Below are 42,833 nucleotides of genomic sequence, written 5' to 3' on the forward strand. Positions count from 1 at the left end.
TGGAAGACCTTGGAGAACCCGCCACCGGCAGCGGCCAGCCGGAAACCCACCCTGCCCAAAACCGGAAACCCGCCCCGAAAACAATCACACCGCGTGACCAGAGATCACGCGGTGGATCGAGGCTGAGGCCCCGGGAGACCGGACCCGCTCCGGGGCGCCCGGGCGCCCCGGAGCCAGGTCACAGACCTGCGGGGGCGCGGGTGCGCCGGCGTGTGCTAGCTTAGAGCTCGTTGCAGTTGTGGTACCCATGAACTTTATGTGCGCCTGACGGGAATGCTCCGACAGGCGCTTTAATTGTTTTTACCGGGATCTCCGGATGGGGCCCTTGCCGCCTATTCAGGAGATTCAAATGGCACTTGGCACCGTGAAGTGGTTCAACTCGGAAAAGGGCTTCGGCTTCATCGAGCAGGACGGTGGCGGCCCGGACGTCTTCGCCCACTACTCGAACATCGCCACCCAGGGCTTCCGTGAGCTCCAGGAGGGCCAGCGCGTGTCCTTCGACGTCACCCAGGGCCAGAAGGGCCCCCAGGCGGAGAACATCCTCCCCGCCAACTGACGTAATCAGCACGCCGGGGTCCGCACCGTGAAGGTGCGGGCCCCGGCTTGTCTGCTGTTTCGACTGTTTGTTTTACCTGCCGGTTTCAGGAGGGCTTTCTCGCATGACCAGCTCCAGCTCCGCACGACCCAGCCGCCGCCCCACCCGGGGTCGAGGTGCGGCTCAGGGACGTCCGAAGGCTGGCGCGGGACGGCAGAAGTCCGCCCCCGTGGCCAGGCCCCAAGAATTCACCATGCCCGACCCGCTGACCCCGGCCCTGCCGCCGGTCGCCGCGTTCGAGGACATGGGCATGCCCGAGGCGCTGCTGAAGACCCTCGCCGCCCAGGGCGTCACCGACCCGTTCCCGATCCAGGCCGCCACGCTGCCGAACTCGCTCGCCGGCCGTGACCTGCTCGGCCGCGGCCGTACCGGCTCCGGCAAGACCCTCGCCTTCGGCCTGGCACTGCTGGCCCGCACCGCCGGTCGCCGCGCGCAGCCGAAGCAGCCGCTCGCGCTGGTCCTCGTACCGACCCGCGAGCTGGCGCAGCAGGTCACCGACGCCCTGACCCCGTACGCCACGGCCGTCAACCTGCGCATCGCGACCGTCGTCGGCGGCATGTCGATCAACCGGCAGTCCGGTGCGCTGCGCCGCGGCTCCGAGGTGCTCGTCGCCACCCCCGGCCGGCTGAAGGACCTCATCGACCGCGGTGACGCCGACCTCTCGCAGGTCTCCATCACGGTCCTCGACGAGGCCGACCAGATGACCGACATGGGCTTCATGCCGCAGGTCACCGCGCTGCTCAAGCAGGTCGAGGCCGACGGCCAGACCATGCTGTTCTCCGCGACGCTCGACAAGAACATCGACAAGCTCGTCAAGATGTTCCTGCACGACCCGGTCGCCTTCTCCGTCGACCCGTCCGCCGGCGCGGTCAGCACGATGGAGCACCACGTCCTGTACGTCATGGACGAGACCGACAAGAAGGCCGTGGCCACGCGCATAGCCGCACGCGACGGCCGGGTGATCATGTTCGTCGACACCAAGCGCGGGGTCGACCGCATGGTCAAGAAGCTCCTCGCGGACGGCGTCCGCGCCTCCGGTCTGCACGGCGGCCGCTCGCAGCCGCAGCGCAACCGGACCCTCGACTGGTTCAAGACGGGCGAGGTCACCGCGCTGGTCGCCACCAACGTGGCCGCCCGCGGCATCCACATCGACGACCTCGACCTCGTCGTCAACGTGGACCCGCCCACCGACCACAAGGACTACCTGCACCGCGGTGGCCGCACCGCCCGCGCCGGCGAGTCCGGCAGCGTCGTCACCCTGGTGCTGCCCGACCAGAAGCGCGACATGACCCGGCTGATGTCGGACGCCGGGATCTCCCCGCGCACCGCGCAGATCAAGTCCTCCGACGCGGAGCTGTCCCGACTGACCGGCGCCAAGGAGCCCTCGGGCGTCCCCGTGGTGCTGGACGTGCCGCAGCCCACCCCGCCGAAGCCGCGCAGCGCCGGCCGCTCCGGCGGCGGCTCCACCGGGGGCGGCGCGCGTCGTCGCTCCGGCGGCGGCCAGGGCGCGGCCGCGGCCTCGACCACCGCGGGCGGCGGCGACCGTTCGCGTCGGGCCCGTTCCGGCGGCGGCCAGGGCGGCGCCGGCCAGTCCGGCGCACGCGGCCAGGGCGCCCCGGCGGGCTCCCGCGGTCAGGGCGGCGGCCAGGGCGCGGCCCGTACCGGCGGTGCTCCCGCCGCGCGACGTCGTTCCGGCGGCGGCCGTCCGGCGGCCGGGCGCGCGGGTTCCTGACCCTTCGCCCCACGAACACACCGGTACGCCGGGCGGCGCGCAACACGCGCCGCCCGGCGTTCCGTCGTTCCGGGCCCGGGCGCCCCTTCGGCGACAGGGCCTACCGGACCATCCTGGCCTGGAGCTTCGCCAGCGTCCGCAGGTCCAGGCCGAGGCCGTCCGTGAGGTAGCCGTAGAAGCCGCCGTAGTCCGCCTCCATGCGGGCGGTTGCGGCGGCGAGGTAGTCCGGCCGGACCTCCTGGAGCGGGATCAGCAGGTCCGGGTTCTGCATGCGGCCGGACTGCTTGAGGCCGGCCCGCACCTGGGCGTCGTACGCCGCGCGGAAGGTGTTCGAGGCGAGGTGGTCGCGCTCGGCGGTGTCCTCGGGAACGGCGAGGGCGCGCAGCAGGACGTAACTCATCCAGCCCGTGCGGTCCTTGCCCGAGGTGCAGTGGTACAGCAGCGGGCCCTGCCCGCCGTCGGCGATCTCCCGCAGGGTGGTCGCGAACTGCGCCCGGTTCTCGGGGCTCGTCACGAACGTGCGGTAGATGTCGCGCATGTAGGCCTCGGCGCGACCGCCGCCGAGCATCTGCTCCTGCGTGGCGGGGTCCCCGCTGGCGATCGCGCCGACCAGGGTCGCGTACAGGCCCAGGTCGCTGACGGGACGGGCGGTGGAGACGAGTCCGGCGGGCAGCTTGTCGGCGCCGTCGTACTGGACCTCCATCGGGATGCGGAAGTCGACGACCTTGCGCAGGCCGAGGCCGGAGACGGTGGTGAGGTCGGCTGCGGTCAGCTTGCCCAGCGCGTCGGAGCGGTAGACCAGGCCCTGACGGACCTGTCCGCCGGTCCAGGTGCGGTACCCGCCCAGGTCACGGACGTTGACCGCGCCCTGGAGGGGGATCTGACGGATCGTTTCCGCCGACGGACGGTACCGCTCGGCGGAAGCGGCGGTACCGGTGACCGCGGCGGTACCGGTCGCCGCGCCGGGCGACGGTGCGGCGTACGCGGCGGCGGGCAGGGTCCCGGCGGCGAGGGCGGCGGCGAGCACCGCGGTCGCCAGGCGGATTCGGGCACGGCTCATCTGGGGCGACTCCTGTAACGGAGAAGGGGGATCACCCTGGTGGTGGCAGGGTGCCGAGCGAGTGCGGGGGGTGCGGGGGGTTGAGGTCGTGCAGTCGGTCCAGCACGGTGTGGGCCTCGGCCATGACCCGGGCGACGAGTTCCGCACACGACGGAAGATCCTCGATCACGCCCGCGACCTGGCCCGATGCCATGACGCCGAGGTCCGTACGGCCCTCGACCATGGACGCCTTGAGGAGCATGGGGGTGTTCGCGGCGAGCAGGACCTGGCTCCAGGACAGGTCCTTGCCGTGTTTCATCGCCAGGCCGTCGCGCACCATCTGCGGCCAGGACAGCCCCGACAGCTTCCGGAAGCCGGCCGCGTGCCGCACCGCCTTGGCGAGGGCCCGCGCGCGGCCCGCCCGCTCCAGGGACGTGACCAGCTCGCTGCGGAGCATCCGGTGCGGCAGCCCGTCGACGGCGGTGGTGACGGTGACGTCCCTGACCGTGGCCTTCAGGTACTCGGCCTTCACGGCGTCCGGGACGGTGGAGTCCGAGGTGAGCAGGAAGCGGGTGCCCATGGCGATGCCCGCCGCCCCGTACGACAGCGCGGCGACCAGGCCGCGACCGTCGTGGAAACCGCCCGCGGCGATCACCGGGATGTCCACCGCGTCCACCACCTGCGGCAGCAGCACCGTCGTGGCCACGTCCCCGGTGTGCCCGCCGCCCTCGCCGCCCTGCACGATCACCGCGTCGGCGCCCCAGGCGGCGACCTTCTCGGCGTGCCGCCGGGCCCCGATCGAGGGGACGACGACCACGCCCGCGTCCTTGAACCGGGCGATCAGCTCCTTCGACGGGGCGAGGGCGAACGAGGCGACCCGGACCCCCTCGTCGACGATCAGCCGGACCCGCTCGACGGCGTCCCCGGCGTCCGCGCGCAGATTCACCCCGAACGGGGCGTCCGTACGGGACTTCACCTCGTGGATCGCCGCACGCAACTGCTCCGTCGTCATCGTCGCCGAGGCCAGGATCCCCAGCGCCCCCGCGTTCGCCGCCGCCGACACCAGTCGGGGGCCGGCCACCCAGCCCATGCCCGTCTGCACGATCGGGTGGCGGACCCCGACCAGTTCGGTGAATGCCGTCTCCATGCCCTCAGACCCGCACTTCCCGGTCGCGCAGCCCCTTGGGGTCGACGACCTCGCGGATCAGCCGCAGTTCCTCCGGCGTCGGCTCCCGGGTGTACGGGACCTCGCCGGCGATCGCGAGCTCGAAACCGGTGGCCTCCCGGACCTGCTCGACGCTCACGCCCGGATGCACCGACACCAGGCGCATGGCGTGGTCCGGGCCGGCGAAGTCGAAGACCCCGAGATCGCTCACCACGCACGGCAGGCGGTGGAAGCGGGTCGCCCCGGCCGCCTCCGCGCGGTCGTAGCCGACGCCGCAGACCATGTCGACCCGCTCCACGAACACCCGGCGGGAATGCTTGGGGATCCAGTAACTCACCGGATTGTTGAGGGTGTTGACGGGCGCCCCGCGCACCCCGAGGAGCTGGCGGGTCGGTTGCTCCCAGTCCCCGACGCAGGAGATGTTCTGGTTGCCGTACCGGTCGATCTGGCTCGCTCCCATCATCACGTGCCGCCGGCCGCCGGTGACCATAGTGAGGTGACGGCGGTACGGCAGCCAGCCCTCGGGCGTCCCGTCGAGCCCGACCAGCGTGGCCTCGCCGTCGGTCAACAGCAGGTCGGGGGAGAAGGTCCGCTTCGCGAGACGGGCCCCGAAGGACGGGATCAGACCCATCGGGGAGGCGAGCACCTCGCCGTCGCCCCGCCAGGCCTCGGCGCAGGCGATCACGCAGTACTCGGCGCGACTGACGCCCGCGGTGGCCTCTGACGCTGTGCTCACTGCTGCTCCTCGTGCCAGGTCCGCACGGCGGACTGGTAGTCGTGCTCGCTCGCGCCGGAGAGGAACCGGGCGGCGAACTCGGGCCAGGGGGTGCTCGCGTACAGCTTCTGGAAGGGCTCGTCGCGGTCGTGGTCGGGCACGCAGGAGGTGAAGTGCGCGCCGTTCGGGGTCTCCACCACCCCGGTGACGGAATGCCGGCTGACCAGCAGGGACTGCGGCGGCCCGGCCTTGGACAGCTCGGCGGTCTCGACGAGCCGCTCGCAGGAGACGTACGCGGCGTCCGCGGCCTCGCAGAACAGGTCGTCGAAGTACGGGTCGGGGCCCAGGTACTGGGCGTTGCCGAGTCGGTCGGCGCGGTTGAGGTGGACGAGCACGGCGTCCATGCGCAGCGCGGGGACGGCGACGAACTCCTCGCCGTCCTCGTACGGGGAGGTCACGGTCCGCAGGTTCGGGTTGACCCGCATGACGTCGGAGCCGAGACCGGCGCGGACGGGCAGGAAGGGCAGCCGGTTGGCGGCGGCGTGCAGCCCCCACATGAACATGGCCTCGTCGAGCTCGGTGAGGGCGAAGGCGCCGCGCTCGCGGGCCGCCCGGTAGTGCGGCTCCAGCGGGATCGAGTCGAGGGTGACGAAGGGCGTGACGAGCCGGCGGATCCGACCCGCGGCGGCCAGCAGGCCGACGTCGGGGCCGCCGTACGAGACCACGGTGAGATCGGTGATCTCGGATCGGAGCAGTGCCCGCACCAGGGCCATGGGCTTGCGCCGCGACCCCCAGCCGCCGATGCCGACGGTCATCCCGCTGCGCAGCCGCCCGACCACCTCCTCGGGGGACATCACCTTGTCCGACGCCGCTGTGCCGCTCATGCCTCGTCCGCCTTTCCGAAGGTGTCGCGGACCCGGTCGGCGACCCCGCTGAGATTGGCCTCGAAGGTGAAGCCCTGCTCGAAGCGGTAGCTGCGCCGCACGTCCACGGGGTCGATGCCGTTGATGGCGGCCTTGGCCAGCCGGATCAGCAGACCGTCCTTGCGGGCGATCTCCGCGGCGAGTTCCAGCGCCGCCGCCCGCAGCCCGGCGGGCGGGACCACCTTCCACACCGAACCGTGCGCGTGCAGTTCGGCGGCGCTGACGGTCCGCGAGGTGTAGTACAGGGTGCGCATCAGGTGTTGGGGGACGAGGCGGGCCAGGTGCGTGGCCGCGCCGAGCGCGCCCCGGTCCAGTTCCGGCAGTCCGAAGACGGCGTCGTCGGAGGCGACGATCGCGTCGGCGTTGCCGACCAGGCCGATCCCACCGCCCAGGCAGAAGCCGTTCACGGCGGCCACGACGGGGACCTCGCACTCGTACACGGCGGCGAAGGCCTCGTAGCAGCCCCGGTTGGCGCCGATCAGGGCGTCGTGACCGGTGTCGCGCTGCATCTCCTTGATGTCCACGCCGGCGTTGAAGCCCCGACCCTCGGCGGCGAGGACGACGCACCGGACGTCGGGGTCGCGGCCGGCGGCGCGCAGGGTGTCGGCCAGCTCGTACCAGCCTTGTACGGGCAGAGCGTTGACGGGCGGGAAGTCGACTGTGACGAGTGCGATGCCCTTGTCGGGGCCGGAGGTGGAGACACCCATGAGCGGATCAGCTACCTTTCCACCAAACATTTGTTAGGTGAGGAAGGTAGCAGTCGATGGAGCTCAACGGGAGGGTCGTCGTCGTCACCGGCGGAACCCGGGGCGTCGGCGCCGGCATCGCGCGGTCGTTCCTCGCGGCCGGCGCGGAGGTGCTCGTCTGCGCCCGCCGACCACCGGACGAACCGGTGGCCGCGGCGGGCCGGACGGCCGCCTTCACGGCGCTCGACCTGCGCGATCCGGCCGCCGTGACGGAGTTCTTCGCGGCGGCCGCGCACCGGTACGGGCGGCTCGACTGCCTGGTGAACAACGCGGGCGGCACCCCGTACCGGCTCCTGGGGGAGGGCGACGCCGAACGGCACGCGCGGGTCGTCGAACTGAACCTGGTGGCCCCCATGACCGCCTCACTGGCGGCGTACCCGTGGCTGCGGGACTCGCACGGCTCGGTCGTGATGATCGGCAGCGTCAGCGGCACCCGCCCCTCGCCCGGCACGGCCGCCTACGGCGCCGCCAAGGCGGGACTGGAGAACCTGGCCCGATCGATGGCCGTGGAGTGGGCGCCCGAGGTACGGGTCAACTCGCTGATCCTCGGCATGGTGCGCACCGAACTGTCCCAGCTGCACTACGGGGACGAGGCCGGGATCGCCGCGGTCGGCGCGACCGTGCCGCTGGGGCGACTGGCCGACCCGACGGACGTGGGCGAGGCGGCGGTGTTCCTCGCCGGAGACCGGGCCGGATACGTGAGCGGCGCGAGCCTGCTCGTGCACGGGGGCGGCGAACGCCCGGCCTTCCTGGACGCGGCGACTGTCAACAAGGAGAACTGAGATGGGACTTGCCGAAGGTCGTGTGGTCATCGTGACGGGCGCGGGTCGGGGGCTGGGCCGCGCCCACGCGCTGGCCTTCGCAGCGGAAGGGGCGAAGGTGGTCGTCAACGACCTGGGGGTCGGGCTCGACGGGCTGCCCGGCCCGGACGGTCCGGCGGCCCGGGTCGTCGAGGAGATCCGCGCGCTGGGCGGGGAGGCACTGGCGCACGGCGGGGACATCGCCACCTCGCGGGGCGCGGCCTCGCTCGTCGCGGACGCCGTCGCCACCTTCGGGCGGCTGGACACCCTGGTCAACAACGCCGGTTTCCTGCGGGACCGGATGCTGGTCAACCTGGACGAGGACGACTGGGACGCGGTGATGCGCGTGCACCTGAAGGGGCACTTCCTGCCCCTCAAGCACGCCGCCGCGCACTGGCGGGCGCAGGCGAAGGCGGGCCGGCCCGTCGCGGCGCGGGTGGTCAACACCTCCTCGGGCGCGGGACTGCTCGGATCGGTGGGGCAGGGCAACTACAGCGCGGCCAAGGCCGGGATCCTCGGCCTGACGCTGGTCGCGGCGGAGGAGATGGGCCGGTACGGGGTCCAGGTCAACGCCATCGCCCCGGCGGCCCGCACCCGGATGACGGAGGAGACCTTCGCCCGGACCATGGCGGCGCCGGTGGCAGGGGAGTTCGACGCGATGGCCCCGGAGAACGTGTCGCCGCTGGTGGTGTGGCTGGGCTCGGACGCCTCGGCCGGGGTGAGCGGCCGGGTCTTCGAGGCGGAGGGCGGCCGGATCACGGTCATGCAGGGCTGGCGGCCGGGCCCGACGGCGGAGCGCGGCGAACGCTGGACCCCGGCGGAGGCGGGGGAGGCGGCGACGAAGCTCCTGTCGGCGGCGGAGGCACCGCAGCCGGTGTACGGGTCACGGTAGTCCGGGGCGGCGGGCACCACCCCTCCCTCGACTTCCCTCGAAGGGAGGGGAGTCGAGGGATTCAGGCCACCTCCGCGCGCAGGCCTGGTTACGCTCGGCCACGGACTGGACCCGACCGAACGCCGCACGGTGCGAGCATGGGGGTGACCGCCCGTGGTCAACATCCGCAACCTCGACCCCAGCGCATCGCCGCTGGACCACTACGGCTCTGAACTGCGCCGCCTGAGGGAGGAGGCCGGGCTGACACAGGGGCAGCTCGGCGACATCATCTTCTGCGCGGGCTCCCTGGTCGGACAGATCGAGACGGCGAGGAAGGTACCCACCCGCGCGTTCTCGGACCGGGTGGACGCGGCGCTGGTGACGGGCGGGGTGTTCTCCCGGCTGGTGGGGCTGGTGCTGAGGAGTCAGTTGCCGACCTGGTTCCAGGCGTACGCGGAGATGGAGGCGAACGCTGCGTACCTCTCCACCTATCAGGCACAGGTCGTTTACGGGCTGCTGCAGACGGAGGCGTACGCGCGTGCCGTGCTGGCCGCCGATCGTCCGAGCAACCTCGATGAACTCGTGGCGGCTCGACTGGAGAGGCAGCGCATACTGACGCGGAGTTGCCCTCCTGCTCTCTGGGTGGTTCTCGACGAGGGCGTCTTGCTTCGGCAGGTGGGCGGGCGGGGCGTCATGCGGGAGCAGCTGCTGTATTTGTTGAGCCTCCGCGATCGGCAGTGGGTGCAGATTCAAGTGCTTCCCTTCGTTACCGGTGAACACAGCGCCACCCGTGGGTCGTTCAATCTCCTTCGTTTCGATAGCGATCCGGACCTTTTCTACGCCGAGAGTTACGACATCGGACACATGACGGCCAATCCGCAAGTGATCAAGGAGCGTTCGGTCGGCTACGCTCGCTTGCAGGCCGACGCGCTCTCGCTGGAGGATTCGTCGGCACTGATTGCCCGCGTACTGGAGGAACGCTATGGACATCACCCAGGCCCTGACGGGTGCGCAGTGGCGTAAGTCCTCGTACAGCGGAACCACCGGCGGCGACTGCGTCGAGTGCACTCCCCTCGGCACCACCGCTTGGCGCAAGGCCTCGTACAGCGGCTCCGGCGGCGGCGACTGCGTCGAGGTCGCCTCCCAGCCCTGCCTGGTCGCCGTGCGGGACTCCAAGGACCCCGACGGCCCCGTCTTCACCGTCGGCCGCGCCGCCTTCGCCGCCTTCGTCGGGACCCTGTAGGCGTCGGGGGCGTCCGGACACAGAGAAAGAAGCTCCGGGCCCGGCCCCCTGGCGAGGGGTCGGATCCGGAGCTTCTCTCGTGCGATGGAGTATGACTACCCGCTACATCCACCCGCTGAACCGCAGTCGGCCCATCATGTTGTCCGCAACCTGTTCCGAGACCGCCGGCGCGGGGTTCCGGGCCGGATGCGGGAGCGCCGGCGCCGGTTCAGGTGTCGCACTCCAGGACCGTGCGGCACAGCCCGCAGCGGGCCCGGACGGGCCCGCCGACCGGCAGCCGCAGCCACTGCCGGCAGACCGGGCACGGGAAGCTCACCCGCGCCCCGTCCGCGTGCCGCTCGAAGCGGTACGGGGCCCCCGGCGCGGCGGATCCGGCCCGGCGATCGCGCGCGTAACGCAGGCGTTCCGGCCAGGAGGCGGCCGCCAGCGGGGCACGGCGGTGGTCCCGGGCCGCGAGGGCGCGACCGCGCACGTACGCCTCGTACGCCCGGGGACTGGTGAACCGGGTGGAGAGGTCCTCGCCGATCAGGTCGCCGCGCTTGGCGAGGACGTAGCCGAACTCCTCCGGGGTGAGGTAGCCGAGCTTCTGGTGCGTCAACTCGTCCTCGCGGTAGGCATCGAGGAGCAGCCAGCCGGCGCCCAGGTAGGCGGCGGCGGTGTCGGTGAGGATCTCGTTGTCCTCGGTGGTGGGAAACCGCAGGTCCAGGCGGTGCAGCAGGACGTGGGCGACCTCGTGGGTGAGCGCCGCCGCGAGGTCCCGGCGGTGGGTCAGGAAGCGTTCGTTGACCTCGACGAAGTACTCGGGACCCGGGCCGAGTTCCACCGTGGCCGCCTCCGTCATCGCCCGGTAGCCGATCACCAGCCGGGCATCGGGCAGCCGCAGCGCGCGCACCGTCGCGCGGGCCACGCGCTGCGCCCCGAGGTGGGGATCGTCGTCGGGGGAGAACTCCGCGTCGGCGGCGGGGAAGCCGGCGTCGTAGGCGCGGATCCCGTCGTAGGACAGGCGGCGGAAGAGGGCCGTGAGGGCGCGGTGAACCGTGCCCAAGTGCGGAAATCCGTGCTCGACCGGGCTGCCGCGCCCGTGGTTCTGCGTCATGCGGGCCCCCACGCCGAAAGTTGTCCGAAAACGCCTTCTTGATGTCGGCCACACGCGCGATGTGTCATGGACTCGTCATTCACCCGATGACGACACGCACGGCCCAACCCCCCACGAAAGGCAGTGTGTCGACTGTGTCCACCCTTGCCACGACCCTCAAGCGCGCCCTCGCCGTCGGCGCCGTCGCCCTGGCCGCCGTCAGCCTCCAGCCCGGCTCCGCCACCGCCTCCCAGGCGCCCGTCGTCGGCGGAACCCGCGCCGCCCAAGGCGAGTTCCCCTTCATGGTCCGCCTCTCCATGGGCTGCGGCGGCGCCCTGTACACCCAGCAGATCGTCCTCACCGCCGCGCACTGCGTGAACGGCTCCGGCAACAACACCTCCATCACCGCCACCGCCGGCGTCGTCGACCTCAACAGCGCCGGCGCCGTCAAGGTCAAGTCCACCAAGGTGCTCCAGGCCCCCGGCTACAACGGCAAGGGCAAGGACTGGGCCCTCATCAAACTCGCCAAACCCATCAACCTGCCCACCCTCAAGATCGCCGAGACCAAGGCCTACGACAACGGCACCTTCACCGTCGCCGGCTGGGGAGCCACCCGCGAAGGCGGCGGCCAGCAGCGCTACCTCATGAAGGCCACCGTCCCCTTCGTCTCCGACGCCTCCTGCCAGAACGCCTACGGCAGCGACCTCGTCCCCAGTGAGGAGATCTGCGCCGGCCTGCCCCAGGGCGGCGTCGACACCTGTCAGGGCGACTCCGGCGGCCCCATGTTCCGCCGCGACGCCGCGAACGCCTGGATCCAGGTCGGCATCGTCAGCTGGGGCGAGGGCTGCGCCCGCCCGAACTACCCCGGCGTCTACTCCGAGGTCTCCACCTTCGCCACCGCCATCAAGAACGCCGCGGCGACCCTGTGACCCACCCTCGTCCTTCCGGCCGAACCGGGCAGCCGGGAAACCGCCGGAAGGACGAGGCGCCCCACCCCACACGCACGTAACGTCGGACGAACCATCGCGGGGCCGGCACACCGCCGTCCCGGTCCCGCGGCACCCTCCCGACGGCCCGCCGAGCGGTTGCGGGACGACACGCGCACCGGTCCCATGGAACGGACCCCTCCGGGACGACACCATCGGCAGTGGGCGACAGTGGGGCAGGCAACGCATGACGATCAGAGTGGTCATCGCGGACGACCAGGAGATGGTCAGGACCGGCTTCCGCATGATCCTCGAAAGCCAACCGGACATCGAGGTCGTCGCGGACGTCGTCGACGGCGAGGCGGCCCTCACGGCCGTCGCCGCCCACCGACCCGACGTCCTGCTCCTCGACATCCGCATGCCCCGCCTCGACGGCCTCGAAGTCACCCGGCGCCTCGCCGGCCAGGACACCCCGCGCATCGTCATCGTCACCACCTTCGACCTCGACGAATACGTCCACGCGGCGCTCCGCGGCGGAGCGTCCGGCTTCCTCCTGAAGGACGCGAGCCCGGCCATGCTGGTTGAAGCGGTCCGCGCCGCCGCCGTGGGTGACTCCCTCGTCTCACCCGCCATCACCGTGCGACTGCTCCGCGAAATGGCCCACGCCCCCGCCGCCCGAGCCGCCCGCCGCCCCTCGGAACCCCTCACCGAACGCGAGGTGGACGTCGTGCGCTGCCTCGCCCGCGGCCTGACCAACGCCGAGATCGCCGGCGAACTCTTCGTCTCACTGTCCACCGTCAAGACCCACCTGGCCAACGTCCAGACCAAACTCGACGCCCGCAACCGCGTCGAGATCGCCGCATGGGCCTGGGAAAGCGGCCTCGCCGCCGGCGCGACGTGAGCCCCGGCCGCCGGCGCGGTGCGAGCCCCGGCCCCAGACGCGGTGTGTCCCCGGCCTTCCGTACCGGCCCCGACCGGCCGCGACCGTCGCGATGAGCCCCCTCGCCTCCTGGACCCGCCACCACCCCCGCGCCGCCCGGCTGCTCCGCGTCACCCTCTCGCTGCTCCTCCTCGGCCTCGTCACCTTCGAAGGCATCGTCCTGGCCCGTCAGCCCAGCGCCCCGCACGCCACCGTGTGGGTGTCCGGGATCCTCGTCTGCCTCAGCGCCGCGCCCTGGCCCCGCATCCCCCTGCTCACCCGCGCCTGGTTCGCCGCCGCCATCACCTGGACCGCCACCCTCCTGCTGGTCTTCGGCAACCACCCCCTCGTCGTCTGGGGCGCCGGCGAGGCCATCGCCCTGCTCGTCCTGCTCTCCCAGGTCCTGCTCCGCGCCCCCGCCCGCACCGCCGCCGTCCTCGGTCCCCTCCTCGGCCTCGGCTGCATGGCCGTCCCCGTGCGCGACACCGACCCCGGCCGGTTCACCCTGCTCTTCTCCGTCCTCGCCGTCGTCGTCGGCGCGTACTCCCTGCTCCTGCGCCTCCAGTCCGTCCAACGCGTCCGCGAACTGCGCGCCGTCCGCACCGCCGAACGCCTGGAGCTCGCCCGCGAACTCCACGACCTCGTCGCCCACCACGTCACCGGCATCGTCGTCGAGGCCCGCGCCGCCCGCTTCACCGGAGTCAGCGCCGACCGCGCCGCCGAGATCCTCGGCCGCATCGAGACCGCCGGCGACGAGGCCCTCGGCTCCATGCGCCGCCTCGTCAAGATCCTCCGCGAGGACGAGACCGGCGGCGGCGACACCTCCGCCGGAACCACCCCCGTCGCCGGCCTCGCGGACCTGCGCGCACTCACCGAACGCTTCGCCGTCACCGGCCCGCCCGTCACCCTCAGCGTCGAGGTAGGCCTGGAGACCCGGCTCCCCGCGGACGTGGCCGCCACCGCGCACCGCATCGTCCTCGAAGCCCTCACCAACATCGGCAAACACGCGGCGACGGCCACCACCGTCCACATCGCCCTGCGCACCGTCCCCGCCGGCCTCGAAGTACGCGTCGAGGACGACGGCGGCCACCCCGCCCGCCTCTCCGAGAACGCCCGGGGCGGCGGCTACGGCCTCGCCGGAATGGCCGAACGCGCCGAGGCCCTCGGCGGCTCCCTCACCGCCGGCCCCGCCCCCGAAGGCGGCTGGCTCGTCACCGCCACCCTGCCCCTCCAGGCCCTGTAGGCCGGCCCTTTCGGGCCGTCCCGTGCCCGCCGGACCCCGCCCCGACCCCGCCGGCCGTCTCACCGGTCGAGGTGCCGAGGAACCCGTCGCGTCCGCCACGTATTCTCGGGAACCATGAACCACAGCGACACCGACGAGGCCCACGAGAACGTCACCGCCGAGCTGTCCCGCCTGCGCGACAGCATCGACAACATCGACGCGGCCGTGGTCCACATGCTCGCCGAGCGCTTCAAGTGCACCCAGCAGGTCGGCCACCTCAAGGCCCGCCACCAGCTGCCCCCCGCCGACCCCGGCCGCGAGGCCAGCCAGATCGCCCGCCTGCGCCAGCTCGCCGAGAACGCCAAACTCGATCCGGCCTTCGCGGAGAAACTCCTCAACTTCATCATCGCCGAGGTCATCCGCCACCACGAGACGATCGCCGCCGGCGAGGAGTAGGCCCCTGGGGCCCGCCCGACCCATCAGGCAGCATGGGCCCCATGTCCGCATTGACGCGCAACGAAGCGCAGCTCCGAGCCCGGCTCCTCGACGTCCACCACTACGACGTCACCCTCGACCTCACCACCGGTGACGAGACCTTCACCTCCACCACCCTCATCCGGTTCACGGCCCGCGCCTCGGGTGACACCTTCGTCGAGCTGAAACCGGACGAACTGCGCTCCGTCGAGCTCGACGGCCGCCCCGTCGACCCCGCCGGCCTCACCGACAACCGCCTCCCGCTCACCGGGCTCACCCAAGGCCCCCACGAGCTGCGCGTCCATGCCCGCATGAACTACTCCCGCACCGGCGAGGGCCTGCACCGCTTCACCGACCCCGCGGACGGCGAGACGTACGTCTACTCCCAGATGTTCCTGGACGACGTCCAGCGGGTCTTCCCCGCCTTCGACCAGCCCGACCTGAAGGCCGTCTTCGCCTTCACCGTCACCGCCCCCGCCCACTGGACCGTCCTCGCCAACGGCATCACCACCCGCGGCGCCGACCGGCCCGAGGACGGCGCCGGCACCTGGACCTCCGCCCCCACCCCCGCGATCCCCACCTACCTCGCCGCGATCGCCGGCGGCCCCTGGCACACCGTGCGCACCGACCACGCCGGCCTGCCCTTCGCCCTCCACTGCCGACAATCCCTCGCACCCCACCTCGACGCCGACGCCGACGAGATCCTCTCCGTCACCACCGCCTGCTTCGACCGCTACCACGAGAAGTTCGCCGAGCCCTACCCGTTCGACTCCTACGACCAGGCGTTCGTCCCCGAGTTCAACGCCGGCGCCATGGAGAACCCCGGCCTGGTCACCTTCCGCGACGAGTTCATCTTCCGCTCGGCCGTCACCGACACCGAACGCCAGGGCCGCGCCATGGTCATCGCCCACGAGATGGCCCACATGTGGTTCGGCGACCTCGTCACCCTGCGCTGGTTCGACGACATCTGGCTCAACGAGTCCTTCGCCGAGTACATGGGCTACCAGACCCTCGTCGAGGCCACCGGCTTCACCGACACCTGGACCGAGTTCGGCATGGAGCGCAAGCCCTGGGGCTACGAGGCCGACCAACGCCCCTCCACCCACCCCGTCGCCCCCGCCCCCGAGGACGTCCCCGACACCGCCTCCGCCCTCCTCAACTTCGACGGCATCTCCTACGCCAAGGGCGCCTCGGCCCTGCGCCAACTCGTCGCCTGGCTCGGCGAGAAGGACTTCCTCGCCGGCATCAACACCCACTTCGCGCGCCACAAGTTCGCCAACGCCTCCCTCGCCGACTTCGTGGACTCCCTCGCCGCCCACACCGAACGCGACGTCCACACCTGGGCCGACACCTGGCTGCGCACCACCGGCGTCGACACCCTCACCCCGCGCGTCGAGGACGGCGACACCGGCTGGACCCTGACCGTCGACCACCACGGCAGCCGCCCCCACCACATCGCCGTCGGCCTCTACGACCGCGACCCCACCGGCGGCCTGGAACTGCGCGAACACCTCGACCTGGACGTCCCCAGCGCCGACGTCGTCTCCGCGAGCGGCCCCCGACCCGACCTGATCCTCCTCAACGACCAGGACCTCGGCTACGTCAAGATCCGCTTCGACGCCGTCTCCGAGGAGACCGCCCTGCGCGGCCTGTCCCGCATCCCCGGCCCGCTCACCCGCGCCGTCGTCTGGAACTCCCTGCGCGACATGGTCCGCGACGGCGAACTGGAACCCGAGTCCTACCTGGAGACCGCGCACGCCCACCTCCCCGAGGAGAACGACCTCGCGATCGTCCAGGGCGTCCTCGGCTTCGCCCGCAACCGCGTCGCCGCCCACTACGTCGCCCCCGGCCGCCGCACCGCCGCCCTCACCACCCTCACCACCGTCGCCCGCGCCCTGATGCGCCGCACCGAGGACGGCTCCGACCCCGGCCTGCGCCTCGCGGCCGTCCGCGTCCACATCGACAGCGCCACCCAGCCCGACACCCTCGCCGGCTGGCTCGCCGACGGCACCGTCCCCGGCGGACCCGAACTCGACCCCGAACTGCGCTGGCGCATCCTCGCCCGACTCGCCGTCCTCGGCGCCGTCACCGACACCGACATCGACAACGCCCTCGCCGACGACCCCAGCGCCACCGGGGAAGAGGGCGCCGCCCGCTGCCGTGCCGCGCTCCCCACCCCCGAGGCCAAGGCCGTTGCCTGGCAGCGCATGTTCCACGACGACTCCCTGTCCAATTACCTCTTCAAAGCCACCGCCTCCGGCTTCTGGCAGCCCGAACAGGCCGAACTCGTCCAGGACTACGTCCCGCGCTACTACCCCGAGGCCGTCGCCCTCGGCGCCCGCCGCGGCCCCGCCATCGGCCAGGCCGTCGGACGGTGGGCCTTCCCCTCGCACGCCGTCGACGAGGCCAACCTCCGCGCCGGCCGCGCCTGCCTGGAGGACACCGACATCATCCCGCTGCTGCGCCGCCAACTCGTCGACCAGCTCGACGACCTCGCCCGCGCCCTGCGCGTCCGCGGCAACGGCTGACCGCCGGCCCGCACACGGGAACGCCCCGGGCCGGTCCGACCGAACACCCGGCCGAGACCGGACGGGCGGACAAACCCCGGCGGTTACCCCATTCGGGTCTGATCGTTGTGCTGGGCGGGAACGACCAGGCCGTTCCCGCCCGCCTCCGCGAAGGACACCGGATGACCCCGCCGCCCGGCACCCCGCCACCGCCGCCCCCGCTCGCCGGAGGCCGCGGCGGCGCCGACGCCCTGCGGCCCCTCCTCGACACCGTCCTGGACGCCCTGCGCAGCGGCGCCGCCGAACGCGCCGGCCCCCTCCCCGCCGGCGGCCCCGCCGCCGTCACCGCCCGCGTCACCGACGCGCTGGGCGACGTACTCCCCACCCGCGGCGCCGGCGACCACGAAGCCCTGCGCACCCTCGTCCACACCCTCGCCGCAGGCGCCGCCGACCCCGCCGACCCGCTCTGCGCCGCCCACCTGCACTGCCCACCCCTCGCCGTCGCGGTCGCCGCCGACCTCGCCGCCGCGGCCCTCAACCCCTCGATGGACTCCTGGGACCAGGCCCCCGCCGCCTCCACCCTCGAAGCACTCCTCACCCGCGCCCTCGCCGCCGAGTACTACGACACCCCGCACCCCGACGCCCTCGTCACCACCGGCGGCACCGAGGCCAACCAACTCGCCCTGCTCCTCGCCCGCGAACGCCACGGCCCCCGCCTCACCGTCGTCCACGGCGCGAGCGCCCACCACTCCGTCCCCCGCTCCGCATGGCTCCTCGGCCTGCCCCCCACCGTCACCGTGCCCACCCCCGCCGGCGTCCTGGACCCCGCCCGCCTCGCCGAAGCCCTCACCCGCCTCGACGGACCCGTCCTCGTCACCGCCACCGCCGGCACCACCGACGCGGGACTCATCGACCCCCTGGAGCCCCTCGCCGACCTCTGCCGACGCCACGGCGCCGACCTCCACGTCGACGCCGCGTACGGAGGCCTCCTCCGGCTGAGCCCCCACCACCGCCACCAACTCACCGGGCTCTCCCGCGCCCAGTCCATCACCCTCGACCTGCACAAACTCGGCTGGCAGCCCGTCGCCGCAGGCCTCCTCGCCGTCCCCGACACCCGCCTGCTGGCCCCCCTCGGCCACCAGGCCGACTACCTCAACGCCACCGACGACACCGAAGCCGGCCTCCCCGACCTCCTCGGCCGCTCCCTGCGCACCACCCGCCGCCCCGACATCCTCAAGATCGCCGTCACCCTGCGCTCCCTCGGCCGCGACGGCCTCGCCCGCCTCATCGACGGGACCTGCGCCGCCGCCCACCGCTTCGCCGAACTCCTCGACGCCCACCCCGGCTTCGAACTCCACGCCCACCCCACCATCAGCACCGTCCTCTTCCGCCCCACCCCCATGGACGACGAGCAGCTCGCGGGCCTGCGCCGCACCCTCCTCCTCGACGGCGCCGCCGTACTCGGCCGCGCCACCGCCGACGGCCGCCTCTGGCTCAAGGCCACCCTGCTCAACCCCCACACCACGGCGGGGGACCTGGACACCCTCGTCACCCTCCTGGAAGGCAGCGCCCACCGATGACCGCGCAACTCGACACCCCCCACGACCTCGTCGGAATCGGCATCGGTCCCTTCAACCTGTCCCTCGCCGCCCTGGCCGACGGCCTCCCCAGACAAGGCGTCGGCGAACTCGCCACCGCCTTCTACGACCAGCGCAGGGACTTCCGCTGGCACCCCGGCCTCCTCATCGACGGCGCCACCCTCCAGGTCCCCTTCCTCGCGGACCTCGTCACCCTCGCCGACCCGGCGAGCCCCTGGAGCTTCCTCAACCACCTCAGGCACAAGGAACGGCTCTACCCCTTCTACTTCGCCGAGCAACTCCACATCCAGCGCTCCGAATACGACGCCTACTGCCGCTGGGTCGCCGAACGCCTCCCCGGACTCCACTTCGGCCACCAGGTCGACGCCGTCCGCTGGAACCCCGAACGCGACCTCTTCGAAGTCGACTTCACCCAACTCGACACCGACGGCGAAGCGGAGGCCCTCGGCCGCGCCCACACCCGCAACCTCGTCCTGGGCGTCGGCACCGCCCCCTACGTACCCGAACCCCTGCGCCCCCTCGCCGAAGCGCCCACCGTCCCCGTCATCCACTCATCCGAGTACCTCGACAACCGCGAACGCGTCCTCGGAGCCGCACACGTCACCGTCATCGGCTCCGGTCAGTCCGGCGCCGAGGTCTTCCTCGACCTGCTCCGCGCCCGCCCCGCCGGCCGCGAAGGCCTCACCTGGCTCGCCCGCACCGAGGCCTTCGCCCCCATGGAGTACTCCAAGCTCGGCCTGGAACACTTCACGCCCGACTACACCCGCTACTTCCACGCCCTCCCCGAACCGGTCCGCGACCGGCTCGTCCCCGCCCAATGGCAACTCCACAAGGGCATCGACGCCGCCACCATCGCCGCCATCCACGAAGAGCTGTACCGGCGCACCCTCCACGGAGGCTGGCCCGACGCCGTCCTCACCCCCGGAGTCAGCGTCCGCACCGCCGGCCGCGTCGCGACCACCAAGGTGGAACTCCACCTCGAACACACCCAACAAGGCGTCCGCTCCCGCCTCACCACCGACGCCGTCGTCCTCGCCACCGGCTACCGCGAACGGCCCCTCACCAGTCTCCTCGCAGGCCTCGACCCCTACCTGCGCAAGGACTCCTCCGGCCGCCCCCGCATCGACGAACGCCACCGCATGATCCTCGACCCCGCCGTCACCGGCAGCGTCTTCGTCCAGAACGGCGAACGCCACACCCACGGCGTCGGAGCCCCCGACCTCGGCCTCGCCGCCTGGCGCAGCGCCGGCATCCTCAACACCCTGACGGGCAAGAACCCCTACCCCCAGCCCGCCCGCACCGCCTTCACCACCTTCGGCCTCGACCAGCGGGAGCACACCCGCCCCCATCCCGCGGGCGAGCTGCTCCCGCTGGTCGAACACCCCTAGGCCCTGTCGTCGAAGTCTCGCCTGGCCCGCGGCGCCCGGTACCGCACCTCGCCGCGTTGTCAGGGCACCCGAGTACGTCCCGTACACGGGCGCCGCTGCGCCTTGCGATGCACGGCACCGGACACCGCGGGTCCTACCGGCGCCACTTCGACGACAGGACCCAGGCCCTCACGGGCCCCCGACTAGAAGACCGGCACCCCGGCCCGCGTCAGCCGCCAGTCCACCGAGGCGAACTGCGCCGGGTCCACCGTCCCCTTCGCCTTCACCCACTGGATGATCACGTTGCGGATCTCGTCCGAGTTGGCCCACAACTGCCTGGCCTGCGGGACGTGCGGGAAGTTGCCGCCACCCGAGGCCCGGTAGTTGTTCACCGCGAGCACGAACCGCGCCGCCGGGTCCACCGCCTTCCCCTGGAAGGACAGCCCCGTGATCCGCGACCCCACGGGCTGCGCGACGTCCACGTCGTACGTCAGCCCGTACACCGCGTCGTAGTTGTAGTCCGGGATGCCCTCCGCGTTCGTCAGCTTCGCCGGATCCACCGGCGCCCCCGGAGCCGTCTGCACGTAGTACCGCGCCGAGTACTCCAGGTAGTCCTTCACCTGCGCACCCGTCAGCAGCCGCGCCTCCAGCGTGTTCTCGAACGGGTACAGCCCCGCCGCATCCTTGATCGTGACCTGCCCGGCCGGTATCGCCGCCGTCCGCGAGAAGCACGAGGCCTGCGACAGCACCGGCAGCGCCGCCCACTCGCCGCCCGCCAGCGCGGCCTTCACCGTCTCCGCCTGCACGTGGTTGATCAGGTCGATGATCGGCACGTCCTTGACCGGCCCGTCCGCCGAGGACATCGCCTGCGTCGACGTCCCGATCACCTGGTTCACGTAACCGACGACCTTGCGGTGCTCGTCCGACAGCAGCCGGACGATCTTCGGGTCTTCCGCCACCTCGTTCGAGTTCAGCACCTGCGCCGACACCTTCGCCACCGACCAGGAGCCCTTCGACCACGTCAGCTCGAAGTCGAACAGCGTCAGCCGCTGGCCCCACTTCAACGGCTCCGACAGCACCACGTCCTTGCCGGTCGCCTTGTTCTTCACCCGGTACTCCGGGATCTCCGTGTGCGCGTGACCCACCAGGATCGCGTCGATCCCCGGCACCTGCTCGGCCACCAGACCCGCCGCGTTCTCGATGTGCGGCAACTGGTCCCCGTAGCTGGACGTACCGCTCGAACCCGAGTGCGCCGACACGATCACCACGTCCGCGCCCATCGACCGCAGCTTCGGCACGTACTTCGCCGCCTGCTCCTCCAGCCCCGGGAACGTCATCTTCCCCTGCACGTTGGCCTTGTCCCAGATCGCGATGCCCGGGTTCGTCAGCCCCAGCACCGCCACCTTCACGTCCCGCCCGCACGGGGTCCGCAGCCGGTGGACGCTGTACGGCGGGAACGCCGGCCGCAGCGTCTTCGCGTCCAGCGCGTTCGCCCCCAACAACGGGAAGTCGCACTGCTCCTCGAACTTGCGCAGCACGGGGATCCCGTAGTTGAACTCGTGGTTGCCCAGCGCCGCCGCGTCGTAGCCGATCGCGTTCATCGCCTGAGCCATCGGGTGCACCGGACCGCGACGCGCCGTGATCGGGTCGACCTTCGCGTAGTAGTACGACAGCTGGGTGCCCTGGATCGTGTCACCGGCGTCGATCAGCAGCGTGTTGCGCCGACCCTTCTGCGCCCGCACCCGGTTCACCAGCGTGGAGACCTTCGCCAGACCGACGTCGTTGTGCGCCTTGTCGTCGAACTCCTTGTCCGTGAAGTAGTCCCAGTTGAAAACGTTTCCGTGCAGATCGGTCGTACCCATCACCGTGAAGGAGTAGGTCCGCGGACCGGACCCCTTCGATCCGTCCTGGGCGGCGGCGGCCGGGGAGCTCGTGGCCCCCGCCAACGCCACGGCCGCACCCGTCGCCGCCGTGCTGCCGATGAAAGTCCTACGGTCGAACGCCATGCCATCTCCCCTTTTGAGGCGTGAACAACGCGCGTAGATTCTGACCCACGGGTAACAATGCGCAACACCCCCGCCAGGTTGCGATCCGGTGACCGACGCAACGCCTGGTCGGCGCGCGCGTCTTGACGCAGCCGGCCCCACGAGACTTCAATCAAGTCTTGAACTAAGCAGCGCACGGACGCCTCACGCTCCCTCCGTGTGAGGGTTTGTCATGCGCATGCCCCTCCAGTGGCCCCTGCGGCCCCCGCCGTCCCCCCACCGCCCCCCACGAGAAGTGAAGTGATCCCGTGCCCCCACGCACCGCATCCCTGCGCGCCACCGCGTTAGGCGCCCTGGCCCTCCTGTGCTGGAGCGCCGTCACCGCCCCCTCCACCGCCGCCGGCGAAGCCCGCCCCGCCGCCCCCGCCGCGATCACCACCGCGGCCGCAGGCTTCTCCGACACCTTCGACGGCCCCGCCGGAACCGCCCCCGACCCGGCCAAATGGCAGACCGAGACCGGCGACAACGTCAACAACCACGAACGGCAGTACTACACCGCCGGCAACGCCAACGCCGCCCTCGACGGCCAAGGGCACCTCGTCATCACCGCCCGCCGCGAGAACCCCGCCAACTACTCCTGCTGGTACGGACGCTGCGAATACACCTCCGCCCGCCTCAACACCGCCGGCCGCTTCACCCAGACGTACGGACACGTCGAAGCCCGACTCAAGGTCCCGCGCGGCCAGGGCATGTGGCCCGCCTTCTGGATGCTCGGCAACGACATCGGCCAGGTCGGCTGGCCCGCCTCCGGCGAGATCGACGTCATGGAGAACGTCGGCTTCGAACCCTCCACCGTCCACGGCACCCTCCACGGACCCGGCTACTCGGGCTCCGGCGGCATCGGCGCCGCCTACACCCTCCCCGGCGGCCAGGCCTTCGCCGACGCCTTCCACACCTTCGCCGTCGACTGGGCCCCCGACTCCGTCACCTGGTCCGTCGACGGCACCGTCTACCAACGCCGCACCCCCGCCGACCTCGGCGGCCGCGCCTGGGCCTTCAACAAGCCCTTCTTCCTGATCCTCAACCTCGCCGTCGGCGGCTACTGGCCCGGCGACCCCGACGCCGGCACCACCTTCCCGCAACAACTCGTCGTCGACCACGTCCGCGTCACCACCTCCGACAGCGGAACCGGCCGCACCGGCCCCGTCACCGGCCTCGCCGGCAAATGCGTCGACGTGGCGGGCGCCAACCCCGCCAACGGCACCCCCGTCCAACTCCACGACTGCAACGGCACCCCCGCACAACAATGGACCGTCGCCGCCGACGGCACCCTCCGCGCCCTCGGCAAATGCCTCGACGTGACCGCCGGCGCCACCAACGACGGCGCTCCCGTCCAGCTCTACGACTGCAACGGCACCCCCGCCCAACGCTGGGCCCTCCCCGCCGCCCGCGACATCGTCAACCCGCAGGCGAACAAGTGCCTCGACGTCACGGGCAACAACCCCGCCAACGGAACCCGCCTCCAGATCTGGACCTGCGGCGGAACCCCCAACCAGAAATGGACCGCCCCCTAGGCCGGCTCACCGATCCCGCCGGGCCGGGGCCGAAAGGAGCCCCGGCCTTCCGCCACACCCCCGGCGACAGTGCGACAGTGAAACCATGACTCACGACGCCACACCCCAGCCGTACGGAACCCCCGAGGTACCCCGCGTCGCCGTCTGCGGCGAAGCCCGCATCGAAGTCGACCCCGAGATCGCCCGCATCGGCATCACCGTCAGCGCCCGCGGCACCGACCGCCGGTCCGCACTCGAAGACCTCACCCGCCGCAACACCGCCGTCCTCGACCTCATCAAGGGCTACGGCGACCCCGTCGAGAAACTCGAAACCGGCACCTTCTCCATCACCCCCGAACTGACCCGCCACGGCCGCGGCGAACGCATCCGCGCCTACCACGGACGCGTCACCATCACGGCCGAACTCAACGACTTCACCACCCTCGGCGAACTCACCACCCGCCTCGCCGACCTCGAACTCACCAGCGTCGACGGCCCCTGGTGGGCCCTGCGCCCCACCTCGCCCGCCCACGGCCAGGCCCGCCGCCAAGCCGTGCTCGAAGCCGTCCAGCGCGCCCGCGAATACGCCGAGGCCCTCGGCGCCAACCTCTCCGCGCTCGTCGAACTCGCCGACCTCGGCGCCGAGAACGCCTCGCCCTACCCGCAGGCCGGCGGCGGCATGCGCACCATGGCCTTCAGCGCCGCCGAGGACGCCGCCGCCCCGCCCCTGGACCTCGAACCCCAGCGCCAGACCGTGTACGCCCAGGTCAACGCCCGTTTCACCATGACCCCGCCGCAGCTCTGAACGACGCATCACCCGACCGCGCCACCCGACGGGGAAGGGCGCCCGCCCCGACCCCCGCGGCGTCAAGGACGGGAGGGCCGGACTCGGCCACCGAATCGGTGAACGAGCCCCCACCCGAGGGCCGGGAAAACCCCCACGAACGGTGCTTCGGGGGTGCTCATCAGAGCACCCCCACGCACATTCAAGTAATGTCAACAAGCTTTCGCCCAAAGGTTGTTGAGTGGACACCAGGAACCAATTTCCTACTGCCTGGTAGGGGCATACGCTCGACTCATGCGTCGAGCAAAAATCGTATGTACCCTGGGCCCCGCCACCGACTCATACGACCAGATCAAAGCCCTGGTCGAAGTCGGGATGGACATCGCCCGCCTCAACCTCAGCCACGGCACCTACGCCGAACACGAGGAGCGTTACCACCGCGTGCGCAAGGCGTCCGACGAGACGGGCCGCAGCGTCGGCATCCTCGCCGACCTTCAAGGCCCGAAGATCCGCCTCGGCCGCTTCCTCGAAGGCCCCGTACTCCTTGAACGCGGCGACGAGTTCACCATCACCGTCGAAGACCACGAGGGCGACCGCCACACCTGCGGCACCACCTACAAGGGCCTCGCGGCCGACGTCTCCATCGGCGAACGCATCCTCGTCGACGACGGACGCGTCACCCTCCAGGTCATCGACGTCGACGGACCCCGCGTCCGCACGCTCGTCATCGAAGGCGGCATGGTCTCCGACCACAAGGGACTCAACCTCCCCGGCGTCGCCGTCTCCGTCCCCGCCCTCTCCGAGAAGGACATCGAAGACCTCCGCTGGGCCCTGCGCACCGGCGCCGACGTCATCGCCCTCTCCTTCGTCCGCAGCGGCCGCGACATCGACGACGTCCACCGCATCATGGACGAGGAAGGCCGACGCCTCCCCGTCATCGCCAAGATCGAGAAGCCCCAGGCCGTCGAGAACATCGACGACATCGTCGCCGCCTTCGACGGCATCATGGTCGCCCGCGGCGACCTCGGCGTCGAAATGCCCCTCGAACAGGTCCCCATCGTCCAGAAGCGCGCCGTCAAACTGGCCAAGCGCAACGCCAAGCCCGTCATCGTCGCCACCCAGATGCTCGACTCGATGATCGAGAACTCCCGCCCCACCCGCGCCGAGGCCTCCGACGTCGCCAACGCCGTCATCGACGGCACCGACGCGGTCATGCTCTCCGGCGAGACCAGCGTGGGCAAGTACCCCGTCGAAACCGTCGCCACCATGGCCCGCATCGTCGAAGCCGCCGAAGAGGACATCCTCGAAAAGGGCCTCCCGCCCCTCACCGACCGCAACAAGCCCCGCACCCAGGGCGGAGCCGTGGCCCGCGCCGCCGCCGAGATGGGCGACTTCCTCGGCGCCAAGTTCCTCGTCGCCTTCACCCAGAGCGGGGACACCGTCCGCCGGCTCTCCCGCTACCGCTCGCCCATCCCCCTCCTCGCCTTCACCCCCGACTCCGCCACCCGCTCCCAACTCAACCTCACCTGGGGCGTCGAGACCTTCCTCGGCCCCCACGTCGACTCCACGGACGCCATGGTCGCCCAGGTCGAGGAGGAACTCCTGCGCATCGGACGCTGCGTTCCCGGCGACATCGTCGTCATCACCGCCGGCTCGCCCCCCGGCGTCACCGGCTCCACCAACCTCGTCCGCGTCCACCACATCGGCGACCCCGTCCGCTGACCCGACCCCGGACCAGGCCACCGCACCACGCACGCACCGCACCGCGTCGGGCCCGCCCGACGCGGTCATCGCTAGTGCTTCGGCCCGATGGGCGCGTCCATCAACGCGACGGACTCCCTCCGGGCGACGGACACGTTGAACGGATCACCGCCCCGCGCCAGCACCGTCCACCGGACACCGACCCTGGTCATCGTGTCGGTACAGAGGCGCCGGATGTCGTCCGAGGTGTTGGTGAAGAAGTACCGCGGATACTCGTACCGCTTGGACACCCCACCCACGATCCGAGTCGTCCAGTTGGTGATCCGACACCCGTCGGAGTGGATCAGCCCCCGCAGGAACTCCCAGGGACGCGCGTCCACGATCTCCCGCTGCCAGTCTTCGAGCACGATCGGCCGCTCGTGCTTCCTCCCGGGCCCGTGCTGGGGGAACAGGCAGGTCCAATGGTGTCCGTAAGCGGTCACGGCCACGCAGCCCTGCTTCTGTTGCACGGAGACCGTGTCGCCCGGCCGGACCGCCGTGATCGCGACCCGGCAGTGCTCGATGAGACCCGGCCACGCGTCCGCGCACGCTATCCGGAGGTACTGCCCGCCGCGGGGGTGGGGGCTGATGCATCCGTCGCCGAGGTAGAGGCCGAGCAGGTACGCGTACGCCGCCTGGTCGGCAGGCCCTTGGCAGGGCGTGGCGTGGTGCAGGAGTCGGGGACGGGGCTCCGGTCGGGACTGCCAGGCGCGGATCGCGGACCGGGAGATCCCGGTCTCCTTGCTGACGGAGTTCACGCTGCGGCCGCCGGTCACCAGGGCCAGGACGCGCATGCGCGTCGCGATGTCGTACATGCGCCCGACCCTGCGGTGTTCTCCGGGCCCGACGGTGGAATCACGTCGGGCTTCGCCGGAAAGAGTGATGGTCACGCGAAGATCGCGTGACCATGGAATGCAAGCAAAGTGCCCCAGGTGGGATTCGAACCCACACTGTCCGCTGTTTGAGAGCGGCCTCTCTGACCAGTTGGAGTACTGGGGCCTACGAAACAAAGGCTCCGAGGAGCCCTGTGCGAGACCACCTTACCGCAGGTGGGTAGGCTCAGGGGAGCTTGTTATGCCCCGTATAGAGGAGCCCTCCGTGACCGCCGAGCACGAGTCGACGCCCACGCCCGACGCCGACCAGTCGCACGTTCCGCCGCTGACGACGCGCGTCGTCATCGCCGAGGACGAGGCGCTCATCCGTCTCGACCTCAAGGAGATGCTCGAAGAGGAGGGGTACTGCGTCGTCGGCGAGGCCGGCGACGGCCAGGCCGCCGTGGAGCTGGCCCGCGAGCACCGCCCCGACCTGGTGATCCTCGACGTGAAGATGCCCGTGCTCGACGGGATCTCCGCGGCCGAGAAGATCGCCGAGGAGTCCATCGCCCCGGTCCTGATGCTGACCGCCTTCTCGCAGCGCGACCTGGTCGAGCGGGCCCGCGACGCGGGCGCCATGGCGTACCTGGTGAAGCCGTTCAGCAAGAGCGACGTCGTGCCGGCCATCGAGATGGCCGTGTCGCGCTTCGCGGAGCTGCGGGCGTTGGAGAAGGAGGTCGCGGACCTCTCGCTGCGGCTGGAGACCCGCAAGCTGGTGGACCGGGCGAAGAGCATCCTGCAGACCCAGTACGGGCTGTCGGAGCCGGCCGCTTTCCGGTGGATCCAGAAGACCTCCATGGACCGTCGCATGTCGATGCAGCAGGTCGCCGAGGCGGTCATCGAGGACGCCGAGGAGAAGAAGAACGCCGCGAAGGGCTGAGGGCCCGGGTACGCGTGAGGCCCGCCACCGGGATCCGGTGGCGGGCCTCACGCGTGTGGTGCGGGGATCAGTCCTCGCCGAGGTACGCCTTGCGGACGTCCTCGTTGACGAGCAGTTCACGGCCGGGTCCGGAGAGGACGACCTTGCCGATCTCCATCACGTGGCCCTTGTCGGCGAGGGAGAGCGCCGCCTGGGCGTTCTGCTCGACGAGCAGGATGGTGGTGCCCTGTGACTTGAGCTCGGCGATGGTGGCCATGATCTTCTGCATCATGATCGGGGAGAGGCCCATGGAGGGCTCGTCGAGCATGAGCAGCTTCGGGCGGGACATGAGCGCGCGGCCCATGGCGAGCATCTGCTGCTCGCCGCCCGAGAGGGTGCCGGCGGCCTGCTTGCGACGTTCGCCCAGGATGGGGAAGAGGTCGTAGGCGCGCTGGACGTCCTGCTGGATGCCTTCCTTGTCCTTGCGGAGGAAGGCGCCGAGGAGGAGGTTGTCCTCGATGGTCATGCGCGGGAAGATGTGCCGCCCCTCGGGGGAGTGGGCGAGTCCGAGCGCGACGATGTCGTGCGCGGGGATCTTCTTGAGCGACTTGCCCTGGAACTTGATCTGGCCGCCGCGCGGTTTGATCAGGCCGGACAGGGTGCGCAGGGTGGTGGTCTTGCCGGCGCCGTTGGTGCCGATGAGGGTGACGATCTGGCCGGCGTCGACGCTGAACGAGATGCCCTTGACGGCTTCGATCTTGCCGTAGGCGACGCGGAGGTCCTCGACCTCCAGGAGTGCGGTCACCGGTCTTCTCCGTCCGTGCTGGTGGTGCTGTGCGCCTCGGCGGCCTCGACCTCCGCGACTTCCTCGGCGCCGGGGGCGCCTTCGAAGGGTTCGCCGAGGTAGGCGGCGATGACGCGCTCGTCGCTCTGGACCTCGGTCGCGGTGCCCTCGATGAGCTTCTCGCCCTGGACGAGGCAGGCGACGCGGTCGCAGAGGTTGAAGATGAAGCGCATGTCGTGCTCGATGACGAGGACGGCGATGCCCATGTCCCGGATGGCGAAGATGAGTTCCTCGGTGGTCCGGGTCTCCTGCGGGTTCATGCCGGCGGTGGGCTCGTCCAGGAGGATGAGACCGGGGTCGCTGGCGAGTGCCCGGGCGATCTCCAGCTTGCGCTGCTCGCCGTAGGGCAGGTTCCGCGCGAGGTGGTCGGCCTTGTGCTCCAGGCCGATGAAGGTGAGGAGCTCCATGGCCTTGTCGCGGCTGGCCGCTTCCTCCCGGCCGAAGCTGGGGAGGCGCAGCAGGGCGGACCAGAGGCCCACCTTGGTGCGGGTGTGGCGTCCGACGAGGACGTTTTCCAGGACCGTCATGTTGTTGAAGAGACGGATGTTCTGGAAGGTGCGTGCGACACCGGCCGCGGTGACCTTGAACGACTTGGGGGGCAGGACCGTGCCCTTGTACCGGACTTCGCCCTCGGTGGGGATGTAGAGGCCGGTGAGGCAGTTGAAGAAGGTGGTCTTGCCGGCGCCGTTGGGGCCGATGAGTCCGACGATCTCGCCGCTGCGGACGGTCAGGTCGACGTTCTTGACGGCGGTGAGGCCGCCGAAGCGCATCGTGACGCCGCGTGCGTCGAGGACGGTCTCCGCCGTGGTGACGGCGGGGGTGTCGGGGGTGTCGGTGGTGGTGGTCGTCATGGGTCAGACCCCTGCCTTACCGAGGACTGTGGGCGCTTCGAGCGAGTCGTGGAGTTCGAGCTGGTTGCGCTTGTTGGGGATGAGGCCCTCGGGGCGCAGGCGCATCAGGACGATGAGTGCGACACCGAAGACGAGGAGCTGGTACTCGCCCAGGAACTGGAGCTTGTTGGGGATCAGGAAGAGCAGTGATCCGCCGACGAGGGGTCCGGAGATGGTGCCCATGCCGCCGAGGACTACCGCGGCGAGCAGGAACGCGGAGTTCGGGGGCACGGCGTTGGCGAAGGTGTACTGGTCGGGGGTGACCGTGTACTGGACGTGGGCCTGGACGGCTCCGGCGAGGCCGGCGAGGGTGGCGCCGAGGGCGAAGGCGATGAGCTTGACGCGGAAGCCGTTGATGCCCATGGCTTCGGCGGCGGTCTCGTCCTCGCGGATGGCGACCCAGGCGCGGCCGATGCGGGATTCGGCGCTGCGGCGGAAGACCAGGACCACGATCAGGGTGATGAGCAGCATCAGCAGGAAGTAGTTCGCGAACCTGCCGATGGTGAATCCGGCGATGGTGTGTGCCGCGCCGAAGTCGAACCCGAAGAGGTTGATGTTCGGGATGTTGGCGATGCCGTTGGGCCCGTTGGTGATGTCGGGGCCGGAGACACCGTCGAGGTTGTTCATGGAGATGCGGAAGATCTCACCGAAGCCGAGGGTGACGATGGCGAGGTAGTCGCCGCGCAGGCGCAGCGTGGGGGCGCCGATGAGGACACCGAAGATCATCGATGCGACGGCGCCGGCGAGGAGCGCGGCCCAGAAGGGGAAGTGCACTCCGAAGGGGGAGTTGGGCGAGCCGGAGACCAGGGCGGCGGTGTAGGCGCCGACGCCGAGGAAGGCGACGTATCCCAGGTCGAGGAGGCCGGTGAGGCCGACCACGATGTTCAGGCCGAGTGCGACGGTGGCGAAGATCAGGATGTTGACGCCGAGGTTCGCGTACTGGTCGTCGGTCTGGGTGAGGGGGAAGGCTGCCGCGGCGGCGAAGGCGCCGACGAGGGCGACGTTGCGGTGCCGGGCGGTGAGGGTGCTCAGCCGGGCCATGAGGCCGGCCTTGTTGATCGCGGCGGCGCCGAATCCGGCCGTGATCAGGAAGCCGACGAAGAGTTCCTGGTACGGGGTGGTGATGCCGTAGGTGAACACGAAGAGGGCGAGGCCGAGGACGGCGGCGATGAGGAGGATCTCGACCCAGGCGGGGAGCACGCGGGCCGGCTTGACGGGGCCGGAGACGAAGGCGGCCTTGAAGGTCGTCCAGCGGTTTCCGGCGTTGTGCTTGAACTTGTCCCAGTCGCCGTCGTCCGGGTCGGGGCCTTCGAGGGTGGGGCGCTCGAAGGGGAGCGCGAAGGCTCCGATGACCGCGGCGAGGCTGGCGAGGGCGGCGATGCCCGCGCCGGGTTCGAGGTCGACGAGTGCGCCGAGCTCGACCACGATCGCGATGGCGGTGTACCAGGTGGTGACGAAGGCGGCGAGGGCGGCGAGTTTGATGGCCGCGTCGGTGCCTGCGGGGGCGATCCAGCCCAGGCCCTTGACCCCGTAGGAGGCGAGGGCGAAGAGCGTGGTGAGGGCGCCGCCGATGAGGACGAGCCACTGCATGCCGCCGGGGTAGCCGTAGACGGTGAGGTCTCCGGGGAAGGCGGCGGTCCAGGTCCAGGCGAGGAAGGCGGAGACGACGGTGAGGGCGCCGCCGGCGGTGGCGAGGGCGCGGCCCGTCTTCTCGGAGAGGGGGATGAAGCCCTTGTTCTGCGGTGCGGTGGTCGGCGTCGCGGTTTCCGCGGTGATGGTCGTCATGGTTGTCACACCCTGTCCGCCACGCGCTGGCCCAGCAGGCCTTGCGGCCGGAAGAGGAGCACGAGGATGAGAAGTACGAACGCCCAGGTGTTGCCCCAGGACTGGCCACCGAGCTGTTCGAAGCCGGGGATGTCGGCGACGTAGGCGGTGGTCAGGGTTTCGGCGAGACCGAGGACGAGACCGCCGACCATGGCGCCGTAGATGTTGCCGATGCCGCCGAGGACGGCCGCGGTGAAGGCCTTGAGGCCGAGCAGGAAGCCCATCTTGAACTGGACTTCGCCGTACTTGAGGCCGTAGGCGACTGCTCCGACGGCGGCGAAGACTGCTCCGAGGGCGAACGCGGTGGTGATGATGCGGTCCGTGTTGATGCCCATGAGCTTGGCGGTGTCGGGGTCCTGGGCCGTCGCCTGCATGCCGCGGCCGGTACGGGTCTTCTTGACGAAGAAGCCGAGGAAGGCCATGGAGACGGGGGCCGCGATCATCAGGAAGACGTCACCGGTCTGGATGGTGATGCTGCCGAGGTGGAAGGGGCCGCCGGGGATCTCGGGGAAGACCAGGGAGCTCGTGGCGCCGGGGAACCAGGCCCATACCGCCTGCTGGAGGGCGATGGAGAGGCCGATGGCGGTGATGAGGGGGGCGAGGCGGGGTGCGCTGCGCAGGGGTCGGTACGCGAAGCGTTCCGCCGCGACGGCGATGGTGGTGGCCACGAAGACCGCGCCTATGAGCATGAGGGGCAGGGCGACCCACATGGTGGTGCCGGTGGGGAGCATCAGCCAGACCGTGAGGGCTCCGAACCCACCGGTCATGAAGATCTCGCCGTGGGCGAAGTTGATGAGCTGGACAATGCCATAGACCATCGTGTAGCCGATGGCGACGAGCCCGTACATGGATCCCAGTAGCAGGCCGTTGACCAGCTGTTGCGGCAGTTCGTGCACCGCAGGTCCTCCGAGTCTTTCGACGGATGTGACACCGCGCGGGGCGCTATGGTGCGCGCCCCGCGCGGCAGAGATGGTGTGCCGGCAGGCTGGTGATCAGAGGCCGGCGGGTGGGATCAGCCGCCGAAGGTGCCGGACTCGACGGACTTCCAGTCGGCGCCCTCGACCTTGTAGACGGTGAGCTGCTTGTTGGTCGCGTCACCGAACTCGTCGAAGGAGACCTTGCCGGTCACGCCGTCGAAGGAGACCTTCTGGACGGCTTCGAGGACCTTGGCGCGGGCGTCGGTGGGGAGCTTGCCGTCGTTGGCGGCAACGGCGGCCTTGACGCCCTCGATGATCGCCCAGGCGGAGTCGTAGGAGTAACCGCCGTAGGCGGCGAAGGGCTCCTTGAAGCCGGCCTTGGTGTAGTTGGCGATGAACTCCTTGGCGGAGGGCAGGCTCTCGACCGGCGCGCCGACCGAGGTGGCGAAGTCGCCCACGGCGCCGGCGCCGGCGAGCTCGACGTACTTCTTGTCGTAGATGCCGTCACCGCCGACGAGCGGGATGTTGGCGCCGGAGGCCTTGATCTGCTTGCTGAGCGGGCCGGCCGCCGGGTACTCGCCGCCGTAGTAGACGACGTCGGCGCCGGAGCTCTTGACCTGGGTCACGACGGCCGAGAAGTCCTTGGACTCGGGGTCGATGTGGCCCTCGCCGGCGACGGCGCCGCCGAGCTTGGTGAACTCGCCCTTGAAGGTTCCGGCGAGGCCGGCGCCGTAGGTCTTCTTGTCATCGATGATGAAGACCTTCTTCTTGCCCGCCTTGTTGAAGAGGTACTGCGCCGCGAACGGGCCCTGGATGGCGTCCGTGGTGGCGGTGCGGAAGTAGCTCTTGTAGGTGCGGGTCTTCTCGCCGGTGGCCCACTTGGGTCCCTGCGAGAGGGAGGGGCTCGTGTTGGCGGGGGAGATCTGGACGAGCTTGGCGTCGTCGAAGACCTTCTGCATCGACTCGGAGACCGAGGAGTTCAGCGGGCCGACGACGCCGACGACGTCCTTGTTGGCGGTGAGCTTGGTGGCGTTCTGCTGGCCGGAAGAGGCCTGCGCCTGGTCGTCCAGCGCCTCGATCTTGAAGGTGACGCCGGGGACGGTCTTCTTCTCGTTGGCCTGGCGCACCGCGAGGTCGACGGAGTTGCGGATGCCGAGGCCGAGGGCCGAGAGGTCACCGGTGAGCGGGGCGTCGACGCCGATGACGACCGTGGCGGTGGCGCCGCCGGCGGTGTCACCACCCTTGTCGTCGCGGGAGCCACAGGCGGTGAGGGTGAGGGCGCCCGCGGCGAGCGCGGCGGTCACGGCAATGAGAGAACGCTGACGCACGATCAGTCCTTTCCTGGCACTGCGTCCCCCGTGGGACGCACCGTGTCGAACGCGGGGAACCGAACTGAAAGGAATCCGGTGGTCGCGGTGACTGGCCGTGACTCTAAGCGGGACTTCGGACGTTATGGAGGGCTGAGGCCAATGATGTGACGCTCTTGTTATGCCACGGCGTAATACATAGCGGATCTCTGCGGGTGGAACGGGGGAATTCCGGCCGGTTCGTCTTGTCCGCATGCTGAGATGCGGCAGGAGCGTAGGCCGGTTTAAGTACTGACTTTCCAGGTGTCTGGCGGGTTCTGCTCATGACGGCGGGTCGCCGGTCATGTCTCGATCTTCGGGACAGGCCCTGGTCAGGGCGACGGAGAGATCCCTGGCATATCGGTCACCCGGGATGTAACTGTGCCGCTCTTTCCGAAATCCATTACTGAGGGTCACTTCCAGAAAAGGGAGCCCGGAATTCCGTGCCACATGCACGCAGTCGGTCGCCAGAATGCGGACGACGACCTCGCGTGCTTCCCCCGCACCCACCGTGACCGGCAGCGGTGGCCGGATCGTCACCCTCAGTGCCCGGGACGGCTGGCCGATGCCCTCCACCGAGACGGGGCCCGCGGAGGCGTTCCGCACACGCACAGTGAACGCGAAGGCCGCGTCCGGAGGGGGAGGTTCCATGGGTTCGAGGTAGGTCAGGGAGACCACCTGGGACGGCGCCGGAGGCACGTACGCCACGGGCCGCGGCCGGTCCGCGTACAACCGGGCGGCGCCCGCGGCCACCACGACCGCGCAGGTCAGCCCGCCCAGGGCCAGGACGGCCCGCCGATGGCGCGCGTAGCGGTCGCGGGCCCACCGGGCGGCCGCGGGCACGGGGCGGCCGGTGTCGGAGCCCTCGTGGCCCTCGAAGCCCGCGGTGCCCTCCCCGGGCTCGACCGGACCGATGCCGCCGCTCATCCCCAGGGCCCGTCGGTGGGAGTGCCGGTGCGGTGCCGCTCCGCGCAGCGCCGCTCGGCCTCACGGGCGCCGAACGCGCGGGCCGCCGGCGCGCCTTCGTCCCGTCGTACGGCGCGGGCCCCGTCGAGGACGGCGCTCAGGATCTCGTACTGGTCGCCGGACAGCCCCATGGCCTGGTAGTCGAGGCCGACGGCGTCCGCGGCGTCGCCGGCGTCGAGGATCACCCCGGCCCAGTGCGTGATCAGGTCGGCGCAGAGCCGTTCGGGCGGGGTGCCGGCGGGGGTCGGGGCGTCGGCGGACCGCCCGGTCCCGGCGGCGCAACCGAGGAGGGCGGCGGCCAGGAGCGCCGTCGTCGCCCAGGCGGCCGTGGCGCGCGGCGGCGCCGGTCCGGATCCCATGCGGGAACGCTAGACCGACGCCGGGAAGCGCACAACGGCCGGTGGCGGAAACGCTGTTACGAGTTCGTGTCGCGCAGGAGGCAGGTGAGGCGGGCGGTGCAGACGCGCTTGTCCTGGTCGTCGGTGATGACGATCTCGAACGTGGTGGTGGAGCGGCCCTTGTGGACGGGCGTGGCGACGCCGGTGACCAGGCCGGAGCGGACGCCCCGGTGGTGGGTGCAGTTCAGGTCGACGCCGACGGCGACCTTGTTGATGCCGCCGTGCATCATCGCGCCGATGGAGCCGAGGGTCTCGGCGAGGACGGCGGAGGCGCCGCCGTGCAGGAGTCCGTAGGGCTGGGTGTTGCCCTCGACGGGCATGGTGGCGACGACCTTGTCGGCCGAGGCCTCCAGGACGCGGATGTCCATGCGTTCGCCGAGGTGGCCCGCCGAGAACAGCGAGGGCAGGTCGATGCCCATGGCCGTGTACTCGTCGAGGACCTCCTGCGGGAACTTCACAGCGTGCTGCTCGCCCATGGGTCGGCTCCATTCGTGTGTCAACGTTCGTTAACCATCTTGTCCTGAGGTCGTTCTATCAGGCCGGTTCGAAGCGCACGACGACGGACTTGCTCGCGGGGGTGTTGCTGGTGTCCGCGGTGGAGTCGAGGGGGACCAGCACGTTGGTCTCGGGGTAGTAGGCGGCCGCGCACCCGCGGGCCGTCGGGTAGTGGACGATCCGGAAGCCGGGGGCGCGCCGCTCCACGCCGTCCTTCCACTCGCCGACGATGTCGGTGTACGCGCCGTCGACCAGGCCCAGCTCGGCCGCGTCGAGCGGGTTGACCATGACGACGCGACGGCCGCCGGTGATGCCCCGGTAGCGGTCGTCGAGGCCGTAGATCGTGGTGTTGTACTGGTCGTGCGAGCGCAGGGTCTGGAGCAGCAGCCGCCCTGCGGGGACGCGGGGGTACTCCACGGGCGCGGCCGTGAAGTTCGCCTTCCCGGTCTTCGTCGGGAAGCGGCGCTCGTCGCGCGGGGCGTGCGGCAGCCGGAACCCGCCGGGGCGGGCGGCGCGCGCGTTGAAGTCCTCGAAGCCGGGGACCACGCGGGAGATCCGGTCGCGGATGGTCCCGTAGTCCCGCTCGAACTCCTCCCACGGGGTGGCCGAGGAGGCGCCCAGGACCGCGCGGGCCAGTCGGGCCACGATGGCGGGCTCGGACAGCAGGTGCGGGGACGCGGGGGCGAGGTTGCCCCGGGAGGCGTGGACCATGCCCATCGAGTCCTCGACGGTGACGAACTGCCTGCCCGCCCCCTGGACGTCCTTGTCGGTGCGGCCGAGGGTGGGCAGGATCAGGGCGCGCCGGCCGGTCACCGCGTGGGAGCGGTTGAGCTTGGTGGAGACGTGGACGGTCAGGGAGGCGCGGCGGATCGCGGCCTCGGTGACGGCGGTGTCCGGGGTGGCGCCGACGAAGTTGCCGCCCATGGCGAAGAGGACCTTGGCCTCGCCGTCGCGCAGCGCCTCGATGGAGCGGACCACGTCGAAGCCGTGCCGGCGGGGCGAGGTGATGCCGAACTCCCGGTCGAGGGCGTCGAGGAAGGCCGGTGCGGGCCGCTCGAAGATGCCCATGGTGCGGTCGCCCTGGACGTTGGAGTGGCCGCGGACGGGGCAGACGCCGGCGCCGGGACGGCCGATGTCGCCGCGCAGCAGGAGGAGGTTGACGACCTCGCGGATGGTGGCCACGGAGTGCTTGTGCTGGGTGAGGCCCATGGCCCAGCAGACGATCGTCCGCTTCGAGGCCAGGATCATGGCCAGGGCGCTCTCGATCTCCGGGCGGGTGAGGCCGGTGGCGGTGAGGGTCTCGTCCCAGTCGGTCTGCGCGGCCGCCGCCGCGAGGTCCTCGTACCCGTGGGTGTGCTCGCGGATGAACTCCTCGTCGGTGGCGCCGTCGGTCTCGATGACGAGCTTGTTGAGGAGCCGGAAGAGGGCCTGGTCGCCGCCGATGCGGATCTGGAGGAACAGGTCGTTGAGGGCGGTGCCGCGGAGCATGCCGAGGGGGGTCTGCGGGTTCTTGAACCGCTCCATGCCGGCCTCGGGCAGCGGATTCACCGAGATGATCTTCGCGCCGGCGGACTTGGCCCGCTCCAGGGCGGAGAGCATGCGCGGGTGGTTGGTGCCCGGGTTCTGCCCGGCGACGATGATCAACTCGGCTTGGTGGAGGTCCTCCAGGGAGACGCTGCCCTTGCCGATGCCGATGGTCTCGTTCAACGCCGAGCCCGAGGACTCGTGGCACATGTTGGAACAGTCCGGCAGGTTGTTGGTGCCGAACTCGCGGGCGAAGAGCTGGAAGAGGAACGCCGCCTCGTTGCTGGTGCGGCCCGAGGTGTAGAAGAGGGCCTCGTCGGGGGAGCCGAGCGCCGTCAACTCCTCCGCGATGAGCGCGAACGCCCGCTCCCAGGTCACCGGCTCGTACCGGTCGCCGCCCTCGGGCAGCAGCATCGGCTCGGTGATCCGCCCCTGCTGCCCCAACCAGTAGCCGGAGCGTCGCTCCAGGGCGGCGAGCGGGTGCGCCGCGAAGAACTCGGGCGTGACCCGGCGCAGTGTGGCCTCCTCCGCGACGGCCTTCGCGCCGTTCTCGCAGAACTCCGCGGTGTGCCGCTTGTCGCCCTCGGGCCAGGCACAGCCCGGGCAGTCGAAGCCGTCCTTCTGGTTGACCTTGAGGAGGGTCCGCGCGGTACGGGCCAGGCCCATCTGCTGCTGGGCGATCCGCAGCGTGTGCCCGATGGCGGGCAGCCCGGCGGCGGCACGCCCCGGGGGCGCGATCCGGGGCGCGTCCTGTGCGGGATCACCTGCGGGCGGCTTGGTGGCCATGTCGCTCCCCTTCGAGCATCGCAGCGGTGCCCGCTGCGTCCATCCGAGTACTCCTCCGATCCTGTCACGCCCGCGCCCGCCTGCCGACGGGGCGCCCGGCCGGCCCGCTGCGGGGCGGGTGGCACAGGCCCGGCCGGAATTGTCGGAGCGGACGCCTAGGATCGGGGGCGTGGCAGATTCAGCATCGAAGAAGACCGACCAGACGACCGCAGCGGACCGCCCCCGCCTGATGCTCATGGACGGGCACTCCCTGGCGTACCGGGCGTTCTTCGCGCTGCCCGCGGAGAACTTCACCACCGCGACCGGCCAGCCGACCAACGCCATCTACGGCTTCGCGTCGATGCTGGCGAACACGCTGCGCGACGAGGCGCCCACGCACTTCGCGGTGGCGTTCGACGTGTCCCGCAAGACGTGGCGCTCGACGGAGTTCCCCGAGTACAAGGCGAACCGCTCCAAGACCCCCGACGAGTTCAAGGGACAGGTCGAGCTGATCGGCGAGCTCCTCGACGCGATGAAGGTGCCGCGCTTCGCGGTCGACGGCTTCGAGGCCGACGACGTGATCGCGACCCTGGCGACGCAGGCGGAGGCCCTCGGCTTCGACGTGCTGATCGTCACCGGGGACCGGGACTCCTTCCAGCTCGTCTCCGCACACACCACCGTCCTCTACCCGACCAAGGGCGTCTCCGAGCTGACCCGCTTCACCCCGGAGAAGGTCGAGGAGAAGTACGGCCTCACCCCGCAGCAGTACCCCGACTTCGCGGCGCTGCGCGGAGACCCGTCGGACAACCTCCCGGGCATCCCCGGCGTCGGCGAGAAGACCGCCGCCAAGTGGATCACCCAGTTCGGCTCGTTCGCGGAACTCGTGGAGCGCGCCGACGAGGTCAAGGGCAAGGCCGGGCAGAACTTCCGCGACCACCTCGACGCCGTCAAGCTCAACCGGGTCCTGACCGAGATGGTCAAGGACGTCGAGCTGCCCAAGACCCCCGCCGACCTGGGCCGCACCGCCTACGACCGGTCCGCCGTCACCGGCGTGCTGGACGTACTGGAGATCCGCAACGCCTCGCTGCGCGAGCGACTGCTCGCCGTGGACCCGGGCGCGGCCGAGGAGGAGCCGCCGGCCCCCGTCGCCGCCGTGGAGCTGGACGCGTCCGTACTGGCCACCGGCGAACTGGCGCCCTGGCTGAAGACCCACGCGGGCGGGCCGCTCGGCGTTTCCACCGTCGACACCTGGGCGCTCGGCCAGGGCAACGTCGCCGAGATCGGGCTCGCCTCGGCGGGCGGCGCCGCCGCCTGGTTCGAGCCGTCCTCGCTCGACGAGAGCGACGAGCGCGCCTTCGCGGCCTGGGCCGCCGACGCCGCCAAGCCCAAGGTCGTGCACAACGCCAAGGGCCTGATGCGGGTCTTCCCCGAGCACGGCTGGACCCTCGCCGGCGTCACCATGGACACCGCGCTCGCCGCGTACCTGGTCAAGCCCGGCCGCCGGTCCTTCGCACTCGACGTGCTGTCCATGGAGTACCTGCACCGCGAGCTGGCACCCGCCGCCGCCGACGGCCAGCTGGCCTTCGGCGCCGACGACACCGCCGAGGCCGAGGCGCTGATGGCGCAGGCCCGCGCGGTCCTCGACCTGGGCGACGCCTTCACCGCGAAGCTGGCCGAGGTGGGCGCCGTCGAACTGCTCCACGACATGGAGCTGCCGACCTCCGAGCTGCTGGCACGCCTGGAACGCGCCGGCATCGCCGCCGACCGGGACCACCTGGAGGGCATGGAGCAGCAGTTCGCGGGCGCCGTGCAACAGGCCGTCAAGGAAGCGCACGCCGCCGTCGGCCACGAGTTCAACCTCGGCTCGCCCAAGCAGCTCCAAGAGGTCTTCTTCGGCGAACTGGACCTGCCCAAGACGAAGAAGACCAAGACCGGCTACACCACCGACGCGGACGCGTTGGCCTGGCTCGCCGGCCAGACCGACCACGAACTCCCCGTGATCATGCTGCGTCACCGGGAACAGGCCAAGCTCCGCGTCACCGTCGAAGGCCTGGTCAAGTCCATCGCGACCGACGGCCGCGTCCACACCAGCTTCAGCCAGACCGTCGCCGCGACCGGCCGCCTGTCCTCCACCGACCCGAACCTGCAGAACGTGCCGGTGCGCACCGACGAGGGCCGCGCCATCCGCCGCGGCTTCGTCGTCGGCGAGGGCTACGAGTCGCTGATGACGGCCGACTACAGTCAGATCGAACTGCGCGTCATGGCCCACCTGTCCGAGGACGAGGGCCTCATCGAGGCGTTCGCGACCGGCGAGGACCTGCACACCACCGTCGCCTCCCAGGTGTTCGGCGTGGAGCGCTCCGAGGTCGACGCCGAGATGCGCCGCAAGATCAAGGCCATGTCGTACGGACTCGCCTACGGGCTCTCCGCGTTCGGCCTCTCCCAGCAGCTGAACATCGAGCCCGGCGAGGCCCGCGGCCTCATGGAGACCTTCTTCGAGCGCTTCGGCGGGGTCCGCGACTACCTCCAGCGCGTCGTCGAGGAAGCCCGCGCCACCGGCTACACCGAGACGGTGCTGGGCCGCCGCCGCTACCTGCCCGACCTCAACAGCGACAACCGGCTGCGCCGCGAGGCCGCCGAGCGGATGGCGCTGAACGCCCCCATCCAGGGAACCGCAGCCGACATCGTCAAGGTCGCGATGCTGCGCGTCGACAAGGCGATCACCGAGGCCGGCCTGACGTCGCGGATACTGCTCCAGGTCCACGACGAAATCGTCCTGGAGATCGCCCCCGGCGAGCGGAAGAAGGTCGAGGAGCTGGTGCGCCGCGAGATGGGCGCCGCCGTCGAGCTCCGTGCCCCGCTCGACGTGTCCGTGGGCGTCGGCCCCGACTGGGAGTCCGCCGCGCACTGACCCCGCGCACGACCACCGCGACGCCCGTTCCCGTCACGCCACGGGGGCGGGCGTCCGCGCGTCCTCGTCGTCGGAGCGCCGCTCGCCCCGCCGGCGCAGCCGCACCAGCGCCCCGTACAGCAGCAGCGCCACGATCAGACCGCCGCCCGCGCCGAAGCAGACGGTCGGGATGATGTCGAGCGGCGTACGGATCCGGTCGAAGAACGTGAACCAGCGGATCACCCGCAGCGTCACCCCGACGGCCACGCACCCGACGACGAGGGCGACCGCACCCCAGACCTCCGCCCGGCCGAGCACCGGCACCGACGGCGGAACGGGGGAGAGCGGCAACCGGCGCAGCGCCGTCACCGTGAACCACAGCAGCGCGCACGCGGCGAACGCCGAAGTGCCGTACTGGAGGTAGGAGTAGAGCGGCAGCCCGAACGCCAGGGGCTCGCCGAGCGACGGCAGCGCGTTCGTGCCCCACCGGTCCAGGTGCGTGAAGCTGTCCCACACCACGTGGGTGAGGGACCCGAGGACCGCCGACAGGTAGAACCACAGCGCGAGCGAGGGCAGTCGACGGCCCCGCCGCCACCGCTCGCCCCGCACGAAGGTGTACACACGACCCCGCCAGGCCCGCGGCAGCAGCGCGACCAGCGGTTCGCGCAGCAACAGCCAGCACGCCGCCAGCGCGGCGGTCAGCAGGGCGTCGGCGGTCAACACCCCCGGGATCGAGTGGGTGAAGTCCCCGTACCGCATGACGCCGCCGACGATCGCGTCCAGGAAGTAGAAGGTGTCGGGCGCGAACGAGCCGAGGACCAGGGCGCAGGCGACGAGCGGCCCGCGCGCCCGGCCGGTCCGGCGGACGGCCGGAAGGACGGCGGCCGCATGGCTGAGGGTGAACGGCATGGCGCCTCTCCTGGTCCTCGATGACCTCCCGGACCCGGCCCGGAAGGCGTCCCGGCTTCGGTTCTTTACTTCGGTCAATGCGCGCGGAACGGTCCGCACAGTATGCGTGACCTGCGCAGGGTCGTGGGGAAGTGGTGAATTCGGCGGACTGGTAGGTGTCTTGTGCAGCCGGTTGACGTAGGGTCACGCGCACGTCGAGGGGGAGGGGGGTCGGCTCATGCCGTCTCGAATATCGGCCCGGTCCGGACGAGGTTCGCGCAGGGGCGCGGCCGCCGCCGTGATCTCCGCGCTGGTGATCGCCGCCGTGAGCGCCTCGCAGGGCCCGGCCGTCGGCAGCGAGGACCGGTTGAGCGCCGCCGGCGCGACCACCCCGCGCCCCGGGGGAACCGCCACACCGAACGACGCCGGCGGCGACTCCAGCTACTCCACCGAACTGCCGCCCCTGATCAGCCCGGAGCCGCCCGCGCTCCTCCTGCCGGCGCAGGACGCCCCGACCGCTTCCCCACAGCCTGCGCCCACGACCGAGGTGCCGCGCATCGAACCCGTCGGCCTCGGCGACGCCGAGGGCGTGCGGGGAATCCCGGCGAGCGTGCTCGCCGCGTACCGGTTGGCCGAGGCCGAGGTGGCGCGGACCGACCCCGGATGCGGGCTGCGCCGGGAACTCCTCGCGGCCATCGGGAAGGTCGAGTCGGGTCATGCCCGCGGCGGCCGGGTGGACGCCGCCGGCACCACGCTGCGGCCGATCCTGGGACCCGTCCTCGACGGGAACGGCTTCGCGAACATCTCCGACACCGACGGCGGCGCCCACGACGGCGACGCACGGTACGACCGGGCCGTCGGACCCATGCAGTTCATCCCGTCGACGTGGGCGGCATGGGGCCAGGACGCCGACGGCGACGGCCGGCGCAACCCGAACAACGTCCACGACGCGGCGCTCGCCGCCGGCCGCTACCTCTGCGCGGGCAACCGTGACCTGCGGGTGGGCGCGGACCTCGACCGGGCGGTGCTCTCGTACAACCGGTCCGGGGAGTACCTGCGCACGGTGCGGTCCTGGTTCACGTACTACCTGAAGGGCACGCACGAGGTCCCGGACGCCTCCGGCCCCGGCACGACCGAACCGGCGGTGACGAACCCCCGCCCGACCCCGGCCCCGACTCCCGCCCCCACCTCGAAGCCGACGCCGGAGCCCACGCCCACGCCCACGCCGAAGCCGACCCCGGACCCGACGCCCAAGCCCACGCCGACGCCGACGCCGAAGCCGACCCCCACCCCCAAGCCGAAGCCGACCCCCACGCCGACCCCCACGCCGACGCCCACTCCCACGCCGACGCCCAAGCCGACCCCCACCCCCACCC

General features: G+C 71.2%; 37 protein-coding genes and 1 tRNA gene. 19 read left to right on the top strand and 19 right to left on the bottom strand.

All coding sequences use genetic code 11. The annotated features are described in order from the left end of the window. Positions 1-349 precede the first annotated feature (349 nt). Both OTB19_RS29725 and OTB19_RS29730 read left to right on the top strand, forming a co-directional pair. Positions 350-556, top strand: coding sequence for a cold-shock protein (locus OTB19_RS29725; RefSeq protein ID WP_030707191.1), 207 nt, complete (start codon positions 350-352; stop codon positions 554-556). Between the two features lie 103 nt (positions 557-659). Next, a complete protein-coding gene (locus OTB19_RS29730) occupies positions 660-2,327 on the top strand; it encodes a DEAD/DEAH box helicase (protein WP_267801656.1) in 1,668 nt (555 codons plus the stop codon). 100 nt (positions 2,328-2,427) lie between these two features. Here the strand turns inward: OTB19_RS29730 and OTB19_RS29735 are convergent, their stop codons facing one another. From OTB19_RS29735 to OTB19_RS29755, 5 genes are read right to left on the bottom strand one after another with little or no spacing between them, the layout of a single operon-like run. Beyond that, positions 2,428-3,387 carry a tyrosine-protein phosphatase gene (locus OTB19_RS29735; protein WP_267801657.1) on the bottom strand — a complete coding sequence of 320 codons (960 nt, stop codon included), beginning with the start codon at positions 3,385-3,387 and terminating at the stop codon, positions 2,428-2,430. A 31-nt stretch (positions 3,388-3,418) separates the two neighbouring features. Then, entirely contained in the window at positions 3,419-4,513 is a 1,095-nt protein-coding gene (locus OTB19_RS29740) for an NAD(P)H-dependent flavin oxidoreductase (RefSeq protein WP_267801659.1), read from the bottom strand. Positions 4,514-4,517: 4 nt separating this feature from the next. Continuing rightward, on the bottom strand, positions 4,518-5,267 hold the full coding sequence (locus OTB19_RS29745) for a CoA-transferase subunit beta (RefSeq protein ID WP_267801661.1): 750 nt from the start codon (positions 5,265-5,267) through the stop codon (positions 4,518-4,520). Beyond that, positions 5,264-6,130, bottom strand: a complete 867-nt coding sequence (locus OTB19_RS29750) for a CoA transferase subunit A (protein WP_267801663.1) — start codon at positions 6,128-6,130, stop codon at positions 5,264-5,266. The genes OTB19_RS29745 and OTB19_RS29750 overlap by 4 nt, the downstream gene beginning before the upstream one ends. After that, complete coding sequence (locus OTB19_RS29755) at positions 6,127-6,876, bottom strand: enoyl-CoA hydratase family protein (protein ID WP_267801665.1); 750 nt, start codon at positions 6,874-6,876, stop codon at positions 6,127-6,129. The genes OTB19_RS29750 and OTB19_RS29755 overlap by 4 nt, the downstream gene beginning before the upstream one ends. Positions 6,877-6,932: 56 nt before the next feature. Here OTB19_RS29755 and OTB19_RS29760 point away from each other — a divergent pair, with 56 nt between their 5' ends. From OTB19_RS29760 to OTB19_RS29775, 4 genes are all read left to right on the top strand, one after another. After that, complete coding sequence (locus OTB19_RS29760) at positions 6,933-7,697, top strand: SDR family oxidoreductase (protein WP_267801666.1); 765 nt, start codon at positions 6,933-6,935, stop codon at positions 7,695-7,697. A gap of 1 nt (position 7,698) precedes the next feature. Further along, on the top strand, positions 7,699-8,607 hold the full coding sequence (locus tag OTB19_RS29765) for an SDR family oxidoreductase (RefSeq protein ID WP_267801667.1): 909 nt from the start codon (positions 7,699-7,701) through the stop codon (positions 8,605-8,607). A gap of 153 nt (positions 8,608-8,760) precedes the next feature. After that, a complete protein-coding gene (locus OTB19_RS29770) occupies positions 8,761-9,609 on the top strand; it encodes a helix-turn-helix domain-containing protein (RefSeq protein WP_267801669.1) in 849 nt (282 codons plus the stop codon). Then, positions 9,569-9,829 carry a DUF397 domain-containing protein gene (locus OTB19_RS29775; RefSeq protein WP_267801671.1) on the top strand — a complete coding sequence of 87 codons (261 nt, stop codon included), beginning with the start codon at positions 9,569-9,571 and terminating at the stop codon, positions 9,827-9,829. The genes OTB19_RS29770 and OTB19_RS29775 overlap by 41 nt, the downstream gene beginning before the upstream one ends. Before the next feature lie 208 nt (positions 9,830-10,037). On the opposite strand, the gene OTB19_RS29780 is transcribed toward OTB19_RS29775, so the two are convergent. Next, entirely contained in the window at positions 10,038-10,925 is an 888-nt protein-coding gene (locus OTB19_RS29780; RefSeq protein WP_267801672.1) for a hypothetical protein, read from the bottom strand. Between the two features lie 86 nt (positions 10,926-11,011). On the opposite strand from OTB19_RS29780, the gene OTB19_RS29785 reads away from it, so the two are divergent. The 7 genes from OTB19_RS29785 to OTB19_RS29815 all read left to right on the top strand — a co-directional run bounded on the left by OTB19_RS29785 (position 11,012) and on the right by OTB19_RS29815 (position 19,938). Beyond that, a complete protein-coding gene (locus OTB19_RS29785; protein ID WP_420716940.1) occupies positions 11,012-11,833 on the top strand; it encodes a serine protease in 822 nt (273 codons plus the stop codon). 244 nt (positions 11,834-12,077) lie between these two features. After that, the gene (locus OTB19_RS29790) at positions 12,078-12,731 is read left to right on the top strand and encodes a response regulator (protein WP_267801675.1); all 654 of its coding nucleotides are present in this window, start codon (positions 12,078-12,080) and stop codon (positions 12,729-12,731) included. 91 nt (positions 12,732-12,822) lie between these two features. After that, positions 12,823-13,992 carry a sensor histidine kinase gene (locus OTB19_RS29795; protein ID WP_267801676.1) on the top strand — a complete coding sequence of 390 codons (1,170 nt, stop codon included), beginning with the start codon at positions 12,823-12,825 and terminating at the stop codon, positions 13,990-13,992. Between the two features lie 114 nt (positions 13,993-14,106). Next, positions 14,107-14,427: a chorismate mutase gene (locus OTB19_RS29800; RefSeq protein WP_266946961.1), complete on the top strand. Its 321-nt coding sequence runs from the start codon at positions 14,107-14,109 to the stop codon at positions 14,425-14,427. Positions 14,428-14,459: 32 nt separating this feature from the next. Continuing rightward, positions 14,460-16,973 carry an aminopeptidase N gene (gene pepN / locus OTB19_RS29805; protein WP_267801679.1) on the top strand — a complete coding sequence of 838 codons (2,514 nt, stop codon included), beginning with the start codon at positions 14,460-14,462 and terminating at the stop codon, positions 16,971-16,973. 161 nt (positions 16,974-17,134) lie between these two features. Beyond that, a complete protein-coding gene (locus OTB19_RS29810; protein WP_267801680.1) occupies positions 17,135-18,532 on the top strand; it encodes a pyridoxal phosphate-dependent decarboxylase family protein in 1,398 nt (465 codons plus the stop codon). Then, a complete protein-coding gene (locus OTB19_RS29815; protein WP_267801682.1) occupies positions 18,529-19,938 on the top strand; it encodes a lysine N(6)-hydroxylase/L-ornithine N(5)-oxygenase family protein in 1,410 nt (469 codons plus the stop codon). The genes OTB19_RS29810 and OTB19_RS29815 overlap by 4 nt, the downstream gene beginning before the upstream one ends. 182 nt (positions 19,939-20,120) lie before the next feature. Here the strand turns inward: OTB19_RS29815 and OTB19_RS29820 are convergent, their stop codons facing one another. Beyond that, positions 20,121-21,923 (bottom strand): bifunctional metallophosphatase/5'-nucleotidase, encoded by a 1,803-nt coding sequence (locus tag OTB19_RS29820; RefSeq protein ID WP_267801684.1) that lies wholly within the window; start codon positions 21,921-21,923, stop codon positions 20,121-20,123. Between the two features lie 287 nt (positions 21,924-22,210). Between OTB19_RS29820 and OTB19_RS29825 the strand changes: the two genes are divergently transcribed. The 3 genes from OTB19_RS29825 (at position 22,211) to pyk (ending at position 25,961) form a co-directional block, all read left to right on the top strand. Further along, positions 22,211-23,476, top strand: a complete 1,266-nt coding sequence (locus OTB19_RS29825; RefSeq protein WP_420716941.1) for a ricin-type beta-trefoil lectin domain protein — start codon at positions 22,211-22,213, stop codon at positions 23,474-23,476. An 85-nt stretch (positions 23,477-23,561) separates the two neighbouring features. Continuing rightward, positions 23,562-24,260, top strand: coding sequence for an SIMPL domain-containing protein (locus tag OTB19_RS29830; RefSeq protein WP_267801685.1), 699 nt, complete (start codon positions 23,562-23,564; stop codon positions 24,258-24,260). A gap of 273 nt (positions 24,261-24,533) precedes the next feature. Continuing rightward, complete coding sequence (pyk, locus tag OTB19_RS29835) at positions 24,534-25,961, top strand: pyruvate kinase (RefSeq protein ID WP_267801686.1); 1,428 nt, start codon at positions 24,534-24,536, stop codon at positions 25,959-25,961. A 71-nt stretch (positions 25,962-26,032) separates the two neighbouring features. Here pyk and OTB19_RS29840 read toward each other — a convergent pair whose 3' ends face one another. Together OTB19_RS29840 and OTB19_RS29845 are read right to left on the bottom strand one after the other, a co-directional pair. Continuing rightward, positions 26,033-26,794, bottom strand: coding sequence for a helix-turn-helix domain-containing protein (locus tag OTB19_RS29840; RefSeq protein ID WP_267801687.1), 762 nt, complete (start codon positions 26,792-26,794; stop codon positions 26,033-26,035). A 109-nt stretch (positions 26,795-26,903) separates the two neighbouring features. Next, positions 26,904-26,978 (bottom strand) — tRNA-Leu (locus OTB19_RS29845). A gap of 75 nt (positions 26,979-27,053) precedes the next feature. Here OTB19_RS29845 and OTB19_RS29850 point away from each other — a divergent pair. Then, complete coding sequence (locus tag OTB19_RS29850) at positions 27,054-27,731, top strand: ANTAR domain-containing response regulator (RefSeq protein WP_267801688.1); 678 nt, start codon at positions 27,054-27,056, stop codon at positions 27,729-27,731. A 67-nt stretch (positions 27,732-27,798) separates the two neighbouring features. Here the strand turns inward: OTB19_RS29850 and OTB19_RS29855 are convergent, their stop codons facing one another. The 9 genes from OTB19_RS29855 to OTB19_RS29895 all read right to left on the bottom strand — a co-directional run bounded on the left by OTB19_RS29855 (position 27,799) and on the right by OTB19_RS29895 (position 37,700). Further along, on the bottom strand, positions 27,799-28,515 hold the full coding sequence (locus OTB19_RS29855; RefSeq protein ID WP_053684897.1) for an ABC transporter ATP-binding protein: 717 nt from the start codon (positions 28,513-28,515) through the stop codon (positions 27,799-27,801). Further along, positions 28,512-29,405 (bottom strand): ABC transporter ATP-binding protein, encoded by an 894-nt coding sequence (locus tag OTB19_RS29860; protein ID WP_053684895.1) that lies wholly within the window; start codon positions 29,403-29,405, stop codon positions 28,512-28,514. Before OTB19_RS29860 ends, OTB19_RS29855 begins: the two co-directional genes overlap by 4 nt. Positions 29,406-29,408: 3 nt before the next feature. Beyond that, entirely contained in the window at positions 29,409-31,229 is a 1,821-nt protein-coding gene (locus OTB19_RS29865; protein ID WP_420716942.1) for a branched-chain amino acid ABC transporter permease, read from the bottom strand. A 5-nt stretch (positions 31,230-31,234) separates the two neighbouring features. Continuing rightward, positions 31,235-32,164 carry a branched-chain amino acid ABC transporter permease gene (locus tag OTB19_RS29870; protein ID WP_053684891.1) on the bottom strand — a complete coding sequence of 310 codons (930 nt, stop codon included), beginning with the start codon at positions 32,162-32,164 and terminating at the stop codon, positions 31,235-31,237. A 116-nt stretch (positions 32,165-32,280) separates the two neighbouring features. Then, complete coding sequence (locus tag OTB19_RS29875) at positions 32,281-33,513, bottom strand: branched-chain amino acid ABC transporter substrate-binding protein (protein WP_053684889.1); 1,233 nt, start codon at positions 33,511-33,513, stop codon at positions 32,281-32,283. Between the two features lie 300 nt (positions 33,514-33,813). Further along, complete coding sequence (locus tag OTB19_RS29880) at positions 33,814-34,458, bottom strand: Tat pathway signal sequence domain protein (RefSeq protein ID WP_267801692.1); 645 nt, start codon at positions 34,456-34,458, stop codon at positions 33,814-33,816. Continuing rightward, the gene (locus OTB19_RS29885; RefSeq protein WP_267801694.1) at positions 34,455-34,856 is read right to left on the bottom strand and encodes a hypothetical protein; all 402 of its coding nucleotides are present in this window, start codon (positions 34,854-34,856) and stop codon (positions 34,455-34,457) included. Before OTB19_RS29885 ends, OTB19_RS29880 begins: the two co-directional genes overlap by 4 nt. A gap of 56 nt (positions 34,857-34,912) precedes the next feature. Beyond that, positions 34,913-35,371: a PaaI family thioesterase gene (locus OTB19_RS29890; protein ID WP_267801696.1), complete on the bottom strand. Its 459-nt coding sequence runs from the start codon at positions 35,369-35,371 to the stop codon at positions 34,913-34,915. A 58-nt stretch (positions 35,372-35,429) separates the two neighbouring features. Beyond that, entirely contained in the window at positions 35,430-37,700 is a 2,271-nt protein-coding gene (locus tag OTB19_RS29895) for an FdhF/YdeP family oxidoreductase (RefSeq protein ID WP_267801698.1), read from the bottom strand. A 169-nt stretch (positions 37,701-37,869) separates the two neighbouring features. On the opposite strand from OTB19_RS29895, the gene polA reads away from it, so the two are divergent. Continuing rightward, positions 37,870-40,590: a DNA polymerase I gene (gene polA, locus OTB19_RS29900; protein ID WP_267801700.1), complete on the top strand. Its 2,721-nt coding sequence runs from the start codon at positions 37,870-37,872 to the stop codon at positions 40,588-40,590. A gap of 33 nt (positions 40,591-40,623) precedes the next feature. On the opposite strand, the gene OTB19_RS29905 is transcribed toward polA, so the two are convergent. After that, the gene (locus OTB19_RS29905) at positions 40,624-41,478 is read right to left on the bottom strand and encodes a DUF4184 family protein (protein ID WP_267801702.1); all 855 of its coding nucleotides are present in this window, start codon (positions 41,476-41,478) and stop codon (positions 40,624-40,626) included. 217 nt (positions 41,479-41,695) lie between these two features. Here OTB19_RS29905 and OTB19_RS29910 point away from each other — a divergent pair. Beyond that, positions 41,696-42,833: lytic murein transglycosylase (locus OTB19_RS29910; protein WP_267801704.1), on the top strand; the 1,138-nt coding region annotated here is incomplete at its 3' end.

This window comes from Streptomyces sp. H27-H5, assembly GCF_026627505.1.
Taxonomy (GTDB): domain Bacteria; phylum Actinomycetota; class Actinomycetes; order Streptomycetales; family Streptomycetaceae; genus Streptomyces.

Coding starts and splice junctions, on each gene's coding strand:
- OTB19_RS29725 (WP_030707191.1), top strand. CDS start 350: ATGGCACTTGGCACCGTGAAGTGGTTCAACTCGGAAAAGGGCTTCGGC.
- OTB19_RS29730 (WP_267801656.1), top strand. CDS start 660: ATGACCAGCTCCAGCTCCGCACGACCCAGCCGCCGCCCCACCCGGGGT.
- OTB19_RS29735 (WP_267801657.1), bottom strand. CDS start 3,387: ATGAGCCGTGCCCGAATCCGCCTGGCGACCGCGGTGCTCGCCGCCGCC.
- OTB19_RS29740 (WP_267801659.1), bottom strand. CDS start 4,513: ATGGAGACGGCATTCACCGAACTGGTCGGGGTCCGCCACCCGATCGTG.
- OTB19_RS29750 (WP_267801663.1), bottom strand. CDS start 6,130: ATGAGCGGCACAGCGGCGTCGGACAAGGTGATGTCCCCCGAGGAGGTG.
- OTB19_RS29755 (WP_267801665.1), bottom strand. CDS start 6,876: ATGGGTGTCTCCACCTCCGGCCCCGACAAGGGCATCGCACTCGTCACA.
- OTB19_RS29760 (WP_267801666.1), top strand. CDS start 6,933: ATGGAGCTCAACGGGAGGGTCGTCGTCGTCACCGGCGGAACCCGGGGC.
- OTB19_RS29765 (WP_267801667.1), top strand. CDS start 7,699: ATGGGACTTGCCGAAGGTCGTGTGGTCATCGTGACGGGCGCGGGTCGG.
- OTB19_RS29775 (WP_267801671.1), top strand. CDS start 9,569: ATGGACATCACCCAGGCCCTGACGGGTGCGCAGTGGCGTAAGTCCTCG.
- OTB19_RS29780 (WP_267801672.1), bottom strand. CDS start 10,925: ATGACGCAGAACCACGGGCGCGGCAGCCCGGTCGAGCACGGATTTCCG.
- OTB19_RS29785 (WP_420716940.1), top strand. CDS start 11,012: ATGACGACACGCACGGCCCAACCCCCCACGAAAGGCAGTGTGTCGACT.
- OTB19_RS29790 (WP_267801675.1), top strand. CDS start 12,078: ATGACGATCAGAGTGGTCATCGCGGACGACCAGGAGATGGTCAGGACC.
- OTB19_RS29795 (WP_267801676.1), top strand. CDS start 12,823: ATGAGCCCCCTCGCCTCCTGGACCCGCCACCACCCCCGCGCCGCCCGG.
- OTB19_RS29800 (WP_266946961.1), top strand. CDS start 14,107: ATGAACCACAGCGACACCGACGAGGCCCACGAGAACGTCACCGCCGAG.
- pepN (WP_267801679.1), top strand. CDS start 14,460: ATGGGCCCCATGTCCGCATTGACGCGCAACGAAGCGCAGCTCCGAGCC.
- OTB19_RS29810 (WP_267801680.1), top strand. CDS start 17,135: ATGACCCCGCCGCCCGGCACCCCGCCACCGCCGCCCCCGCTCGCCGGA.
- OTB19_RS29815 (WP_267801682.1), top strand. CDS start 18,529: ATGACCGCGCAACTCGACACCCCCCACGACCTCGTCGGAATCGGCATC.
- OTB19_RS29820 (WP_267801684.1), bottom strand. CDS start 21,923: ATGGCGTTCGACCGTAGGACTTTCATCGGCAGCACGGCGGCGACGGGT.
- OTB19_RS29830 (WP_267801685.1), top strand. CDS start 23,562: ATGACTCACGACGCCACACCCCAGCCGTACGGAACCCCCGAGGTACCC.
- pyk (WP_267801686.1), top strand. CDS start 24,534: ATGCGTCGAGCAAAAATCGTATGTACCCTGGGCCCCGCCACCGACTCA.
- OTB19_RS29840 (WP_267801687.1), bottom strand. CDS start 26,794: ATGTACGACATCGCGACGCGCATGCGCGTCCTGGCCCTGGTGACCGGC.
- OTB19_RS29850 (WP_267801688.1), top strand. CDS start 27,054: ATGCCCCGTATAGAGGAGCCCTCCGTGACCGCCGAGCACGAGTCGACG.
- OTB19_RS29860 (WP_053684895.1), bottom strand. CDS start 29,405: ATGACGACCACCACCACCGACACCCCCGACACCCCCGCCGTCACCACG.
- OTB19_RS29865 (WP_420716942.1), bottom strand. CDS start 31,229: ATGACGACCATCACCGCGGAAACCGCGACGCCGACCACCGCACCGCAG.
- OTB19_RS29880 (WP_267801692.1), bottom strand. CDS start 34,458: ATGAGCGGCGGCATCGGTCCGGTCGAGCCCGGGGAGGGCACCGCGGGC.
- OTB19_RS29885 (WP_267801694.1), bottom strand. CDS start 34,856: ATGGGATCCGGACCGGCGCCGCCGCGCGCCACGGCCGCCTGGGCGACG.
- OTB19_RS29890 (WP_267801696.1), bottom strand. CDS start 35,371: ATGGGCGAGCAGCACGCTGTGAAGTTCCCGCAGGAGGTCCTCGACGAG.
- OTB19_RS29895 (WP_267801698.1), bottom strand. CDS start 37,700: ATGGCCACCAAGCCGCCCGCAGGTGATCCCGCACAGGACGCGCCCCGG.
- OTB19_RS29905 (WP_267801702.1), bottom strand. CDS start 41,478: ATGCCGTTCACCCTCAGCCATGCGGCCGCCGTCCTTCCGGCCGTCCGC.